At 66.5% G+C, this 55,158-nt stretch carries 57 protein-coding genes and 1 tRNA gene (2 of these 58 cut by a window edge); 20 read left to right on the top strand and 38 right to left on the bottom strand.

What is annotated here, in order from left to right; all coding sequences use genetic code 11:
* Window positions 1-432: the 5' portion of a metal ABC transporter ATP-binding protein gene (locus NDI85_RS16205; RefSeq protein ID WP_166967993.1), read on the bottom strand. 312 nt of this gene lie to the left of the window's left edge; the window shows 432 of its 744 coding nt (coding positions 1-432); its start codon is at window positions 430-432; its stop codon lies beyond the left edge, outside the window.
* Window positions 429-1,520, bottom strand: coding sequence for a metal ABC transporter substrate-binding protein (locus NDI85_RS16200; protein WP_188999585.1), 1,092 nt, complete (start codon window positions 1,518-1,520; stop codon window positions 429-431). Before NDI85_RS16200 ends, NDI85_RS16205 begins: the two co-directional genes overlap by 4 nt.
* A 121-nt stretch (window positions 1,521-1,641) precedes the next feature.
* Here NDI85_RS16200 and NDI85_RS16195 point away from each other — a divergent pair, with 121 nt between their 5' ends.
* Complete coding sequence (locus NDI85_RS16195) at window positions 1,642-2,745, top strand: aminotransferase class V-fold PLP-dependent enzyme (protein WP_310916349.1); 1,104 nt, start codon at window positions 1,642-1,644, stop codon at window positions 2,743-2,745.
* A 4-nt stretch (window positions 2,746-2,749) separates the two neighbouring features.
* Here NDI85_RS16195 and NDI85_RS16190 read toward each other — a convergent pair whose 3' ends face one another.
* Both NDI85_RS16190 and NDI85_RS16185 read right to left on the bottom strand, forming a co-directional pair.
* On the bottom strand, window positions 2,750-3,502 hold the full coding sequence (locus NDI85_RS16190; RefSeq protein ID WP_310916348.1) for a hypothetical protein: 753 nt from the start codon (window positions 3,500-3,502) through the stop codon (window positions 2,750-2,752).
* On the bottom strand, window positions 3,499-4,245 hold the full coding sequence (locus NDI85_RS16185; protein ID WP_166967985.1) for a hypothetical protein: 747 nt from the start codon (window positions 4,243-4,245) through the stop codon (window positions 3,499-3,501). Before NDI85_RS16185 ends, NDI85_RS16190 begins: the two co-directional genes overlap by 4 nt.
* A gap of 120 nt (window positions 4,246-4,365) precedes the next feature.
* Here NDI85_RS16185 and NDI85_RS16180 point away from each other — a divergent pair, with 120 nt between their 5' ends.
* Window positions 4,366-5,670, top strand: a complete 1,305-nt coding sequence (locus tag NDI85_RS16180) for an NUDIX domain-containing protein (protein ID WP_310916347.1) — start codon at window positions 4,366-4,368, stop codon at window positions 5,668-5,670.
* On the opposite strand, the gene NDI85_RS16175 is transcribed toward NDI85_RS16180, so the two are convergent.
* The 9 genes from NDI85_RS16175 to NDI85_RS16135 all read right to left on the bottom strand — a co-directional run bounded on the left by NDI85_RS16175 (window position 5,661) and on the right by NDI85_RS16135 (window position 16,688).
* Window positions 5,661-6,302: a cyclase family protein gene (locus tag NDI85_RS16175; RefSeq protein WP_310916346.1), complete on the bottom strand. Its 642-nt coding sequence runs from the start codon at window positions 6,300-6,302 to the stop codon at window positions 5,661-5,663. The two genes, NDI85_RS16180 and NDI85_RS16175, sit on opposite strands and share 10 nt — an antisense overlap.
* Before the next feature lie 90 nt (window positions 6,303-6,392).
* Window positions 6,393-7,139 (bottom strand): MBL fold metallo-hydrolase, encoded by a 747-nt coding sequence (locus tag NDI85_RS16170; RefSeq protein ID WP_188999609.1) that lies wholly within the window; start codon window positions 7,137-7,139, stop codon window positions 6,393-6,395.
* A 53-nt stretch (window positions 7,140-7,192) separates the two neighbouring features.
* Complete coding sequence (locus NDI85_RS16165; protein ID WP_310916345.1) at window positions 7,193-8,236, bottom strand: phosphate uptake regulator PhoU; 1,044 nt, start codon at window positions 8,234-8,236, stop codon at window positions 7,193-7,195.
* A 105-nt stretch (window positions 8,237-8,341) separates the two neighbouring features.
* Complete coding sequence (gene pstB / locus NDI85_RS16160) at window positions 8,342-9,268, bottom strand: phosphate ABC transporter ATP-binding protein PstB (RefSeq protein WP_188999619.1); 927 nt, start codon at window positions 9,266-9,268, stop codon at window positions 8,342-8,344.
* A complete protein-coding gene (gene pstA, locus NDI85_RS16155) occupies window positions 9,261-11,912 on the bottom strand; it encodes a phosphate ABC transporter permease PstA (RefSeq protein WP_310916344.1) in 2,652 nt (883 codons plus the stop codon). Before pstA ends, pstB begins: the two co-directional genes overlap by 8 nt.
* Window positions 11,909-13,030: a phosphate ABC transporter permease subunit PstC gene (pstC, locus tag NDI85_RS16150; RefSeq protein ID WP_188999625.1), complete on the bottom strand. Its 1,122-nt coding sequence runs from the start codon at window positions 13,028-13,030 to the stop codon at window positions 11,909-11,911. The genes pstA and pstC overlap by 4 nt, the downstream gene beginning before the upstream one ends.
* A 69-nt stretch (window positions 13,031-13,099) precedes the next feature.
* Window positions 13,100-14,236, bottom strand: a complete 1,137-nt coding sequence (locus NDI85_RS16145) for a substrate-binding domain-containing protein (protein ID WP_310916343.1) — start codon at window positions 14,234-14,236, stop codon at window positions 13,100-13,102.
* A gap of 437 nt (window positions 14,237-14,673) precedes the next feature.
* Window positions 14,674-16,263, bottom strand: coding sequence for a methyl-accepting chemotaxis protein (locus NDI85_RS16140; RefSeq protein WP_310916342.1), 1,590 nt, complete (start codon window positions 16,261-16,263; stop codon window positions 14,674-14,676).
* 134 nt (window positions 16,264-16,397) lie between these two features.
* Window positions 16,398-16,688, bottom strand: coding sequence for a hypothetical protein (locus NDI85_RS16135; RefSeq protein WP_220639411.1), 291 nt, complete (start codon window positions 16,686-16,688; stop codon window positions 16,398-16,400).
* A gap of 296 nt (window positions 16,689-16,984) precedes the next feature.
* Here NDI85_RS16135 and NDI85_RS16130 point away from each other — a divergent pair, with 296 nt between their 5' ends.
* The 5 genes from NDI85_RS16130 to NDI85_RS16110 all read left to right on the top strand — a co-directional run bounded on the left by NDI85_RS16130 (window position 16,985) and on the right by NDI85_RS16110 (window position 20,442).
* The gene (locus NDI85_RS16130; RefSeq protein WP_310916341.1) at window positions 16,985-17,548 is read left to right on the top strand and encodes a GNAT family N-acetyltransferase; all 564 of its coding nucleotides are present in this window, start codon (window positions 16,985-16,987) and stop codon (window positions 17,546-17,548) included.
* Window positions 17,549-17,646: 98 nt separating this feature from the next.
* Entirely contained in the window at window positions 17,647-18,345 is a 699-nt protein-coding gene (locus NDI85_RS16125) for a phosphatidylcholine/phosphatidylserine synthase (protein WP_188999636.1), read from the top strand.
* Window positions 18,342-19,031 (top strand): PHP domain-containing protein, encoded by a 690-nt coding sequence (locus tag NDI85_RS16120; RefSeq protein WP_310916340.1) that lies wholly within the window; start codon window positions 18,342-18,344, stop codon window positions 19,029-19,031. Before NDI85_RS16125 ends, NDI85_RS16120 begins: the two co-directional genes overlap by 4 nt.
* Window positions 19,032-19,033: 2 nt before the next feature.
* Window positions 19,034-19,747 carry a TVP38/TMEM64 family protein gene (locus NDI85_RS16115; protein WP_310916339.1) on the top strand — a complete coding sequence of 238 codons (714 nt, stop codon included), beginning with the start codon at window positions 19,034-19,036 and terminating at the stop codon, window positions 19,745-19,747.
* A gap of 50 nt (window positions 19,748-19,797) precedes the next feature.
* Window positions 19,798-20,442: a metal-dependent hydrolase gene (locus NDI85_RS16110; protein ID WP_310916338.1), complete on the top strand. Its 645-nt coding sequence runs from the start codon at window positions 19,798-19,800 to the stop codon at window positions 20,440-20,442.
* 284 nt (window positions 20,443-20,726) lie between these two features.
* Here NDI85_RS16110 and NDI85_RS16105 read toward each other — a convergent pair whose 3' ends face one another.
* From NDI85_RS16105 to NDI85_RS16070, 8 genes are all read right to left on the bottom strand, one after another.
* The gene (locus NDI85_RS16105) at window positions 20,727-21,092 is read right to left on the bottom strand and encodes a rhodanese-like domain-containing protein (protein WP_310916337.1); all 366 of its coding nucleotides are present in this window, start codon (window positions 21,090-21,092) and stop codon (window positions 20,727-20,729) included.
* 66 nt (window positions 21,093-21,158) lie between these two features.
* The gene (locus tag NDI85_RS16100) at window positions 21,159-21,701 is read right to left on the bottom strand and encodes an NUDIX hydrolase (protein WP_310916336.1); all 543 of its coding nucleotides are present in this window, start codon (window positions 21,699-21,701) and stop codon (window positions 21,159-21,161) included.
* On the bottom strand, window positions 21,698-22,123 hold the full coding sequence (locus NDI85_RS16095; RefSeq protein ID WP_188999646.1) for a hypothetical protein: 426 nt from the start codon (window positions 22,121-22,123) through the stop codon (window positions 21,698-21,700). The genes NDI85_RS16100 and NDI85_RS16095 overlap by 4 nt, the downstream gene beginning before the upstream one ends.
* Complete coding sequence (locus NDI85_RS16090; RefSeq protein ID WP_188999651.1) at window positions 22,123-22,536, bottom strand: DUF5809 family protein; 414 nt, start codon at window positions 22,534-22,536, stop codon at window positions 22,123-22,125. Before NDI85_RS16090 ends, NDI85_RS16095 begins: the two co-directional genes overlap by 1 nt.
* 24 nt (window positions 22,537-22,560) lie before the next feature.
* Window positions 22,561-22,974 (bottom strand): DUF5810 domain-containing protein, encoded by a 414-nt coding sequence (locus NDI85_RS16085; RefSeq protein WP_188999654.1) that lies wholly within the window; start codon window positions 22,972-22,974, stop codon window positions 22,561-22,563.
* A gap of 43 nt (window positions 22,975-23,017) precedes the next feature.
* A complete protein-coding gene (gene rimI, locus NDI85_RS16080; protein ID WP_188999673.1) occupies window positions 23,018-23,512 on the bottom strand; it encodes a ribosomal protein S18-alanine N-acetyltransferase in 495 nt (164 codons plus the stop codon).
* 383 nt (window positions 23,513-23,895) lie between these two features.
* Window positions 23,896-24,978, bottom strand: coding sequence for an aminopeptidase (locus tag NDI85_RS16075; RefSeq protein WP_188999677.1), 1,083 nt, complete (start codon window positions 24,976-24,978; stop codon window positions 23,896-23,898).
* A 345-nt stretch (window positions 24,979-25,323) separates the two neighbouring features.
* Window positions 25,324-25,623: an SHOCT domain-containing protein gene (locus NDI85_RS16070; protein WP_310916335.1), complete on the bottom strand. Its 300-nt coding sequence runs from the start codon at window positions 25,621-25,623 to the stop codon at window positions 25,324-25,326.
* A 133-nt stretch (window positions 25,624-25,756) separates the two neighbouring features.
* On the opposite strand from NDI85_RS16070, the gene gnd reads away from it, so the two are divergent.
* The 4 genes from gnd (at window position 25,757) to NDI85_RS16050 (ending at window position 28,609) form a co-directional block, all read left to right on the top strand.
* Window positions 25,757-26,653 (top strand): phosphogluconate dehydrogenase (NAD(+)-dependent, decarboxylating), encoded by an 897-nt coding sequence (gene gnd, locus NDI85_RS16065; protein ID WP_188999683.1) that lies wholly within the window; start codon window positions 25,757-25,759, stop codon window positions 26,651-26,653.
* Between the two features lie 301 nt (window positions 26,654-26,954).
* The gene (locus tag NDI85_RS16060; protein ID WP_244995585.1) at window positions 26,955-27,539 is read left to right on the top strand and encodes a 2Fe-2S iron-sulfur cluster-binding protein; all 585 of its coding nucleotides are present in this window, start codon (window positions 26,955-26,957) and stop codon (window positions 27,537-27,539) included.
* 49 nt (window positions 27,540-27,588) lie between these two features.
* Window positions 27,589-27,661: transfer RNA gene (locus NDI85_RS16055), tRNA-Arg, on the top strand.
* 234 nt (window positions 27,662-27,895) lie between these two features.
* Window positions 27,896-28,609, top strand: a complete 714-nt coding sequence (locus NDI85_RS16050) for a type II CAAX endopeptidase family protein (RefSeq protein WP_310916334.1) — start codon at window positions 27,896-27,898, stop codon at window positions 28,607-28,609.
* Window positions 28,610-28,630: 21 nt separating this feature from the next.
* On the opposite strand, the gene NDI85_RS16045 is transcribed toward NDI85_RS16050, so the two are convergent.
* The 6 genes from NDI85_RS16045 to NDI85_RS16020 are packed head-to-tail and all read right to left on the bottom strand — an operon-like array spanning window position 28,631 to window position 35,822.
* A complete protein-coding gene (locus NDI85_RS16045) occupies window positions 28,631-29,281 on the bottom strand; it encodes a DUF624 domain-containing protein (RefSeq protein WP_188999689.1) in 651 nt (216 codons plus the stop codon).
* A gap of 4 nt (window positions 29,282-29,285) precedes the next feature.
* On the bottom strand, window positions 29,286-30,155 hold the full coding sequence (locus NDI85_RS16040) for a carbohydrate ABC transporter permease (protein WP_166967932.1): 870 nt from the start codon (window positions 30,153-30,155) through the stop codon (window positions 29,286-29,288).
* On the bottom strand, window positions 30,148-31,071 hold the full coding sequence (locus NDI85_RS16035) for a carbohydrate ABC transporter permease (RefSeq protein ID WP_229783163.1): 924 nt from the start codon (window positions 31,069-31,071) through the stop codon (window positions 30,148-30,150). Before NDI85_RS16035 ends, NDI85_RS16040 begins: the two co-directional genes overlap by 8 nt.
* Window positions 31,072-31,077: 6 nt before the next feature.
* Window positions 31,078-32,466 carry an extracellular solute-binding protein gene (locus NDI85_RS16030; protein WP_310916333.1) on the bottom strand — a complete coding sequence of 463 codons (1,389 nt, stop codon included), beginning with the start codon at window positions 32,464-32,466 and terminating at the stop codon, window positions 31,078-31,080.
* A 42-nt stretch (window positions 32,467-32,508) separates the two neighbouring features.
* On the bottom strand, window positions 32,509-33,648 hold the full coding sequence (locus NDI85_RS16025) for an ABC transporter ATP-binding protein (protein ID WP_188999711.1): 1,140 nt from the start codon (window positions 33,646-33,648) through the stop codon (window positions 32,509-32,511).
* Window positions 33,649-33,698: 50 nt separating this feature from the next.
* Window positions 33,699-35,822: a glycoside hydrolase family 32 protein gene (locus NDI85_RS16020; RefSeq protein WP_310916332.1), complete on the bottom strand. Its 2,124-nt coding sequence runs from the start codon at window positions 35,820-35,822 to the stop codon at window positions 33,699-33,701.
* Window positions 35,823-35,946: 124 nt separating this feature from the next.
* Between NDI85_RS16020 and NDI85_RS16015 the strand changes: the two genes are divergently transcribed.
* The 5 genes from NDI85_RS16015 (at window position 35,947) to NDI85_RS15995 (ending at window position 41,942) form a co-directional block, all read left to right on the top strand.
* Complete coding sequence (locus tag NDI85_RS16015; RefSeq protein ID WP_188999716.1) at window positions 35,947-38,163, top strand: TrmB family transcriptional regulator; 2,217 nt, start codon at window positions 35,947-35,949, stop codon at window positions 38,161-38,163.
* 29 nt (window positions 38,164-38,192) lie between these two features.
* Window positions 38,193-39,224 (top strand): Gfo/Idh/MocA family protein, encoded by a 1,032-nt coding sequence (locus NDI85_RS16010; RefSeq protein ID WP_188999720.1) that lies wholly within the window; start codon window positions 38,193-38,195, stop codon window positions 39,222-39,224.
* Between the two features lie 72 nt (window positions 39,225-39,296).
* Complete coding sequence (locus NDI85_RS16005; protein ID WP_310916331.1) at window positions 39,297-40,619, top strand: M28 family peptidase; 1,323 nt, start codon at window positions 39,297-39,299, stop codon at window positions 40,617-40,619.
* A 151-nt stretch (window positions 40,620-40,770) separates the two neighbouring features.
* Complete coding sequence (locus NDI85_RS16000) at window positions 40,771-41,190, top strand: hypothetical protein (protein WP_188999726.1); 420 nt, start codon at window positions 40,771-40,773, stop codon at window positions 41,188-41,190.
* Window positions 41,187-41,942 carry a DICT sensory domain-containing protein gene (locus NDI85_RS15995; protein WP_310916330.1) on the top strand — a complete coding sequence of 252 codons (756 nt, stop codon included), beginning with the start codon at window positions 41,187-41,189 and terminating at the stop codon, window positions 41,940-41,942. The genes NDI85_RS16000 and NDI85_RS15995 overlap by 4 nt, the downstream gene beginning before the upstream one ends.
* 426 nt (window positions 41,943-42,368) lie before the next feature.
* On the opposite strand, the gene NDI85_RS15990 is transcribed toward NDI85_RS15995, so the two are convergent.
* On the bottom strand, window positions 42,369-43,061 hold the full coding sequence (locus NDI85_RS15990) for a hypothetical protein (RefSeq protein ID WP_310916329.1): 693 nt from the start codon (window positions 43,059-43,061) through the stop codon (window positions 42,369-42,371).
* 109 nt (window positions 43,062-43,170) lie between these two features.
* Here NDI85_RS15990 and NDI85_RS15985 point away from each other — a divergent pair, with 109 nt between their 5' ends.
* Genes NDI85_RS15985 through queC form a run of 3 tightly spaced genes read left to right on the top strand, consistent with a single transcriptional unit; the run spans window position 43,171 to window position 45,130 of the window.
* Complete coding sequence (locus tag NDI85_RS15985; protein WP_188999734.1) at window positions 43,171-43,620, top strand: 6-pyruvoyl tetrahydropterin synthase family protein; 450 nt, start codon at window positions 43,171-43,173, stop codon at window positions 43,618-43,620.
* Complete coding sequence (locus NDI85_RS15980) at window positions 43,620-44,408, top strand: 7-carboxy-7-deazaguanine synthase QueE (RefSeq protein ID WP_310916328.1); 789 nt, start codon at window positions 43,620-43,622, stop codon at window positions 44,406-44,408. Before NDI85_RS15985 ends, NDI85_RS15980 begins: the two co-directional genes overlap by 1 nt.
* 23 nt (window positions 44,409-44,431) lie before the next feature.
* On the top strand, window positions 44,432-45,130 hold the full coding sequence (gene queC, locus NDI85_RS15975) for a 7-cyano-7-deazaguanine synthase QueC (protein WP_188999754.1): 699 nt from the start codon (window positions 44,432-44,434) through the stop codon (window positions 45,128-45,130).
* A gap of 18 nt (window positions 45,131-45,148) precedes the next feature.
* Here queC and NDI85_RS15970 read toward each other — a convergent pair whose 3' ends face one another.
* The 4 genes from NDI85_RS15970 to NDI85_RS15955 form a co-directional block, all read right to left on the bottom strand.
* On the bottom strand, window positions 45,149-45,532 hold the full coding sequence (locus tag NDI85_RS15970) for a methylglyoxal synthase (RefSeq protein ID WP_188999770.1): 384 nt from the start codon (window positions 45,530-45,532) through the stop codon (window positions 45,149-45,151).
* A 41-nt stretch (window positions 45,533-45,573) separates the two neighbouring features.
* Window positions 45,574-45,852: a HalOD1 output domain-containing protein gene (locus NDI85_RS15965; protein WP_188999774.1), complete on the bottom strand. Its 279-nt coding sequence runs from the start codon at window positions 45,850-45,852 to the stop codon at window positions 45,574-45,576.
* 99 nt (window positions 45,853-45,951) lie between these two features.
* On the bottom strand, window positions 45,952-46,614 hold the full coding sequence (locus NDI85_RS15960; protein ID WP_188999777.1) for a helix-turn-helix domain-containing protein: 663 nt from the start codon (window positions 46,612-46,614) through the stop codon (window positions 45,952-45,954).
* A gap of 313 nt (window positions 46,615-46,927) precedes the next feature.
* Complete coding sequence (locus NDI85_RS15955; RefSeq protein ID WP_166967895.1) at window positions 46,928-47,392, bottom strand: deoxyuridine 5'-triphosphate nucleotidohydrolase; 465 nt, start codon at window positions 47,390-47,392, stop codon at window positions 46,928-46,930.
* Between the two features lie 137 nt (window positions 47,393-47,529).
* Between NDI85_RS15955 and NDI85_RS15950 the strand changes: the two genes are divergently transcribed.
* Window positions 47,530-49,503 (top strand): aconitate hydratase, encoded by a 1,974-nt coding sequence (locus NDI85_RS15950; RefSeq protein ID WP_188999780.1) that lies wholly within the window; start codon window positions 47,530-47,532, stop codon window positions 49,501-49,503.
* 320 nt (window positions 49,504-49,823) lie between these two features.
* Here the strand turns inward: NDI85_RS15950 and flaJ are convergent, their stop codons facing one another.
* The 6 genes in view from flaJ to NDI85_RS15920 are tightly spaced (at most 15 nt apart) and all read right to left on the bottom strand, a layout consistent with a single transcriptional unit that may run on beyond the window.
* A complete protein-coding gene (gene flaJ, locus NDI85_RS15945) occupies window positions 49,824-51,572 on the bottom strand; it encodes an archaellar assembly protein FlaJ (protein ID WP_188999783.1) in 1,749 nt (582 codons plus the stop codon).
* 2 nt (window positions 51,573-51,574) lie between these two features.
* Window positions 51,575-53,248, bottom strand: coding sequence for a type II/IV secretion system ATPase subunit (locus NDI85_RS15940; protein ID WP_188999786.1), 1,674 nt, complete (start codon window positions 53,246-53,248; stop codon window positions 51,575-51,577).
* Window positions 53,249-53,263: 15 nt separating this feature from the next.
* Window positions 53,264-54,025, bottom strand: coding sequence for an ATPase domain-containing protein (locus NDI85_RS15935; protein ID WP_166967887.1), 762 nt, complete (start codon window positions 54,023-54,025; stop codon window positions 53,264-53,266).
* On the bottom strand, window positions 54,022-54,480 hold the full coding sequence (locus NDI85_RS15930) for a flagellar protein G (protein WP_166967885.1): 459 nt from the start codon (window positions 54,478-54,480) through the stop codon (window positions 54,022-54,024). Before NDI85_RS15930 ends, NDI85_RS15935 begins: the two co-directional genes overlap by 4 nt.
* A complete protein-coding gene (locus NDI85_RS15925) occupies window positions 54,481-54,924 on the bottom strand; it encodes a flagellin (protein WP_310916327.1) in 444 nt (147 codons plus the stop codon).
* A protein-coding gene (locus tag NDI85_RS15920) for a FlaD/FlaE family flagellar protein (RefSeq protein WP_310916326.1) crosses the window boundary here: on the bottom strand, window positions 54,908-55,158 show its 3' portion. Its footprint extends 1,375 nt past the window's final position; 251 of the gene's 1,626 nt are visible here — the last part of the coding sequence; its start codon lies beyond the right edge, outside the window — the gene reads right to left on this strand; it ends in the stop codon at window positions 54,908-54,910. Before NDI85_RS15920 ends, NDI85_RS15925 begins: the two co-directional genes overlap by 17 nt.

Below are 55,158 nucleotides of genomic sequence, written 5' to 3'. Positions count from 1 at the left end.
GCCCGACAGTTGCGTGACGCGTCGGTCCGCGAAGTCGTACATGCCGACGGTGTCGAGCGCCTGATCGACGATTCGGTGGTCTGCTGCCGAGAGACGGCCGAATCCGACGTGCGGGTATCGGCCCATCCGCACGACTTCCCGAACAGTGATTGGCATCTCCTTCGAGGCGCTTGCGTGCTGGGCGACGTAACCGATGCGAGCGCCGTCGTCGAACGCGTGGGCCGGTTCACCGAACAGGCGAGCGGTCCCCGAATCGGGGCGCAGGAGGCCGAGCATGAGTTGCATGAGCGTCGACTTCCCGGAGCCGTTGGGACCGACGACGGCGACGTACTCGCCGGGGCCGACACGCAGCGAGATGTCCTCGACGACGCGCGCGCTGGTGTAGCCAAACCCCACGTCCGCGAGTTCGACGACGGGGTCGGCGTCGCTCATTCGAAGTTCCTCCACTCGTCGGCCCAGCCGTCGTCGCCAGCCTCCGCGGGCGGCGTGTTCCCGAGGACCACCTCGAAGGTGGGCATGTTGATGTTGTACGCTATCTCCTCGTACCCCCAGTCGTTCTCGACCCACGCCTCGCGGACGCCCGCGTACGGCGTCACCGGGAAGTACGCCTCGACCTGCGTCTCTGCGAGTAACTGTTTCGCGGGCTTTCGGGACTCGAAGACACCGTTGGCGATGTACCTGATGTCGTTGTCGGCGATGACCTGCTTGGCCTCCGTGATGTCGGACGGTTTCACGTCGCCGCTGGCGGCGAGGTTCGTCACGAGCGGGCGCATTCGGACGCCGTAGGCGACGCCGATGTACTGGAAGGCGTTGTGGGCCGCGAGTTGGACGACGTCGCGGTCGGCCGCCTCGAAGATGGCGCGGTAGTCCGCGTCGATGCGCTGGAGGACCTCGGATTTGTACTGCTCGGCGTTGCTCCGCAGCGTCTCGGCGTGGTCGGGAGCCAGTTCGACGAGCCCCGCGGTGATGTTGTCGACCGACTGGGCGGCCCGCTCGGGGTCCAGCCAGAAGTGGGGGTCCTTGCCCCGCTGTGCGCCGACGCCCTCCTCCTCACGGTCGAGCGTCGCCGCGAGGTCGACCAGTTCGATACCCTCGCGGACGTTGATGAGATGCGTATCGGCGTCGTCGTCTTCGAGCGTCTGGATGGCCCGGTCGGCCCACGGCTGGAAGTCTTCGCCGACGTGGATGAACGCGTCCGCGTCGACGATGTCCTTCGTGACGCTCGCGTTCGGTTCCCAGCCGTGGCCGTGGAGCCCCGTCGGAATGAGGTTCTCGACCGTAATCGGGGTGTCCGTCGCGACCGTCCGTGCGAAGTCGTAGAAACTGAAGAAGGAAGCGACTGCGACGGGTCCGTCCCCCGTGTCGGCCTGTCCCGCACCGCTCTCGGCACCGCCAGACCGACCCGTGCTGTCGCCGATACAGCCGGCGAGCCCCGTCGCGAGGAGGCTACCGCCGGCCGCGAGGGCCTTCCGTCTGGACACTCGTCGACTATGGCTGCGCTGACCGTCGTGGTTCGACATGAAAGAGGAGAGAGTCGGCAAACTAAATAACAGTTTTGTTCTAATCTAATTTTTAGAGTCGTCTAATACTCCGGGGTGTTCCCGGCACAGCGCTCAAGACGCCGGCGTGCTTCCACCGCGTATGGACCCTGCAGCACTTCGTGCATCGATACCCGCGCTGGACCGGTGTACCTACTTCAACACCGGTGCGAGCGGCCCGAGTCCTCGGACCGTCGTCGGGGCGGCGACGGATTTTCTGGAACGCCACGCCTTCGAAGCGCCCGCCGGCGACGGGCCGTACGCCGTCGCGTGGGACGCCATCGCCGCCGCCCGGGAGGTCGCCGCCGGCCATCTGGGCGCGCGTCCCGCGGACGTGGCGTTCACCCGGAGCACCGCCGACGGCGTCAACCTCGTCGCGGGGGCCATCGACTGGCAACCCGGCGACGTGGTGGTCCGCACCGACCTCGAACACCCCGCCGGGACCCTGCCGTGGGACCGACTGGCAGACAGCCACGACGTCGAGGTGCGAGTGCTGGAGACCGAGCGGGGACGCCTCGATACGGACGACCTGACGGAGGCCATAGACGACGCCCGACTCGTCGTGCTAAGCTCGCTGACGTGGACTCACGGCACCCGCTTGCCGATCGGCGAGGTGGTCGACGTCGCCCACGACGCCGGGGCACAGGTGCTCGTCGACGCCGTCCAGTCGGTCGGCCAGCACCCGGTCGACGTGACAGAGTGGGGCGCGGACTTCGTGGTGGCGGCGGGCCACAAGTGGCTGCTGGGAATCTGGGGCGCGGGGATGTTGTACGTCGACCCGGCGGCCCACGACCGACTCCGCCAGACCCGCATCGGCTATCGGAGCGTCGAAGACTCGGCTGCCGAGACGTACACCTACCACGAGGGCGCGCGCCGGTTCGAGGTCGGGACCACCTCGCCGGCCCCCTACGTCGCCCTCGCAGCGGCCATCGAGACGATGGAGTCAGTGGGCATCGATACCGTCCAGCGCCGGGTCGAACGGCTGACCGACCGCCTGAAGGACGGCCTCGGCGACCGACTGCTGAGTCCCGAGGAGTACGAGTCCGGTCTCGTCACGTTCGCCGCCGAGGACCCCGAAGCGACCGCCGAGCGACTCGCTCGGGAGGGAATCGTCGTCCGGCACCTCCCCTATCCCGAGGCGGTCCGAGCGTCGGTTCACGCGTTCAACACCGAGGACGACGTGGACGAACTGCTCGACGCGCTGTAGTCGGTCAGCGCCGACCGTGTTCGACGGTCAGTCTGCCGAGGTTGCGGACCCGGACCACCGGCGTCACGGCGGTGTGCAGTTCCGCGGTGCCGGTCTCGACGGCCGGGGGAACGTCCGCGAGGGCCGCCGGGTCGCCCGTGTCGGCTGCGAGTCCCGACGCCCCGTCCGCCTCGCGGACGGTCCGACGCTCGACGGTCGCCGTGCGTTCCGGGCGTTCGAGCATCAGCGTCTCCCCCGGCGGGACGCGGTAGCGGTCGGACCCCAGCGTGACGCGGGCCGCCTCGCCGACCCGGGTGACCGACGGGACGCGGACGTCGAGCGGCGCGGCCAGTCGGACCGCGTAGGCGGCCCGGTAGTCGGGTGCCAATCGCCTCGGGAGTCGCCGAACCGTCTCGTCCCGGGCGGTGAGCGTCGTCGCGAGGCGGTCGCCCGACGCAGCCACGCCGACGGCGTCCCGCACGACGAAGGCCGCGTCGGTGAGCAGCGACCGGTCGGCCGCCGTCAGCGGTCCGTACGGGTCGGAGACGAGCAGTCCGTCGTCGGTCGCGACTCGATAGGGCGGCGCGCCGTCGACGTGCAGTGTTCGGAGACGGACGTCTTCGGGCGCGTCGACGGCGAACTCGGCGGCGACTTCGACCACCCGCGTCGTGGTCCCCGCAGACGCCGTCCCGGCGACGCCGAGGAGCGAACTCCCGCCGAGGACGCCGCCGGTCCGGACGATGTCGCGCCGCGTCACGCTGACCGGGTCGTCGCTCATCCCTCGCCTCCGAAGACGGCTTCGGCCGTGCGTTTGACAGCCATCTTCGTGCAGTCGGTGTAGTTCGGGTTGTACCCGCGAAAGTGCAGGCGGCCGTTGCCACAGGGCCCGTGGGCGGCGTGGCTGTCGTGGTAGGTCACCGCCATCGGCGACACCTCGCCGGAGGGGTAGACCACGCCCGTGTCGTGTTCGTGCATGTGACTGCCGTTCTCGACGAGCACGCTCGTCTCCGCGAGGTGGCGGTAGCTGACGAGCGCATGCCCGAGTTCCTGCTTGGTGAACGCCTCGACGCGGGCGGCGTCCTCGGAGGCCGTCCCCACGACCATCCGGCAGTTCGTACTGAAGGCGAGTTCGTCGAGTTCGTCGGCGCTGAACCCGCCGCCACCGTCGAAGCCACCGGCGACGCCGTAGTGCAGGCCGCGAGCGCCACACAGCTCCGGGTGTCGCTCCGTGTACGCCTCGAAGGCGTCGACGAACGCGGCCTTCGTGGCGTCGTCGTACTCGGCCCCGCCGTCGTCGGCGACGAACGGCTTCGATTCCGCCAGCGTGAACGCCGCGTAGCCGCCCAGCGCGCCGTACTCGACGAACTGGTCGAGGCCGTCGACGACCGCCTCGGCCACCGGCCCGTCGTCCACCCACTCGTCGTAGACGGCGTCGTCGGCGGGGTAGAGGAACACGGCGGCGCGGGGGCGGCGACCGAACTCGCCGGCCAGCAGGTCGAAGTTCGGGGTCGTGTCTGCCACGTCGGCACAGACGGACCGCCAAATGATATAGATTCGCCGTCACTTCTGTCGACAGCGAGTCGAAGCCGTCGACCTGTGACGGCCTCCGGTTTGATTGGGACCGGGAGCCAACGGGAACGCATGGACGAACGGGCAGTCGTCACCGCGTTCCTCCGCAACGACGGCGAGGTGTTGCTCCTCCGCCGGAGCGACGCCGTCGGGTCGTATCAGGGTCGCTGGGGCGGCGTCGCCGGACACGTCGCGGACGCGAGCGGTGAGCAGCGCGACCCCGAGACGGCCGCGCGGGCCGAGATAGCCGAGGAGACCGGCCTCGCCGACGCCGTGAGGCTCGTCACCAGCGGCGACCCGTTTCCGGTCGAGGACGCCGACCGCGACACCCGGTGGGTCGTCCACCCGTTCCTGTTCGACTGTGACTCGCGGGCGGTCGAGACGAACGAGGAGACGACCGAGACGGCGTGGGTCCACCCGCCCGAGATACTGCGCCGCGAGACGGTCCCGCGCCTCTGGACCGCTTACGACCGGGTGCGGCCCCGCGTGGCGACGGTTCGGGACGACCGGACCCGCGGGTCGGCGTGGCTCTCGGTGCGCGCCCTCGAAGCCCTGCGGGACGAGGCCGCACTGGCCACAGAGGGCCGAACGGACGAACTCGAATCGGCCGACCGCGACGGGGACGACTGGACGGCACTGGCATCGCTCGCACGAGGACTCCGGGACGCCCGCCCCTCGATGGCCGTCCTCGCGAACCGCGTGAACCGCGTCATGCTGGCCGCGAGCGACGAACGGACGCCCGAGGCCGTCGAGACGGCCACACGCCGAGCGATCGGACAGGCCGTCGACGCCGACCGGGAGGCCGCCGAACTGGCCGCCCGGGCGCTCCCGGACCGGGTGGCGACGCTCTCGCGGTCGGGCACCGTCGAGACGGCGATTCGTATGGCGGACCCCGAGGCCGTACTCGTCGCGGAGTCCCGGCCGGGCGGCGAGGGCGTCGGCGTCGCCGAGTCACTGGCCGATGCGACGGCGGTGACGCTGACGACCGACGCGGCGCTGGCCTTCGAACTCGACGACTGGGACGCCGACGCCGTCCTCGTCGGTGCCGACCGAGTACTCCCCGACGGCCGCGTCGTCAACAAGGCCGGGACCCGCGGGGCGGCGCTGGCGGCGACGGAGGCGGGAGCGGAGTGTCTGATCGTCGCGTCGAGCGACAAAGTCGCGGCGACGGCCGACTACGACCTCGAACTCCGCGACGCCGCCGAGGTGTACGACGGCGACGCGGACCTAGCGGTGGTGAACCCGACCTTCGACGTGACGCCGGCGGACGCGGTGACGGCCGTCGTGACCGAACAGGGCCGACTGAACACCGCCGAAGTCGAGGCTGTGGCCGCCGCCCACCGAGAGTGGGCCACGTGGGACGACGCTCAGTCGTAGCGGGCGACCGCTCGGACGGGCGCGCCGTCGCCGCCGGCGAGTTGCAGCGGCATCGCGAGCAGTTCGAACCGGTCGGGGAGGCCCGCGAGGTTCGTGAGGTTCTCCACGACGAGGCAGTCGTTCCCCAGCAGTTCGTGGTGGGCCTGAAACCCCTCGGGTTCGTCGGCGGCCGCCGCGTCGGTGGGCGTCGGGTCGACGTTCAGGGCGTCGATTGCCACGTCGTAGCCGTGTTCGACGCAGTGACGGGCGGCGTCGGGGGTGAGGAACGGATGTTCGAAGTACCGGGGGTCCCCCCAGTGGGCGTCCCACCCCGTCCGGAGGACCACGACGTCGGCCTCGACCGCCGGGAGGTCCGCCGGGCGGATTCGGCCACGGGGGTCGCGGTCGCGCAGGTCCACGAGGACGGCGTCCCACGCAAACCGCGAGACGGCGAAGTCGTCGACGGTCCGGCCGTCGGCTTCCGTGTGACTCGGCGCGTCGACGTGCGTGCCGGTGTGACTGCCGCAGTCCACGCTGGAGACGCGGTAACCGTCGGCCTCGACGGTGGCGTGGGGCGAGACGGACACCGGCGGGTCACCGGGGAACACGGGCATCCCCGATCGAATCGGCTGTGAGAGGTCGGCGTAGGGCATAGCACCGATGCGTGGGCCGGGAAGAAACGTCTGGCGCTGGTTCGGCCGGACCGTTTCGCTTCGAGGGTCTGCGTTTCACGCAGAACCTCGCTACTGTTCGTCTAGGACGACGGGGACGCCGGCCTCGGCCACGTCGGCGGCGAACTCACGGGCGTCCGCTTCGAGGTTCGAGAAGGTGTTGTAGTGGACCGGCATGACGAGACGCGGTTCGATAGTCGCGGCGAGGGCGGCCGCCTCGTGGCGGTCCATCGTCGCTCGCGGGCCGATAGGGGGACAGAACAGCGAGGTGTCGAGCGTGCGGTGGCCCGGCAGGACGTCGCTGTCACCGGGGTAGTAGACGCGCGTGCCGTCGACGCTGACCATGAACCCACAGCCGAACCCTTCGGGGTGGTACGGCGACCCGTCGGGGAGGGTGTGCGGGCCGTCGGGTTCGTTGTGGGCCGGCGTCGTCCATATCGGGACGTCGTCGACGGTCACCTGTGCTTTCGCGTCGACCTGCCGGACCTCGTAGGGTAAGTCGACGATGGGCGGCAGGTCCCGTTCGACGTCTCGGCCGTCGATACCTTCGAAGGCGACGATGGTCGTGTCCTCGCCGGCGACGCGCTCGATGCCGTCCGGGTCGTAGTGGTGGACGTGCGTGACACAGACGATGTCGGCGTCCCCGGGGCGGTAGTCGGTGCTCGGTGGGTGACCGACGCCGTCCTCGTACGGCTCCCACTCCCCGGTCAGAACGCCGTAGCGTCCCGGGTCCGTGTAGACGACGGTGTCGTCGCCGGCGATACGGATAGTGGCGTACCCGAGCCAGTCGACGGTCACCCCCTCGTGGTGTACGGTCATCGGGTGATGTACGCACCGCAACGGGGATAAACCGGCGGTTTCGGTCGACGGACTCACTCCGCCAGTTGCCCTTCGACCGTCGCGTCGCCGACGTGCTCGCCCAGTTCACCGTCGCGGATGGCGGTCCGGAGGGCGAGTTCGGCCACGTTCCCGCCGTGTTCGGCGGTCCGGCCGATGCTGTCGAGGACGTGGGTCAGTCGGTACGCGGCGGCCGTCGACTCGAAGAGGCGACGGTCGAGCGCCTCAACGTCCGACCTGAGGGCGTCACGGGCGTGCAGGGCCTCGCGAGCGGCGTCGACGCCCGCGTCGCCGACGATGGCGTGGACCGCGTCCTCGACGATGTCGCGGGCCGTCGCCGCGAGGTCGGTAATCTCCTCGGCCGTCGCGTCGTCTATGCGGCCGTCCAGTTCCTCGGCCGTCCGCGCGATACGCTCGGCGTGGTCGCCGACCCGTTCGAGTTCCCGGGCGGTGACCCAGCAGACGAACAGTTCAGAGCGGGTCAGGCCGAGCGCGTCCATCTCGTCGAAGCGGGCCAGTCCGCGCTCGAAGTAGCGGTCGACCATGGCGTACAGGCGGTCGGCCTGGTCGTCCCTGTCAGCGGGACTGTCCACCGCCGTCGGGCCGGTCAGGGCGGCCGTCGCGTCGCGGTGCATCGACAGCACCACGAACTGGAGTTGGCGGACCGACTGCGTGATGGACACCTCGTCGGCGTCCAGTAGCGTCCGGACCGTCATCGTCGTCGCCGTCGACTCGGTGACGGTGACGCCAGTCAGCGTCCGGGTGACGCGCTCGACGGCGCGCCGTTGCTCGTCACTGAACTCGTCGGGCGCGTCGAACTCGAGTACTTCGACGCCCGCGGCGTAGGCCGCACGGAGGGCGCGTTCGATACACGTGGAGTCGGCGTGCGGGACCGTCAGGGTGAGGCGGCCCGTCGTCTCCCGGTCGCGTTCCTGTGGCTGGATGACGAGGACCCCGTCGATGTGCGTGTGGAGGTCGACGATAGACCCCGTCTCGATGCCGGCCACCTCGGCCCACTCCTTGGGGAGCGAGACGGTGTAGGTGCCGCCGCCGACCTGCTGTATCTTGCGTGTTTCCATCGGTCGCGTGTGTCGTGATAGTCACACCCACGCGACGGGACGACGCCCTGCGTGGGGAACGATACGGTCGTGGTCGGTGCGCCGGACGACGGCGCGCCGGCGCAGTTACCCGAACTTCCCGGTGATGTAGTCCTCGACGCGCTGGCTCTCGGGGTTCTCGAATATCTTGTCCGTGTCGTCGTACTCGACGAGTTCCCCGCCGGTGAGGAAGACGGCCGTCTGGTCGGAGATACGGGCCGCCTGCTGCATGTTGTGCGTGACGATGACGACGGTGTACTCTTCCGAGAGTTCCTCGACGAGGTCCTCTATCTTCGAGGTGGCGATCGGGTCCAGCGCCGAGGCCGGTTCGTCCATCAGGATGACCTCGGGGTCGACGGCGAGACAGCGAGCGATGCAGAGTCGCTGTTGCTGGCCGCCAGACAGACCGAGGGCGTTGTCGTCGAGTCGGTCGTTGACCTCGTCCCACAGCGCCGCCTGTTTCAGCGAGCGCTCGACGAGTTCGTCCTCCTCGGCGGTGTCGTCGCGGCCGAACAGGCGCGCCAGTAGTCCCTTCTCGATGTCGCCGTGCTTGCGCGGGCCGTAGGAGATGTTCTCCCGGATGGATTTGGGGAAGGGGTTGGGAGACTGAAACACCATGCCGATGCGCTTGCGCAGTTCGACGAGGTTGGCGTTCGGGTCGTAGATCTCCGTTCCGTCGAGTTCGACCGAGCCGTCGATTCGGGCGGCCTTGATGCGGTCGTTCATCCGATTGAGACACCGCAGGTACGTCGACTTCCCACAGCCAGATGGGCCGATGAGCGCCGTCACGGAGTTCTCCGGGATGGCCATCGAGACGTCCTTCAGTGCGTGGTCGTCGCCGTACCAGACGTTCAGATCTTCGACCGAGAGCTTCGGGTCGCCCGCGAAGTCGTAGTCGGTCCACGCTTCGCGGACCCGCTCTTCGGTCTCGCCGGCCGTCGTGGTCGACGTCGGCTGCGTGTCTGTACCCTCTGTCGTCTGCTTCGTCTCGCTGTCGTTAAGCGCGTTACTCATGGGTTAGTTTCCTCCGGAAGTAGGTCCGCGCCGTGATACCCACGGCGTAGAAGGTCAGTACGACCAGCAACAGGACGAACGCCGACGCCCACCCCATCGACGGGGAGCCGCTGACACCGGCGGCGATGACCGCCCACACCTGCGTCGGCAACGAGGCCGACGCCGAGAGGAGCGCGTCGTTGGCGACGAACGGCGGTTGCGCGGTGAAGCGGAAGCCGTCCAGCACCTGTGCCGACTCCGTGGCGTTCAGCGTGGATCCTAACACGAGGATGAGCGGAGCCGTCTCGCCAGCGATACGGCCGACGCCGAGGATGACGCCGGTGATGACGCCGGGCATCGCGGCCGGCAGGACGACGCTCTTGATCGTCTCCCACTGGGAGACGCCCAGCGCCGCACTCGCGTCCCGATACTCGTCGGGGACCGACTTGACCGCCTCGCGGCTGGTGATGAGCACCAGCGGCAGGAGCATGAACCCGAGGACGAGCATCCCCGCGAGCAGGGACTCGTCGCCGCCCAGTCGGGGGATGAGGAAGGCGGCCCCGAACAGACCGAACACGATGCTCGGCGTACTCCAGAGCGCGTTGGTCGCGATCTCGACCAGCGCGGTGAAGCGGCCCTGCTCGGCGTACTCGGTGAGGAAGACGGCCGCGCCGACGCCCAGCGGCACCGCAAAGAGCGTCGCGCCGGTGACCAGCCACACCGTGCCGACGACGGCGGGCAAGATGCCGCCGGGTTCGGTCCCCAGCGGGATGTACGTCTGCATCGTCATCGGCCACGAGAGCGTCCCGGCGTTGGCGACGCTGACGCCGAGTACGGTGAAGGACACCTTCGTCACGGCGACGTGAAGCCCCAGCAGGGCCAGGAAGCCGGCGACGCCGGTCAGGCCGAGGGCTATCTCCTCGCCCAGCAAGCGCCGCTGGAGCGTCTCCCCGGACTGGCGTTTCGCGTACGCGACCAGCGCCGTGGCGGCACTCGCGGCCACGGCGCCGGCCAGCGCGACGCCCGGGACGACGTTGACCGGACCGACGCTGGGCGTGACCGTCGCCGTCGCCTGCAGGAAGAGGGCCGACGTCAGCAGGGCGAGGCTGCCGAACACCCCGAGCGTGAACAGCGTCGCGCGATCCTGTGCGCGGTCGGCCAGCGTCCCCTCGCCGGCGAGGACGCCGGCCAGCGGAAGGGCCACGAGTACGACGGCGGCGACGGCGGCCAGCACGACCACGGCGACGCCGAGCGTCCCACCCAGCGGGAGGCCGAGCGGTCGCGGGCCGACGAGGAGGAACAGACCGGTCAGCGCGACCGTTCCCGCGACGGCCAGCGGGAGGGTCTGTCGAATCGTCTCGGCCCACCCGACGCGACTGCCGACGTTCCGCAGCGAGCCGTACGTCCGGAAGAAGTAGACGGACAGCAACAGCGCCGGGGCGACGAGCAGGAGCGACCCGACCGTCGGTTCCGGCGTCACCGCGATTGCGGTGTCGAGCGACTGTTGGGCCCGGTTGACCTGTACCGAGTAGGTGAACGGGTAGGCCAGTCGGTCGCCGGTGACGAGTACGGACAGGAGGACGGCGGCGACCGAGCCCACGGCGGCGAGCGGCAGGAGTCGGAACAGTTGGCGCGCGCCGGTGTGCCAGTCGTCCGTCCCCGCGGGCGTCCGTGCGGCGTTCACCACGACCACGAGCAGCGGCGCGAGCAGGACGAGCGCCGAGAGCGCCCCGATGGTGAACCCGTGGAGCGCGTAGCCGACGCCTTTCACCGTCACGAACACGACGATGGTCGCCATGACGGCGACCATCAGGAACGCGTTCAGGTTGATGACGAGGAAGGCACCGAACTCGCGGCCGCGGGCGCCAAAGCCGGCCCGGCACTTCGCGGCCGACCACGACGAGAGAATCGCCCCGACGAGGACGAAAATCGGGATGACTGCGCCACCGGTGAACCCGCCGGAGAGCGACTGGGGGTTCCACTGCCAGCCGACGCCGACGACGGCCGTCGCGATAGTGAGGCCGAGCGTCCCGACGACGAGCGCCGCGGGAATCGTCGACCCGACGTCCTCGCGCGGGAGGACCGTCAGGGCCGAGAGGACCAGTCCGGCACCCAGCGCGACGGCGACCCACGCCGGCGAGTCGAAGCCGACGAGCGAACCGCCGATAGCGGCCCCGAGAGTCAGCCCGAGAGCGCCGAAGACGACGCCAGCGAGCAAGCCGGCGCTCGTGTTCGGGCTGGTGTCGACCGTCTCGACGCGCGAGGCCACGCCAGCGACGGCGACGGCGACGGCCTCGACGACGAGCGTGAGGCCCAGCAGCGTCGCCAGCGTCACCGGGACCGCGTAGGCCAGCACCGTCAGACCGAGCGTGCTGACGACCAGTCCGAGCGCGATGCCGCGGACCCGCTGGGACTCGACCGGCGTGACGTTGGCCCACGAGGAGACGCCGACGATGCCGACGCCGCCGACGACGACGGCAAGAATCAGCCCGAGCGACTCGCCCAGCGCCGCGCCGCTGGCGCTCAGCGGGACGGCGTCGACGAGCGTGACCATCCCGAGCGCGAACGTCAGGACGCTGAGGCCGATGGCGGCGTCGAGGCCCCGGTCGTAGACGTTCGACTCCGCGTTGACCAGCGTCGTCTCGGTAGCGTATCCCTCGCTCATGCTTCACCCCGGAGTTTCTCGCGCATCTGGCGCTCGATGTACTGGGAGACGACGCTCATGCCCGCGACGATGACGAACAGCATCACGCCCGCGACGAACAGCACGTCGACCGTACTCTCCGAGGCGCTCCCGTAGTTGACCGCGATGAGACTCGTCAGCGTCGCGCTCGCGTCGAAGACGTCGAACAGCGGGTTCGCGAGGCCGACGCCGGCGGCCATGATGGCCGCGACGGCCATCGTCTCACCGATGGCCCGGCCCAGTCCGAGGATGACCCCGGCGGAGATACCCGAGAACGCGGCGGGGATGGAGATGCTCTTCATGGTCTGCCAGCGGGTCGCGCCCATCGCGATGGAGCCGTCACCCATCGCGTCGGGGACGCTGGAGAGGGCGTCCTCGCCGACGGAGACGACCGTCGGGAGCGCCATCACGCCGACGACCACGCCCGCGATGAGGAAGCTCGCGCCGTCGTCGAGGAACGACTGCTGGACGAAGCCGTTCAGCACCTGGAAGCCGATGAAGCCGTAGACGATAGAGGGAATCCCGGCCAGCACCTCGACGCCGGGTTTGATTATCTCGCGCAGTCCGTCGCTGGCCACCTCGGCGATGAACAGCGCGCCGAACAGACCCAGCGGTCCGGCGATGGCGCCCGCGATGAGCGTGACCATCACCGTCCCCCAGATGGCGGGAATCAGCGAATAGGCCCCGCCGGCGGGGTTCCAGTAGCTCGTGCTGGTCGGCAGGACGGCGTCGAGCCAGAAGAACCAGCGAACCTCCCCGCCCTGAATCGGGACGAGCAAGAGCCCCAGCCCGTGTTCGACGAACGCCGGGAAGGCGCTGGCAAAGAGGAAGATAGTGATGAAGGTGACAGTCAACACCGTCAGCACGGTGGCGATTAGCGTCAGCAATCGTGCTATCTCGGCTTGGTACGTGACCCACCCCAGTGCGGTCACGAAGATGAACGCGCCGACCATCGGGACGGCGATGGCCGGACGAAAGAGGAACACCAGAATCGTCGCCGCGAGCGTCGCCGCCGACGCGCCGACTGCCAGCAGTGACCCCTCTGTCGCGTCCCCGCCGAGGATCGTCTCTCGTGTGTTCGTACGTACGTCGTCTATCATATCGTTGTATCAAAAATCGGTGCGGTCGGCGTCCTGTCTCCCCGGCAGCCGTGTCCGCGCCGTGGCTGCTTACGCCTGGCTGGGGAGCTTGTTCCGCTGTTCCTTCTGGCGGCGCTTGCCGAGCGCGAAGTAGTTGTTCGGCTTGACGAACAGGTCCTGCCCGAAGTCGGAGAGGACCATGTTGATGACCGCGGCCTCCTTCTTGGAGGTGCCCTCCCACGTGTAGCAGTGTAGGTCACGCGAGAGCGGGTAGGCCTTGGAGTCGAGTCCGTTCTGGTCGTCCTGATAGCTGTAGGTCGTGCCTTCCCATTCGAGTGCGATGGGGGCGAGGCCGTCCGTGTTGATGAACGCCAGCGCGAGGTAGCTGATGGCGTTGTCGGCCTGTGCGATGGCCTGTGCGAGGCGCTGGTTCTGGCCGTAGCGGTTGGCGACCTGCGTGTCCTCTTCGGGGTTGTCGAAGACGTTCGAGACGAAGGAGGTGCGGGTCCCCGAGCCCTTGACGCGGCCCAGTACCTGAATCTCCTTGTCCGGGCCACCGAGTTCGCTCCAGTTGGTGATTTCGCCCTTGTAGAGGTCCTTCAGCTGGTCGCCGGTGATCTTCTCGATGCCGGCGTCGGCGATCTCCTGGGAGACCACGAGCGGCTGGCCGTCGACGCCCACGACGTGGTCGACGAAGCTGTCGTAGGAGTCCCGGTCCGGGAGTTCGTCCTCGACGTTCCCAGAGGAGTTCCCGATGTCGTGCTGGCCGTTCATGACCTTCTCGACGCCGGTCCCGGAGTGGGAGAGACCGACCGTGAACTGGAACGGCGGGCCGTCGTCGCCGCCGGCCTCGAAGCCGTAGAGGCCGCCCCAGTAGTCGGCGAGGTTCTTGTCCGTATCTATGTCGTACTCGCCGTGGGGCCAGTACTCGGAGTCGCTGGCCGGGCGGTTGGCGTTCCAGTAGGACGCCGCGGTGTTCATGATAGGGTACACCGTCGAGGAGCCACCGGACTCCAGTGCGGAGACGTCACCCGACTCGTTCCCGCTGTCGGTGCTCTCGGTGTTCTCCATGCTCTCCGTGGACTCCCCGTCGGAGCTACTACCGTCGGAGCTACCGCCGTCGCCGCTCGAACAACCGGCGATGGCTGCCGCACCCGTTACCCCTGTGGCCGCGATGAACTTACGCCGCGAAACGCGGTCAGACAGCATCTCTGAGTCCTGCGTCATCACCTGAAACAGGCCGAAGGAGTATTAAACCCGTTTATAATAGGGGTATTTTCGGCTACGATGGATCTAGTCGTCTATAAAAGAACAATACCGGTACGGCTAGCTATTGAGCCGAACGTATCGCTCATAGCTCGCTCGATATCACCCGCGGACAGATTCTCAGTCAGAATCAGCGGGGACGTCGACGGTAGTGACGGCATACGGTCCTCACTGAGATCCGGTCTACGACTCACGCCGGGAGCCACCGCTCGTTATACTGGTAGCTGTAAGTTCGTAAAGATATTCGCCACTCCGGGGTGGCGAATTACTTCAGTTTGTTACAGCCACCAGTATTACTCGGTGGCCCCGACGAACGGTAGGTGGCGGGAACGGGCGGACTCGCCGCCGTCGGCGGGCGCGTTCGCCGACCCGATGGGTGCTCATACGGTGTCAGACGGCTATTCGTGGCGGCCACCGTCGCCCATAACCGTGTTCGTACTCGATTCGGCGGCGACGGCCGCGTCGCCGACTTCGAACCGGTCGAGCAGCGTCTGGAGGCGCTCGGCCTGGTCGGTGAGCGACTCGACGTTCGAACCGACCTGCGTCATCGACGACGCCTGTTCCTCGGCCGCCGCGGAGACGTCTTCGGCCTCGGCGGCCGTCGTCTCGCTGATGCCTGCCACCTCCTCGACCATCACCACCGCTTCTTCGGCGCTTGCGGCTTGGTCGTCGGTCGCGTCGCTTATCTCCTGAACGCCGCTGTCGGTCTTCTCGGTGGTCGCCGCCACCTTCGTGAACGCGTCGACGACGTCTCGAACGGCGTCGACTTCGTCGCGCATCTTCTGTTCGGCCGTCCGCCCCTCCTCGACCGTTCGCTCGGTCTGTTTCTGTACGTCCGCGATGAGCTGTTCGATCTCGTTTGCGGACGTCTGGGTTTCCTGAGCCAGTTCTTTGACTTCGTTTGCGACGACCGCGAATCCGTCGCCGTCCCCGTCACCACCGTTCTGTCCGGCGCGGGCGGCCTCGATGTTGGCGTTGAGCGCCAGCATGTTCGTCTGATCGGCGATGTCGCTGATGAGATCAGCGATCTCACCGATCTGGACCATCTGTTCGTCGAGGGCTTCGATGTTGTCGACGGTCGTGTTGATCGAGTCCTGTACGTCCCGAGCGTCTTCGATCGCCTGCTGGGCGGTCGTCTCCCCGTCGTCCGCGATAGTGGCCATCTCGTGCGATGTCTCGGCGACGGTTTGTGCGGAGGCGGCGACTTCCTCGACTGTCGCCGACAGGTCGTTCATCTCGCCCACCACCTCGTCGAGCATCTCACGCTGTTCGGCCGTTCCGCTCGATATCTCCTGAATCGAGTCGCTCACGTCTTCGCTCGCCTGCTTGACCTCGCGGACCCCGGCGTTTGCTTGCCCGCTCGCGTCGGCGACCTCCTGAGCGAACCCCTGAATCTCCTGTATCGTCGACTCGACGTGCGCCAGCATCTCGTTGAACGCGCTGGCGATCTGAATCATCGCCTCGTTCTCGCTATCGGCGTCTAAGCGGACGCTGAGGTCGCCGTCGGCGGCCCGTGACATGCGTTCGCTGTACGCGTTGGCTTTGGCTTCGAGGTGGTCGACGAGCGCCGCCGATTGCTCGCGCTCCCGTTCGGCTTCCTCGCGTGCTCGTTCGGCCGTGCGTTGTGCTTCTCGGGACTCCTCGATCGTTTCGCCGAGCGACGCCGCCGTGTCGACGAGGGCCGTGTACGTCTCACCGACCTCGTCGATTCGGTCGGTTTCGAACGAGATGTCGAACTCACCGTCGTCGACCCGTCGAATGTTCGCGTTGATGGCTCGTAGCGTGCGGTACATCTCACAGTAGCCCAGAAACCCGGTGATGGCGACGATCAGCGAGATGAATCCGGCCGCCAGCAACACGTCGTCGAACAGTAGCACGGCGAGGGCCGGTCCGATAGCGATCGACATGGCGGCCAGCCAGAAGATCCGAGCACCGAAACTCCGCCGGAGGACGTCCGGAAGCCGCTGTTCGATCCAGATCGGAACCACACCCACGTACACGAGGATACGGCCGAAAATACCTATGTTCGCTGTTTTCGCACCCATACCCCCAACCTCTATGACACGCAGATATCAAGTTCGCGGGCCAGTATTCAGAACTGATAACATACGGCATCCAGCGGTCACGACGCCGATGTCGTGTTCGATGCGGAGAGTGTGAGCCGCTCGCCGTTCAGGTCGTACAGCAGGTCGTAGAACGCTCCGCGTGAGTCGGGGTCGACGCCGACGGCCGGTTCGTCGAGCGCTACCGGTATCGCGTCGTGATCTTCGTCACGGATGGGGCGAACGACCCGACGTGGAACCGACCCATCCGTCCCGCCTCTTGGCTTGCCACTGCCATCACACCCCGAGCTCCGAGAGAGTAGATTGAGTCCCCCGGTCTGTAGCAGGCTCGGTGACTCAGAACCGTACACACGCTGGACGAGTCCTGGTCGACCTGCTCCACCGGTCGATGAACGAGTTTTTCACCGGTGGCAGGCTATCCCCCGATGGTGGCAATGACGAAATGTTACCCCCGCAGAGCCCTTTGTGAAGATAGCTTCCCCTGAGCCACCAACTCTCCGAGACGCCTAGCGAATCTATGAGTGGATTTCTCGCTGAGCCTCTCGTGACGAGGCGTTTCCGACCGAGCCACCGTCTGATACCGTGAGCGGTGTCGCCGGTGGGCGACCCGAGCGTTTATATCCCGTCCCACTGAGCGCCGACGTAGATGGTGGAACTCTGGCGGCTCACGCGGAACCGCTACGGCCGTGCCGTCTACGACCGGTTGGCTGCGGCGGGCGTGACGGCGACGCTGCTGTCGGAGTACGTCGCCGACCCTGCGGCCGTCGACCCGTCCGGAAGCGAGTCAGTGTCCGTCGAGGTGTGTGACCCCGCCCGCGTCTCGGAACTCGGCGCGCCAGTGGGTGAACTGGCCGACGGCGAAGTCGTCCTCGGCGCGTTCGAGGGCGGAACGCCGCTCGGATACCTGTTCTGTTCGCTCGATGCGACCCACGACATCGCACCGCTCGAACGCCGACGGTCGTTCGAGGGGGCCTACCTCCGTCGCGTCTTCGTGGCACCCGACCACAGGCAGCGCGGTGTCGCCTCGGCACTCGTCGTCGGGGCCTGTGACTGGGCACACGGACGCGGGGCGACACGGGCGAGCGCGCTGGTCGCTCGTGACAACGTTCCCTCGCGGGCGCTGTTCGCCGCCCACGGGTTCGACGTGGTCCGAGACCACCGTTACGTCCGGGTCGGCCCGCTCTCGCACTACAGCGTCCGAGCGACCTGAACCGGAACAGACCGGACCATAGATATATAGATTCCTCCCAAGTAAATAATTCTCGGAGTGGATTTATACGTCGAGCGGGCCGTTTCTCTCACACGCCCATGTCAGGGGAACTGCGTAAAGCGCTCCGAGGAGTCAGAGAGCGGGTCGACGCGGCGGACCGCGTGGTCGGCGAGCGGGGCGACAGAACGGACGTACTGGCACGGCTGACCGGCGCGGACTACATCAGCCTCGGCGCACTGTTCGTCGGCTGGGGGAGCGCGTTGCTCTTCCTGCGAAGCGAGCCGAACTGGGCGCTGCTGGCGATGTTCGGGGCGTTTCTACTCGACAAACTCGACGGCTGGTGGGCGCGGCGGACCGGCGTCTCCTCGCCGTTTGGCCGCCGGGTCGACTCGTTCATCGACATCTTCGCGTACGTCGTGCCGGGAGCGCTGCTGTATCACGTCGCCATCGCGCCCAACGACCTCGCGAGCCTCGTCGTCGGCTTTCTGATACTGGCCTTTGGCGGCCTCAGGCTCATCCGCCACAGCAGCGAGGGCTTCGGGTCGGACGAGGGCGCGAGCTACTACCACGGGACGACGGTGGTCCACACGAACCTCGTGGTCGTCGCGAACTACTTCCTCGCGACGCTCGTGGCCCCGTGGAACGGCTGGCTGGCTGGACTGGTCGTCGCCGCCGTCTGCCCGCTGATGGTCTCGGACTACAAGGCATACAAGACCGACGTGAGCCACGCGCTGGCCGGCCTCGGCGCACTCGTCGCCGCGGGACTCGCGCTGGCGCTGGAGTGGGGCTACCTGTGAGCGAGGCCACCGGCCGGACCGTTCGGATCGATACGCACCTCCACACTACGGCCTCCTACGACGGGGAGACACTCCCCGAAGAGCTCCTCGGACGGGCCGAGGCCGTCGGCCTCGACGGCGTCGTCGTCACAGACCACGACACGGTCGACGGTGCCCATGTGGTCGCCGACCTCGCCGCCGAGTCGTCGGTGACCGCCGTCGTCGGCTGTGAGGTCTCGACGGCCGACGGGCACCTGCTGGCTATCGGCGTCGAGGACGCCCCGCCAGCGGGCGACCCGCTCGCCGAGACGGCCGAACGGGTGCGCAAGGCCGGCGGCGTCGCCGTCGTCCCGCACCCGTTCCAACGGTCCCGACACGGCGCCAACGCGACCACCATCGACGACGTCGACGGCGTCGAAGTGTACAACGCCCACACCCTCGTGAACTTCCGCAACGAACAGGCCGAACGCTACGCCCGACGGCACGGGTATCCCGCGTTCGGCGGGAGCGACGCCCACCGGCCCAGTGGTATCGGGCTGGCGGCGACCGAAGTCCAACTCGAGCCCGGAGCCGCCTGCACGCCCGAGGCAGTCGTCGCGGCGATGCGGGCCGGCCGGACCGCCGCCGTGGGCCGCCGCACCTCCACGTGGCAGTACGTCAGGAAACTCGTGGCGAACGCCCGCTCCAAGACGCCCTCGCTCCGCTGACGATGGTGGACAGTGACGACGCTGACGACGGCCGGGTGTTCGCGTCCGCTGTGGCCCGTCGTGACGCCATCGTCCGGACCCTCGTGCTGGTCGGAGCCCTCGTCGCAGTCACCGTCGCGCTCCGTCTCGCCGTCCCCGGCCTGACCGACCCCGAGTGGGTCAGGGCTCGTATCGCCGCCTTCGGCGTGCTCGCACCGCTCGCCTTCCTCGTGCTCCAGACCGCACAGGTCGTTCTCGCGCCGATTCCCGGGCAGGTGCTCGCCAGCGTCGGCGGCTACCTCTTTGGAACCCTCCGGGGCACCGGCTACAGCATGACCGGCGTCGTTCTCGGGAGCACGCTCGTGTTCGTCACGGCTCGCCGCTTTGGTAGACCCTACGTCGAGCGAGTCGTCGACCCCGCCGCGCTGGACCGCTGGGACGAGTTCGTCGCTCGGACCGGCGTCTCCGGACTGTTCGTCCTCTTCTTGCTCCCGACGTTCCCCGACGACGTCCTCTGTTTCGTCGCCGGGCTGACCGACATCCGTCTCCGAACCTTCCTCACGCTGGTCGTCGTCGGGCGGACGCCTTCCTTCCTCGCGGTGGCCTACGCCGGCACCCAGGTCGCCGACGGCGCCCTCGGCACCGCTGCACTCGTCCTGACGCTCCTGACCGCGGGGTCGGTCGTCGCCTACGCGGTCCGCCACCGCATCGTCGCTGGCCTCGAACGCGTCACCTGACGTCCGCCCAGCTTATGCCAACGGAGCCACATATAGCACTCAATAGGCGTATGATGGCCCTGACCCACGGGGCCGTGAGCGTCGCGCTCGTGGCCCTCGCTACGCCCGCGCTACCCGATACGGTAGCCCTGCCCCTCCTCGTAGTCGCCTTCCTCGGCGGTATCCTACCCGACCTCGACATCGTCGCCGACCACCGGAAGACCCTCCACTACCCGGTCGGCTACAGCGTGCTCGCGTTCCTCCTGACCGTGGGCTACGTCGTTGCACCGTCCGGGACGCTCCTCCTCGCGGCGGTCCTCGTCGGGTCGGCGGCCGTCCACACCTGTTCGGACGTGCTCGCCGGGAGTGTCGAGGCCGAACCGTGGAACCCGACCACCGAACGGGCGGTGTACAACCACGCGCTCGGCGCGTGGCACCGCCCGCGACGGTACGTGCGCTACTCCGGTGCACCCGAAGACTGGCTCCTCGCACTCGTCGCCGCCGCCACTGCGATACGCTCGCCAGCGTCCGGGTCGACGGTCGAGGCCGCGCTGTTTTGGCTGGTCGCCGTCGCGGGTGGCTACACGCTCGTTCGCAGGCGGTTCTCGGCCCTCTCTGCGCGCTTCCCGGCCCGCCTCGCAGCGGTGCTACCGGCCGTCACCGTCGAGGAGACGGAAAGCGGTGCGACGACGGTGGCGATCCGGTTCCGGTCCTGACCCGCTCGCTTCGGCTGGAAAACGGCGGGACGGGAACCCGACACCGACCTGTCACACTCCGGACGAAACCGCCCCCAATAGCCTATGGGACACTCCCGAGAGCTCCGGATGCGTTCCGCCGCGGACTGTCACCGCATCGGAAACCGACTGGAGGCCGGCGTCGCCGAGCGAAAGCGCGACGGCGAGTGGGCCGACGCCCTAATATCCCGTTCCAGTCGCTCGAAGACGTTGTTCCGCTGTGTGGGCCTGTCACGAGCGCCGTCTGGATGCCGAGACGGCCTTTCTCAGAACGGGGCGTCCGGGCCTTCGTCGGCCGCCGCTTCGGCCGTCTCCGCCGACGCGGCGTCTTCGAGCGGTCCGTCCCACCCGTCGAGGCCGGGTTCGAAGCTCTCGACCGTCCCGTCGAACCCCTCGTAGGAGGCCAGCAGGCGGGCGGCCTGCACGCTCGATTTCCCGTGGGGACACACCGTCACGACGCGGTCCACACCCTCGAACCGTTCGACCTCGTCGACGAGCGACTGGAACGGGACGTTCTCGCTGCCGGGGATGTGGCCTCGCTGGAAGGCCGCCGGCGGGCGGATGTCTACGACGCGGGCGTCCTCGTCGTCGAGTAGCGACCGGAGTTCATCGCTCCCGATTTCGCCGTCCATGTGCGACTGCTAGCGGTCGAAGCCTAAACGTTCACCGGACGCGGGTGGGCGCTCGCACACAGCGGTCTACAGCAAGTCCTCGGCCTGTGCGAGCAGGATACCTTCGATAGTGGCGTCGTTGGCCGGTTCGCGGCGAGCAACGGCCAGAGCGTCCTCGATGGGAACGGTCGTCACCGAGAGGAACTCGTTGTCGTCTAAGTCTCGGTCGACCGGTTTTAGTCCCTCCGCGAAGACGATACCCCGGCGGTGTCGTAACACGCCCGTCGAACACCAGAAGTCCTCCAGCAACGAGACGCCGGACGGCTCGAACCCCGTCTCCTCGCGGAGTTCGCGGGCACCCGCTGTCGTGTAGGACTCGCCGTCCTCGACGATGCCGGCGGGGAGTTCCAGACACTGCTCGCGGATGGTCGGGCGGAACTGATCGACCATCACGAGTTCCTCGCCCGTGCGCGCGACGACGACGACGGCGTCTGGCAGTTCGGCCCAGTAGTAGTCCTTCTCGGAGCCGTCGGGTTGGCGCACGCGGTCGTAGCCGCCGGTGTACCACCCGGTCTCGTACTCGGCTTCCGATTCGACGACGGGCCAGTCGTAGGTCGGCTCTCGGCTCATGGTTGCTGTGTCACCGCGAGGCGGTAAAGCGTACCGTCGTGTCGGACCAGTACCGTCTCGTCGGCGGCGGCCTCGGGCACTCGCTGGCGGAGGGCGTCGAGTTCGTCGAACGGCGAGTGCGTGAACGCGCCTTTCAGTCCGACGGGGCCGCGCCAGTAGGGGTCGGACTGGCCGGTCCCGTCGCTCCCGTTGGCCGTCGCGTTTTCGAGCGCCGCCGTCGTGAAGGGATACCGCTGGGCCGAGAGGGTGCTGGCGTTCACGGCGCTGGCGTTCCCGTCGAGGGCCGTGGCGTTCCCTTCGGCCGTCGCGGTGAGGTAATACGGGTCGCCGCTCTTGAGGTAACTCGGGAGCGCCCCCAGCGCCAGCAAGAGGACGACGACGACGGCCACGCCCAGAACGAAGTTGCGAGTGACCGTCCGCATCAGACGACCTCGCTGTAGATGCGACCGAAGGCCTGTCGTCGGAGGGTGCCGACGGCGGCCCGGCGCTCGGACTGGAAGGTCGCCGCCACCGCTTCGTCGGCGAACGGCGGCGCGTGCCAGACGACGTTGTCGACGTTCTCGGACCCGACGACGGTCACGTCGTGGTCGGCGTCGGCCCGCCACGACTCGAACTCCTCGGTCGTCCCGACGGTCACGGCGAGCGACTCGGCGAAGAGGACGTCACGCGCCGTCTCGACCACCTCGCCCGTGACTCGCTCGCTGTACTCCTCGGCGTCCAGCCCCATCGCCTTCGCGACCTCCTTGACCACGACCTGTGCGGTCGGGCCGAACGCCTCGTAGCGGTCACGCGCCTCGGCGACTGTCGTCGGCGAGAACTGCCCCTCTGTCTCCATGGACGGGTGTAGGGGACGGCAGGCTTATTCGGTTTCGTCTTCGGACTGGTCGGCGTCCTCGTCGAGCATCTCCCGCGTGAGGTCGCGGGCCTCGGCGAGAACCGACCGGTCGTCCTCGCTCATGGAGCGGGAGCCCCGCTGACTGTCGGCCCCCGGCGGCAGGTCGCTCGTCGGGGTGTGTCCGTGGTCGTGTTCGTGGTCGTGGCCCCCGTCGTCGACGCCGCTCTCCTCGAACACCTGCGGGAACTCCGTCTCCTCGGCGTGGTCGACGACGGCCTCGGCCAGTTCCGATTCCCCCATCTGGCCCCAGTCGTCGACGTGGTCGTCCAACCACGCCTCGTGGTCGTCGCCACCGGTCAGCGCCGTGAAGGCGAGATGGTTCGCGAGGTGGCCGGCGTCGGACTGTGGGTCACCACACACTGGACAGGCGTATCCCATTGTACGTCCACAGAGACGTCCCAGCGGTATATGCCGTCGGGTCTCAGCGCAACCGGACCATCACGAGCGCGTTCTCGCCGTTGCTGTAGTAGTTCGGAATGGTCTTGCGGTGCTCGAACCCGAACTGTCGGTAGAGGCGTCGCGCCCCGTGGTTGTCGGCCCGGACCTCCAGTTTGACCGACCCGGCGCCCGCCACGGCGAGGACGCCCAGCGCCCGTTCCAGCAGCGCGCTGGCGACGCCCTGCCGTCGGTACTCCTCGCGCACCGCGATGTCCTTGATGTGGCCCAGCGGCGTCCCGTGATTCGGGACGGTGTCGGCGACGACGTAGCCCGCCACCGACGGAACGTCCTCGGGACCGTCCGTCTCCGCCACCAGAAACCCCTCTTCCCCCAGATAGCTCTCCAGCGCCGAGAACGGCCACGGCTGCGGGAACACCGACTGCTCGATGCGGTGAATCTCCAGCAAGTCGGCCCGCTCTGCCTGCCGGACCGTCGGACTGTCGGCCCCGTCTGGACCGTCCGGTGCGACGGTTGTCACGTCTCTGGGTATGGTGTGAGTACACAAAGGTGTTGCCGCCGACTCGCCGAGTGATCACTGACCCTGACTATCACGATTGAAATGTATTTATACCGTCGTACCACGGGACGGCTTGGCCGGAAGGTTCTTAATTATCACCGTCGAAGCTACGGCTGCACCCACTTTGGGTGCCACCACCCCCCACCCCCACCCCCTCTTTCCGATCGCTTCCGCTCGGAGTGACTACGCGCATCCGATAGCCGCGTGTCTGGTCGTCACGTCTCTAGACACCGGACCGAAGACCGGCGAGTCAGAGCGACCGTCGACGCGCCCCTCGCTACTGCTCTACGGCTCTCTCCGGTCGCCGCTCCGCCGAGGGCCGCTCACTTCGGTCGCGCCCCTCGCTATTCCCACCGGAACTTGCCGTCTTCTTGCACCACGTCGCCGTCGACTTCCAGCCGTGACCCCGCCCCCATCGTCGTGATGAGGTCCTCGTGGACTGCACTGTCGTTGCCAGCGACACCGTCTGGCAAGCACGCGTCGTAGGCTCGGCCGAGCGCTAGATGGACGGTTCCGCCCATCTTCTCGTCGAAGAGGATGTTGTCGGTGACCCGGTCGACGCCGCGATTCATCCCGATACCGAGTTCTCCCAGTCGGCGGGCGCCGTCGTCGGTCGCCAGCACCTCCTCGATGACCGCCTCGCCCTGCTCGGCGGCGAAGTCCACGACGACGCCGTCCTCGAAGGTCAACTCGACGTCCCGCACCCGCCGGCCCTGAATCGTCATCGGTACGTCGAACGTGACGACGCCCTCGGTACCCTCGGGGGCAGTGAACACCTCGCCCGAAGGGAGGTTGTGCGAGTCGTAGGCGACACTGGCGGCGGAGTTGACCGCCGTGCGGCCCTCGATCGACATCGTGAGGTCGGTGCCGTCGGTGACGATGCGGACGGTGTCGCCGGCGTCCAGTAGCTCCTTCAACTGCGCCTGCTCCTCGGCGAGTGCCTCCCAATCCCGGAGCGTGGCGTCGTAGACGAAGTCCTCGTAGGCCTCGTAGGCCATGCCCGCCTGCTGGGCCATCGCTCGCGTCGGGTGCTGGGTCGACACCCAGTCGGTGTGAAGACGCGCCTCGCGGATGGCTCGTCGGGCTTTCGAGTGAGCCTGCCGCCGTTCGCTGGGCACGTCGGCGGTGCCGGCGGTGTTGGTGGAGCCTTTCAGTATCAACACGCTGTCGGCGCGCTCGTACATCGCGAGTTCGTACTCGGGGTCGGCGTCGAACGCGCCGTCGTGGGCCCGGAGATAGGCGCGCCGCAGTTCGGCGGAACTGTACGTCGAAAGCAGGTTCGCCCCCCGTGTACCGAGGTGCGCTGCGACGGCGACGGCGAGGTCGTGTGCCCCCTCGTCGACCTGTACGACGACGTCGTCACCCGCCTCGATGCGGGCGCTCCAGTCGACCAGCGTCCGTGCGTGCTCGCGTACGCGTTCGTCCATGCGCCGTCGAGGGACGGCGACCGGGAAAACGTACCGCCTCTCCGAGCGAGGTGTCGGCGTCGGGAGTGCCGTCCGGCCGACAGCCACGCAACCGCGTCAGGGCGCGTAGCAGACCCGGCCACGCGGCGGTACGGATATCTGTACGATAGGCCCAGTGCTGGACGAACCCGAAGACTGCCACGAGAACCGCGTTGGACTCCCGAACAAGCCGCTATCGGAGTCACAGCGCAGTCCGCGGACCACCCGAAGTGTAAGCGGGATGGGGAGCGAGCGGGAGAGCGCCCACCAGCGGTTGACCCGTATGCCGACGCCGAACGGCCCCTCGCGTTCGGCGTGGCCCCGTCCTCACCGCTCCGTCTCCAGCAATCCCTCGACGCGCGCCTCGAACTCCCGTTCGTCTATCTCGCCGGTAGCGTACCGTTCGCGGAGTGTCGCCAATGCGTCGTCGCCGGCGTCGTCAGTGAGCGTCTCCGGTTCGCGTCGCCGTTGTGCCAGCCCCAGCGCTAGCGGGAGGACACCGCCGTATCCCACCGGGAAGGCGACCCACGCCCACGGGACGCCGAGGGCGAGACCGCCGAAACCGACAGCGAGGATACCGAGTGAGAGGGCGCCTGCGAGCGGTGTCGTATCGTGTGTCGTGTGCATCTGTGCGTGATAGCTATGGGCCCCGGCGTGATAAATCTGAGTGAGTACTCACTAAACGTCGGAAACCGACGCGCCCACCCCGCCGACGCACTGAATCGGAACCCCTACTTGTGCGCTCGGCGAGTCCCCGCGTATGGAACTAGGCGTCATCGGACTCGGACGCATGGGACGTATCGTCGTCGACCGCGTACTCGACGCCGGTCACGACGTCGTCGTCTTCGACATCGACGAGGACGCGGTGGCCGACGCCGCCGACGCGGGTGCGCGGCCGGCCGACTCGATTCCGGCCCTCGCCGATTCGCTGGGCGAGGCGAAACGCATCTGGCTGATGGTCCCGGCGGGCGACCCCGTCGACGCCGCGCTCGACGAACTCGACGGAATAGTCGACGGCGAGGACGTGGTCGTCGACGGCGGGAACTCCTACTTCGAGGACTCGATTCGCCGCGCGGAGTCGACCGACGCCGCGTACCTCGACTGCGGGACCTCCGGCGGTCCCGCCGGCGCGGAACACGGGTTCTCGTTGATGGTCGGCGGTCCCCAGTGGGCCTACGACGAACTGACGCCGGTGTTCGACGCCGTCGCCACCGGGCCGGCGGGCCACGACCGCATGGGCCCGGCCGGGTCGGGCCACTACGTGAAGATGGTCCACAACGGCGTCGAGTACGCCCTGATGCAGACCTACGGCGAGGGGTTCGAACTGCTCGCCAACGGCCGCTACGACCTCGACTTAGAGGCCGTCGCACGAACGTGGAACAACGGCGCGGTCATCCGCTCGTGGCTCTTAGAGCTGTGTGAGGAGGCGTTCCGCGAGGAGGGTAACGACCTCGGCGACGTGGCCGACCGCGTCGAGGGCGGCTCGACGGGAACGTGGACGGTGCAGGAAGCCCTCGAACAGGAGGTGCCGGTCCCGCTCATCTATCAGGCGCTGGCCGAGCGATTCGGGTCGCGGGCCGACGACGGCCGGTTCTCGCGACGCCTCGCGAGTCGCCTCCGCTACGGGTTCGGCCGGCACGACGTGCCGCGGAGATAGCGAGGGGCGCGAACGCAGTGAGCGGCCCTCGAATAGCGAACGGGGAGCGCGAGGCACGAAGCGCCTCGAACGCGAACAGGCCAACCGTGAGCGAAGCGACCCGTGAGCAGCGAGGGGCGCGAACGCAGTGAGCGGCCCTCGAATAGCGAACGGGGAGCGCGAGGCACGAAGCGCCTCGAACGCGAACAGGCCAACCGTGAGCGAAGCGACCCGTGAGCAGCGAGGGGGCGTTTCTCCCGGCGGGGACGGCGAAACGGGCGAATCCAAAGCTTAGTTAAACCAGTACTCCATAGCCGCGCACATGGTTGAACTCGCAGGGCTCCTCGGCGGGGCCACGCTGACCCTCATCGTGGTGGCGTTCCACTACGCGAAGGGGACCGGCTGGGAGGCGCCGGAAGACATCTCCCAGGAAGTCCTCGAACAGCGCGCCGCGTCGGTCCCGGAGACCGACTTCGCCGAACCGTACAACCGCTCCATCGGCGGTGGCGGTGCGGCCGCCATCCCCGCCGGCGGTGCGGAGGGCGAACTCGCCGAGGGAGACGAAGCCGAGGAGGAAGACGAAGGCTTCGACCCCGACTCTATCGCCGACGACGAGGTCGAGTACTACGAGATCGAGTTCGCGAAGGAAGGCGAGACCATCGAGGTCGCCAACAACGAGACCATCCTCGACGCCGGCGAAGAGGAGGGCTGGGACCTGCCCTACGCCTGCCGGCAGGGCCAGTGTATCTCCTGTGCCGGCCACATTCAGGACGGCCCGGCCGAGGACTACATCCGACACAGCCAGAACGAGTCGCTGTTCGAGGACGACATGGAGGACGGCTACTGTCTGACCTGTGTCGCCTACCCCGTCGACGACTTCACCATCGAGACGAGCGAATCGCCCTGACTCGCGGGTTCACAACGCTTACAAGCGGTTTCGGAGTATCTCGGTACGTGGGCGGCTAGTTCAGCGGACAGAACGCCTGGTTCCGGACCAGATGGTCGGGGGTTCAAATCCCTCGCCGCCCGTGCAGCGAACCCGAGTTCTACGAGCGGTGAGCGAACCGGCAGCGAGGGATTCTGAACCACGCGAGACGAGCGAAGTGAGTCTCGCAGTCGGGTTCAAATCCCTCGCCGCCCGCTCTTCCTGCAAGAACGTGAGTAGTGAGCACGTCTGGCGTCGGTGCAGACCCTCGCGGGCGGGGGCCACGCCCGCGGCTCACGCGGCGCATACTTTTGCCAGCCCGCCACACAGAGTGACGTATGGTCGGCAAACGGGCGAACGTGAGTGAGTCGCTCCGCGCCCTCGGCGTCGCCGTCGGGTTGCTTATCGCGGGCCTGGCGGTCAGCGTCGTCTTCGGTGTCGTGTTCACTGTCCCGCTCGTGCTGTTCGGCCCGGCCGTCGGGAGTCCGGGTGGGTTCCTCGTACTCGCCGCGGCAGGGCAACTCGCCTTCCTAGTCGTCGGCTATCTCTACGTCCGACGCCACGAGGGCGTGCGGGTTCGCTGGCCGACGCGGCGGGACGTCCGGTACATGGTCGGCGGACTCGTCGTCACCCTCGTCGCTGCGCTCGGTCTCAGCGTGCTGTTCGCGTCGCTGGGGCTGGCCCCCGAAGGGAGCGTGTTCGAGGACCCCATCACGGCCGACCCGCGGGTCGCGCTCGGACTGGCGGCGCTCTCGGTCGTCCTCGTCGCGCCCGCGGAGGAACTGCTCTTTCGCGGCGCGATTCAGGGGCGACTCCGGCGGTCGTTCGGCCCCGCCGTCGCAATCGCGCTGTCGAGTCTCGTCTTCGGGAGCATCCACCTGTTGAACTTCACCGGGTCGGTCGTCGGTGCGCTGACCGGTGTCGCCGTCGTCACCGTCGGCGGCGTGGTCTTCGGCACCATCTACGAGCGGACGGGCAATCTGCTGGTTCCCATCGTCGCCCACGGCAGTTACAACGCGCTCCTGTTGGTCGCGACCTTCCTCACGGTCTGAACGGGGGAGAAATGCGGGCGGTTAGCAGGCAGTGGCACCCGCCGCGACCGACGTCTCGTTGGTCCGGTCGTCGACGGTCTCGACGACGGCCACCTGCAGCGAGAACGCGACGCCGGCGAACAGCAGGACGAACGCGACGGTGAGGACGGCGGTCACCGCGAGAACGACGAGAGTCAGCAGTCCGGTTGCCAGCGCGGGCGTGGGGTGGCGAGCCAACCAGCCGACACCGTAGCGGAACGCTGCCACCGGGTCGGACCCGCGCGCCAGTTCGACGTACGCGGGAATCAGCGCGAGCGCGACGTACAGCGCGACGTAGGCCGCGACGAGCGCGACGACTTCGCCGGCCAGCGACCCCTCTCGGAGCGCTGTCACGCCGTAGGTGACGGCGACGGCGCCGAAGGCGACGGGAACGCCGCTGAACAGCGCGCTCGCCACGCCGTTCCGGCGCACGACGGCCCACACGTTGGCTCGGTCGATGCGGTTGCGGTCGCTCCGGAGGCCGCGAATCGCGGCGTACGCCGCCAGCGTGGCCGGGCCGATAGTCACCAACGGCAGCGAGGCGACGACCCACGCGAGGCTGACCAGCGCGAGCCGGAGGCCGTTGTGATAGACGAACCCCGGCACCTCGGCGATAGCGCGTCGAAACGCCGCCTGATCGGTTTCTCCGGTCATGACGTCATCCCGTCCCCGCCTGCATCTGGACGCTAGAGATGAGTTTGTCCTGGAACAGCAGGAAGACGATGAACAGCGGGAGCGACGCCAGCGCGAGCGACGTCATGATGACGTTCGGTGCCAGCGCGTTCACGTCCCGCAGGGTCACCACGCCGACGGGCAGCGTGTACAGCGCGTCGTCGTTCAGGACGATGAGCGGCCAGAGGAACTGGTTCCAGCTCCAGATGAACACGAACAGGCCCAGCGCGGTCAGGATGGGCGTCGACAGCGGCAGGATGATGCGCGCGTAGATGCGCAGCGACGAGAAGCCGTCCAGCCGCGCCGCCTCCTCCAGTTCCTCGGGGATGTCCCGGAAGAACTGGACGAGCAGGAACACGCCCAGCGGGCCGGCCGCGAACGGGAGGATGATGGCCCAGTAGGAGTTCATCAGGCCGAGGTCGTTGATGAGCGTGTACAGCGGGATGATGTTCACGTAGCCCGGAATCATGAAGCTCGCCATGATGATACCCAGAATCAGTCCTCGTCCGGGCCACTCCAGCCGAGTGATCGAGAAGGCGATCATCGAGTCGACGAGCAACACGATAGCGGTCGTGATGCTGGCGATGGTGAGCGTGTTGAACGCCCACTGGTAGATGATTGGCTCTTCGATCAGGTAGCGCTGCCACACCGCGAAGGTAATCTCCGGCGGTATCCAGTTGAACCCGCCCTGCGAGAGGACGGCGATAGGCGTCACCGACAACTGGAACATCCGCCAGTAGGGGACGAAAAACACCACCGCCAGCCCGTACATCACGGCGTACAGGCCGATTCGGTAGAGCGTGTCCCGGTCGGTGAGACGCTCGGTCACCGATTGGGTGGCGTCGGCGTTACTCATCGTTCCCTCCGACGAGGACGTAGTTCAGGACCGACACGCCGACCAGTATCAACAGCAGCGTGTAGCCCACGGCGGCCCCGAACCCGAGTTCGCGCGTCTGGAACCCGAGTTCGTAGAGGTAGTACACGAGCGTCTCCGTGTTGCCGACCGGACCGCCCTTCGTCATCAGGTACGGTTGGCCGAACACCTGGAACTGGAAGATGGTCGAGGCGATGACGACGAACAGGAGCGCGTTCTTCATGTGCGGAAGCGTGATGTCCCGGAACATGCGCCACGGACCGGCCCCGTCGAGGCGGGCGGCTTCGTACAGTCGCTCGGGGACGTTCTGTCGGGCCGCGAGCAGGACGGCGAAGTAGAAGCCGGCCTGCCACCACACCGTCGTCACGACGATGACCGGCATGGCCCAGAACTTCGAGTTCAGCGGCGATCCGCTGAACAGCCACCCGAAGTACTGCGTGCCGACGCCGCCCTGTGCGAACATCTGTGCCCAGACGATACCGACGACAGAGACGGTCAGCACGTACGGGCTGAAGTAGACGAACTGCAGGAGGCGACTGCCTTTCAGTTCCTTGTTCAACCCGAGTGCGAGGACGAGACTGACACCGACGATGAGCGGGACAGTCATGCCCACGAACTCGAGCGTGTTCCACAGCGCGTTCCAGAACGCGGGGTCTTCCAGCAGTCTGGCGTAGTTCTCCAAGCCGACGTACGTCGACTTCGACGGTTCGAGGAAGTTCCACTCGTGGAGGCTCATGTACAGCCCCTTCAGCAGGGGGTACAGCAGGAACACCGAGAACAACACGAGGTACGGGGCCGCGAACAGCAACCCCACGAGCAACTCCCGGGTGGACCGGTCGAACAGCTGTTCCCAGCGGCTCGCGGTCCGGTTGTCTGTGGTCGCTTCGACGTTGCTCATGATTGCTTATTGGTCCAGAGCCTGCTGGAGCGCGTTGGCGCTGTTAGTCACACCGGTCTGAACGTCGGTGTTCTGGAGGTACATGTCCATGAACGGCCCCCAGAACCGGTTGCTGTTGATGTGGACGGACGTCTTGGGCTGGTAGCGGACCTGCCCGTCGGAGACCATTTCGTACATGGTCGAGATGGTGCCGTAGTCCTGCCAGAGCGCGGTGTTCTTGACCTCGCTGGAGGTGGCAACGGATTTGGCCGCGGGCAGGTGGCCGCCGGCCGACGCCCACAGCGTGTTGTTCTGTGTGACGTACTCGGCGAACTCGACGGCGGCCTGCTTCTCGGCGTCCGTGTGGTTCGAGTTCGTCGGGAAGTACAGCGAGTTGGACTCACACCACGCCACCTCGTCGCCGTCGCCCGGGAACATGAACGGCTTCTGGAAGCTGAAGTCGAGGCCTTCCGGGAGTTCGCCGCTCTCGTTCTCGAAGTTGTTGACCGACCACGTCCCGGCGATGAACATCCCGAGGTCGCCGGCGAGGAAGTCCTGTACGCGTGCGGAGTCGCTCTGGAACTGCGGGGTGTCCCAGCCGAACTCGCCCGTGACCTTGCTCATCAGTTCGGCCGTCTGCATCCCGACCTCGTTGTCGTAGGCCACCTCGTAGCTCCCCGGGTCGCCGGTGACGATGTCGCCGCCGGCCTGCGTGAGTGCGATGATGTACGCGCGGAACGCGGCCTGCCCGGAGTTCCAGTTGAGGAACGAGAACGCCCGGGAGTCGGTGTCGCTGACGATGGTGTCACAGGCCTCGGAGAACGCCTGCCAGTCCGAGAAGTCCGGGTCGACGCCGGCCGACTCCAGCACGCTGTCGTTCGTGTACAGCGCCTTCCCGTGGATGTCGATGGGGAGCGCGTAGGTGGACCCGTCGACCTGCAGGTTCTCCCACGCGATGTCGAAGTACTTGTTCGCGGCCCCGTCGGAGAGGTAGTCGTCGATGGAGTGGGTGATAGGTTTCAGGTGGCGGCCGTAGGAGCCGTAGTAACTCGCAACGTGCGGTGCGTTGCCGGAGTTGACCGCGGTGAACAGTTTGTTGAGGAACTCCGAGAACGGGATGCCCTGTGCGTTGACGTGAATACCGTTGTCCTGGGCGTTGAAATCCTCGATGAGAGCCGTCATCTCCTCGCGCTCCTGTGCACCGAAGTACATCCAGTAGTCGATCTCGACGTCGCCGCTGGACCCGCCGTCGCCGCTCCCGTCGCTGCTACTGCCGCCACCGCTACCGCCACCGCCGGTCAGGCCGGCACACCCGGCGATACCGGTGGCGAGTGCGGCCCCACCAGCGCTCAGTGCGCGGCGGCGAGTGAGTTTCGTGCTGTTCGGTTCGTCGGATTCGGTGGTGTTTCGTGACATGAGTTGTCGTATTATTTACTATCGTTGGTAATTCCTATCGCGCTATGCGGTGACCGAGGATCCGTCGACGTCGGCCGTCACGCCCTCGTCGACGACGAGGTTCTCGCCCGTCTCGGCGTCGAAGACGTGCAGGTGTTCCGGCGGGAGCGAGAACTCGACCGTCTCGCCCCACTCGAACCGCGTGTTGCCGTCGACGCGGACCGTCCACTCGGTGTCGCCCTCCGAGAGGTAGAGGTAGTTGTCGCTCCCCTCGTGTTCGAGGACGTCCAGCGTCGCCGCCACGGTGTCGGCGCCGTCGGTGTCGACGGTGACGTGTTCCGGTCGGATGCCGAGGACGAGGTCGTCGCTCCGCGCGTTCTGGCGGACGACGTTCGCTAAGTCGCTCGGAATCGCGTACTCGAAGTCGTCGCCGTAGAGGACGCCGTCATCCAGCGAGACGTCGAAGAAGTTCATCGAGGGCGACCCGATGAAGTCCGCGACGAACTTGTTGACCGGGTCGGCGTACACCTCGGCCGGCGTCCCGACCTGCTGAATCGTCCCGTCGTTGAGGATGACGATGCGGTCGGACATCGTCATCGCCTCCGTCTGGTCGTGTGTGACGTAGACGGAGGTGGTCTCCAGTTCCTCCTGAATGCGCTGGAGTTCCGTGCGCATGTGGAGGCGAAGCTTGGCGTCTAAGTTGCTGAGCGGTTCGTCGAACAGGAACACGTCCGGTTGCCGGACGATGGCGCGACCGGTGGCGACCCGCTGTTGTTGCCCGCCGGAGAGGTTGTTAGGCTTCTTGTCCAGCAAGTCGCCGATGCCCATCATCTCCGCCGTGTCCTCGACGCGCCGACGGATCTCGTCGTCACCGAGGTCCGTGGTCAGTTTCAACCCGTAGGACATGTTCTGGCGGACGCTCATGTGCGGGTAGAGCGCGTAGTTCTGGAACACCATAGCGACGCCACGGTTCTGCGGCGCGATGTTGTTGACGACGGTGTCGTCGATACGTATCTCCCCACCAGTGATGTCCTCCAGTCCGGCGATCATCCGGAGGAGCGTCGACTTGCCGGACCCGGAGGGACCGACTATCGTGAGGAACTCCCCGTCTTGGACGTTCAGGCTCACGTCGTCGACGGCCCGAATCGTCCCAGCGTCGGAGTCGTACTCCTTTCGTACATTGTCTATTGTGATACGACCCATCGACAACAACACTCGTGTGCTACTATTTCAAGTTTTCCCAACTAGAGTGATTAATCCTTTGTAGTGGCGAGTTCCCAGACGTCGAGGGACCTGACGGTAACTTCGCAGTCGTCGGCATACAGCCCGACCCCCGTGCTATCCGGGCGTGTCGGGTAGATTCGGGAGGTGAGCGCCTGCGCGTCGTTCGTGAACAGTTCGAGGACCGACCGGTCGAGGAACAGGTGCAACGAGAACGTCCCGTCCTCGTCGAGCGTGAGGGGCATCGAGTCCGAACTGTCGGCCGCCGCGTCGCTGTTGGACGACTGAGAGCGGTCGACGACTACCTCGCGATGGCGAATCTTACAGCGGACGACGGTGCGTTCCTCGCCGTCGGGCGTCTCACGCAGAACGAGGCCGAACTCGCCGACGTTCCGCGCGTCGACGGTCATCTTCACCTCCAGCGTGTCCCCCTCGATATCGGCGAGCGGATTCGTCCCGTCCGGGGAGACGGTGAGGTCACTGAACGAGTGATGGGTCTCGCGGAGGGCTTCGAGTTCCGTCGGGAGCGAGAACTCCGGCGTGCCGTCCGCCGCCAGTGAGACGACGCGCGGGAGCGACATGGCGCCGGACCACCCGGCGTCCCACTGGGCTTCTCTGTCTCGGCCCTCCTTCAGCCACCCGAACATGAGCGTCCGGCCGTCGTCCGCCGCGAACGACTGCGGCGCGTAGAAGACGCCGTGGTCGAGGACGCCGTGGTCCTCGGGTTCGAACCGCTTTGCCGCCTCGTCGTACTCGCCGCTGAAGTACGCGACCTTCGAGTAGTCCGAGACGTGGAGCAGCGACCCCTCGTCGAACCGCAGGAGTTCCGGACACTCCCATATCGGGCCGGTCTTGCGCCAATCGCCGGTCAGAATCGGGTGGCAGTACTCCCATTCGAGGAGGTCCTCGGACTCGAACAGGAGGGCTGCACCCCCTTCGCCCTCGATGCCTGACCCGACAATCTGGTACCACGTCTCACCCGTCCGCCAGACGCAGTGGTCGCGGAACTCCGCGCGCCAGTCGATGCTCTGTAACACGTCCACGTCGGCGGGCATCTCCGTGATGAGCGGGTTCTCGGCCGCCTTGGTCCACGTCCGCAGCGAGTCGTCCTCGGCGCGAGCGAGACACGGCAGTTGGTCCCCGTCGTCGCCGCCGGTGTACATCACGCTCGGCGTGCCCTCGTCGTCGACGAAACACCCGGACCAGACGCCGACGGCGTCCGGACCGTCCGGGTCGGGTGCGAGCGCTATCGGTTCGTCCTCCCAGTGGACGAGATCGTCGGAGACGGCGTGGCCCCAGTGGATGCTGTCGTGGAACGGCCCCGCCGGGTTGTACTGATAGAAGAGGTGATAGCGGCCGTTCCACTGGACGAGGCCGTTGGGGTCGTTGAGCCAGTTCGCGGGCGGCGTGAAGTGATAGGCGGGGCGGTGGTTCGCGTCAGGGACCGCCTCGCGCATCGCCTCGAACTCCTCGCGTCCCTTCGGCCGGCCGACAGTCCGTGGGTCCGACCCCTCGCCCGCGGCGTAGGCGAGGCAGTTGTCGAGGAGCGTCTCCTGTACGTCAGTCTGGAGGGCAGCGAGGCCGTGGCCGACGCCGACGACCCGACCGTCACCGACCTCCCAGCAGAGGAGCGACTTGAGATTTGGCCGGTCGGTGCCGTCGTCGCGTCGGGCCGCGAGAACGTCGGCGTCGTTCGGATGGAGCGAGTCGTAATGGACCGAGACGGCGTCTGTGGCGGGTGCGCCGTTGGGGCGGAGACCGTCGATGCCGCCGAATATCGGGTGATCCTCGAAGAGGCGGCGGACGAGGAACCCCGTCTCGTCGGCGTCGACGCGTCCGACCGAATCCGGTTCGTGCGCCTCGATACCGAGTTCGGCCGCCGCCTCGACGGCGCCGTGGGTGAGGAGGAGACCACCGCCGTCCGCGACGAACGCTGTCAGTTCCCCACCGACCGCGGCGAGTCGCTGTCTAGCGGCGTCGTCAAGCGCCGACTCGCAGTGCATCCAGAGGACGTCGTACTCGTCGAGCGCCTCGACGGAGAGGTCCGCGAGCGGGTGCGTCTCGTACGGCAAATCGGGCTCAATCGGCGTCTCGGTGACGAGAAGCGTCGTCTGGGGACGAGGGCCCGTCCCGAGAGTGGCGTTCGAGTTATCCATTTTCACAACTATCGTGAGGATTTTCTTTAGGTTTATGTGTGTCGGTCACGTCATTGTCCACCATGGTTCCGGGCACCGGTCGTGTTCAGCAAACGGCTTATTGCGGAAACTCTAGCACACGACAATGACTGCAGAGGACGACGCGAAACTCGCCCTCCTCAGGGAGACACTCGAAGACAACGTCGACCTGACGACCTACGAGACGGAGGTGTATCTCGCACTCGTCCGGGGTGGGACCCAGACGATGACCGACATCGCGGAGACCAGCGATGTCCCGAAACAGCGCGTCTACGACATCGTCGACGGCCTCCGTGAGCGCGGGTTCGTGGAGGTCATCGACGACTACCCGCGGAAGGCCTACGCCGTGGACCCCTCCGAGGCGCTCTCCTCCATCCGCGACCAGATTTCCCGGGCCGAGGAGTATCTGGAGGAACTCCACGACACCGTCGAGACCGTCGAGAGTGGCGTCGCCCTGTTCAAGAGCGAGAGCACCATCAAGCGGTACGTCAGCGACCTCTTGCAGACGGCCGAACACGACATCCTGTTGCTCCTCCCCGTCGACCGACTCTCCGCGGTCGTCGACGACCTCGAACAGTGCGCTGACCAGCAAGTGCGTCTCGTGCTCTCGAACGCGTCACCGGACGAACTGGAGGAGGAGTCCTTGCACGAGTCTATCCCCGGCACGGTCGACGAGGCGCGCGTGGTCTCGACGCGGGAGGACTTCGCTCTGACTACCGACCGTAGCCGGGGGCTCTACTGGGTGCAGGAGGGCCGCGACTACGTCGAAGACGAGGGACAGGGCTACTACGTCACGAACCCGAGTCTGGCGATGGTCCTCGACCGGTTCGTCTCCGAGTCGATATGGCCGCTCGCGCAACCGCTGGAGCGGTCGTCTAAGCGCCCGACGCTGCCGCGACAGTACATGCGCATCCGTGACTGCCTCGCCGACGTCTCCGTCCTGACCGACAGCCAACCGGTCGACGCCTTCGAGATTACCTTCGAGGGATACGACACCGAGACGGGCGAGGAGGTGACCGAGACGGGGACCCTGACCAGTTACTACTACACGGAGTACGACGTCCGCTCGTCCCTGACACTCAGCGTCGACACGGCGACGGAATCGCTCACGTCCCCGAAGATTACCGTCGGCGGCGTCGGAACGCGCAACGTCGATTACACCGCCTACAGCATCGAATTGCGGCAAAACGGGACGAGCCACGCAGCCAAAATCGACGACGAGACGCGACGCCACTTGGAGGCGTGCAAGGCGGAACTGCCTCCCGAGTTCGGCAACGGGTCCGTCGCCCTCTGTTTCGATGCGTTCATCGACCGCATGCGCGAGTTCATCCAGCGTCGGCCCGGCGGCGAGTACGAGCAGATTCGCCAGTTCGACGCCTTCCGGGAGGCGCTCGTCCGCTACGAGGCCAGCGAGACGCCGCCCCGCGTCGAGTGGCGCCAGACCCGCACCGAACCCGGCGGCCTCATCGCCCACGTCGGTGGCGTCTTCGACGAACTCGGGTACGACGTGACGCTCATCGGGCGGATGGGCGACCCGATACGGGCCGAGTTCGCCCGAAAGTTCCGCGACCAGACGCTCGTCAGCCTCGGCCGGACTACCAGCACCGACTACGTCTGGTTCGAGGACCGGAAGTTCCTGCTGACGGAACCGAACCCCGAACCGCTGAACTGGGCGCGCATCGAGGACCGAATCGGGGCCTCGGCGTTCGCCGAGTACATCGACGGACGGTCCGTCGTCAACATGGGGTCGTGGTACTCGACGCCGGAACTGGTGGACATCGTCGACCACCTCAGAGACGACATCTGGCCGCGGCTCAGTTCTCCACCCGAACACGTCCACTTCGTCCCCGGCGAAGTCGACCAGCTATCGGCCGAAGAACTCGAACGCGGCTGTGAGGCGCTCGGTGCGCTCGACGACGTCGTCCCCGTGACGATAACGGCGAACCGAAACCAGACCCGCCGGTTCCGTGACATCCTGTTACAGCGCTCCGACGAGGAGACGGTACCGACCGTCCAGCGCGTCCGCGAGCGGTTCGACGTGACCCGGTACGTGATGCACTCACAGCGGGGCGCGACGCTCGCCTCCCGTGACGACGTGCTTTCGGTGAAAGCTCCGCAGGTCGTGAACCCACATCAACTCCGGAACGTCGACGAGCACTTCCTCAGCGGGATGACGCTCGCACTGGCCGAGGGACTTTCCGACGGTGCCGCCCTCGTACTGGCGAACACCGTCGCCAGTTACTTCATGCGACACAAGAAGTCCCCTGAATCTCGGGAGATTCGGACGTTTATCTCCGAGTACGAGGCGTTCTTCGCGGAGTAGCGGCCCACGGAACTGGTTTTATCACCACGATGGTCGTCACACCGGACGTGACAGTTGCTATCGGAGCCATCGGCCTCGGGCGACTCGGCCGTCAGGAGTGTCGACAGTACACCGCCTTCGACGACGTGACGCTCGTCGGCGGCGTCGACGTCTCGGCCGACGCCCGCGAGACGTTCGAAGACGCGTTCGACCGACCGGCCTACGAGTCGGTCGAGGAACTGCTCGACGGCCACGGCGACGAACTAGACGCGGTCAGTATCTGTACGCCCCACACCCTCCATCACGACCACACGATGGCGGCGCTGGAGGCGGACTGCCACGCCTTCGTCGAGAAGCCGCTGACGACGGAACTGTCGACGGCGCGTGAACTGGTCGAGACGGCGGCCGACCGAGACCGGGTGTTGCAGGTCGGGTTCCAGCGCCACTTCGACCCGCTGTTCGCCGAACTCCGGCGTATCGTCCAGTCGGGCGAGGTCGGCACGCCCCACACCGTCAACGCCTATCTGGGCCAGCGGTGGATAACCGACCACGAGGGGACGTGGCGCACCACGCCGTCGCTCTCCGGCGGCGGACAACTGTTCGACTCCGGGACGCACCTCGTCGACGCGATGCTGTGGGTGCTTGACGCGGACCCGACGGCGGTGACCGGCATCGTCGACGAACGGGGTCACGACGTGGACGTCAACAGCGCCCTCGCGGCGACGCTGGACGCGGACGGCCAGCGGATCACGGCGAGCGTCTGTGTCAGCGGTGCCGGCACCGATATCGCACCCGACGACGGTATCACGGTCTGGGGGACCGAGGGCCACGTCTCGCTCTCGGACGGCGACCTGACCGTCACGACGCCACAGTCGACTCGCGAGGTGAGCGTCGACGGCGACCGGGACTTCGAGACGCTGACCCGCCGGAAACTCCGCAACTTCGTCGACGCCGTCGAGGGCACGGCCGACTCCGTCGTCACCGGGGAGTACGGACTGGCGGTGACAGCGTTCCTCGAAAGCGCCTACGAGGCGGCCCAGCGGGGCGAAACCGTCCACGTCGACGACCTCACGGACGGGTGACGTAGTCGCTCGTCGGCGCGCGGAAAGCGAGACAGGCGTAGATTCAAACCGGTCGGGCCCAGAGGAGACGACATGACCGACAGCGAGTGGATCGGCGAGACGTTCACGAGCGACGTTGGCTGGTCGCATCTGGAGACGCTGGTCGACGTCGGGAACCGGATGGCCGGCAGCGCGGGCGAACGCGAGGCCGCGGAGGCGACGCGTGACGCCCTCGCCGAGTACGCCGAGGACGCCCGCCTCGAACGGTTCGACATTCAGGGCTGGGTCCGCGGCGACAGCAGCATCGCTGCCGACGGGACCACCGTCACCGGGGCCGACCACGAGGTCATCGCACTGCCGCGCTCGCCGGCCAGCGAGGCCACCGGCGACCTCGTGGACGTGGGCTACGGCCTGCCGACGGACTTCGAGGACGCCGACTGCGAGGGAAAGGTGGTACTGGTCCGGTCGGACGTACCCGAGTGGTACGAGCGATACATCCACCGGCGCGAAAAGTACTACCACGCCGTCGAGGCCGGGGCAGTCGCCTTCGTCTACCGGAACCACGTCGAGGGGATGCTCCCGCCGACGGGGAGCGTCGGCACCGAGGACGCCCCGATAGGCGAGATCCCCGCCGTCGGTGTGGCCAGCGAGACGGGGGCGCGACTGGCCCGGCGCTACGCGGGCGACCCGGTGACGGTCGCCGTCGACTGCGGGACGCCCGCCGCGACGAGCCAGAACGTCCACGCCGAACTCGGCCCGGATACCGACAAGCGAGTGCTGGTGACGAGCCACGTCGACGCCCACGACATCGCCGAGGGGGCGAGCGACAACGGCGCCGGCACCGCGACCGTAGTCGAGATAGCGCGCGCACTCGCCGCCCGCGAAGACGAGCTAGCGAGTCGCGTCGAGTTCGTCGCCTTCGGGGCGGAGGAGGTCGGACTCGTCGGCTCCGGTCGACTGGCAGCGGAGCGCGACCTCGATTCGATACGGGCGATACTGAACCTCGACGGCATCGTCCGCGGCCGGACCCTCCAGTGTTTCACCCACGGGTTCGACGCGCTCGGCGAGGCCGCCGAGTCGGTGGCCGACCGGTTCGACCATCCCGTGACGACCAGCCCCGAACAGAGCCCTCACAGCGATCACTGGCCGTTCGTCACGTGGGGCGTGCCCGGCGTCCACGTCACGAGCGAGACGGGCGAGACGGGTCGTGGCTGGGGCCACACGCACGCCGATACGCTGGACAAACTCGAACCACGAACCCTCCGCGAACAGGCCATCCTGTTGACCGACCTCGCCGTCACACTCACCGAGGAGTCGTACGACCGGGCGGCCCCCGAAACGATAGCCGCCGCACTCGAAGCAGAGAACCTCGCGGCAGGGATGAAGATTACCGGCGACTGGCCCTACGACGACTGAGCGGGAGGCGACGGGTTCTCGTCCGACGGGACCCACACACCGTCTCGACGCCGGTACTGGTCACCGGTTGCTAGCGAATTTGCGGTCGGAAGGTAACACCTGGGCAACAGCTATTAGTCCATCGACCGTAGTTTTCCGTGTGTGATGCCGTATGACTCCCGTTGAAGACCCGCGAACGGACCTTTCGCTCGACGCTGGCGAACTCGAGGGCGCGGCGGGACCGCCACCCGACGACCTGTTCAAAGCGCTGGCGAGCGAGAAGCGACGGCGACTCCTCGCGATACTCACCGAGCAGGCGACGATTTCGCTGGACGACTTGACGGACGTACTCGTCGGTTGGGAGGCCACTGACAGCGGTCCTGCGGGCCCCGACGAGTGGGCTCGAATGAAGATAGAACTCGTTCACGCACACCTCCCGCTGCTGGCCGATACCGGTCTCGTGGTCCACGACGAGGCCGCCGGGGAGGTCCGCCTCGAGTCGGTTTCGGACCCGATCCGTGACTTGCTCAGGTTCGCCACCGAGTACGAACGCGTCGTCGAGACGGGTCGTTCCCAGCCAACGGACTCGTGACACTCGGTTCGATTCTCTCCGAGGTCGCCGCCGAAGAGAAGACGGTCGTCGTCTACTCGCCCGACGACACCGGCGAGGACTTAGCCGAGCGACTGGCGACGCGAAATCTACACGTCGACCACCGAAAGATACCCTCGATTAGCGCCGACGCGTTCGTCGTCGTCCGAGACGGCAGTCGGTTTCGGGGTGCCCTCTCGCTGTCGGACTTGCTCGTGTTTCTCTCTCCGCCCATCCACCGGCCCGAAGACCTCGACTCGGTCGACGCCGCGTATCGCGCCCTGTTCGAACTGCTCGACCAGACGGTGTTCGTCACACTCGACCGGCGGCAGTTGCTCGCAACCTCTCGCGAGATAGAGGACCGGGCGTGGCGGACCGGCCGCGGACGACTCCACGTCGGCTTTCAGTCGGTGGCGGCCTTCGAAGCGCAGGCGGGCCTCTATCGGGACCTCGCAGCAACCACCGACGTCGACGTCCACGTCTACGTCCCCGCGGGCGCACCCAGTGGCTACCTCGACGACGCGCCGCTGACGGCGCATACGGACGTCGACGAGGACCTCGCCCGGTACTGGTTCATCCTGTTCGACGGCCGCGGTGAAGCGGGCCTCCCAGACGGCCAGACACTGGCCGACGACGGCACTGAGAGCACCCAGAGCTGTGCGCTCATCGCCGAAGCGACCGGTCCAGACTGCTACCGTGGCGTCTGGACGTACGACCCCGACCGGGTCGCGCGAGCGTTCGAGGCCGTGACCTGACCGGGTAGCCGAACCCGAAAGACGATGGTTCGATATCTTATATAATTAGCAGGACAGTATTCTAGGTATGGTTTCCCCCGATAGATAGCGTATAACTCACGTCCACGGCGGTGAAAGAACTTACTCGGTTCGAAAGTAACATATTTCGTAGATTATTTATCTGAGTGGCGACTGTCTACCGATGGCGGGCCATCAGGCCGACCTCGGTGACCGGTCACCCCCCACCCACCGCCCGGTCACCAGACCCCATTCCCACATGGCGTCTACACCATTTCCACGGCCGACCCATGCCTGCCGTCGTCAGTCAGCCCCACGTGGCCGCCCTCGTGTCAGGGGCGGTCCCGTACACCAATCCAATCGCTGGTGCCGCGCCGACCCACCACGGCGTGGCACCGACCTGCCAACCGTTCCTGTAAAGCGTCGCAGTTAGTCGCCGAACGCGCGTTCAGCGTCCGCTTTGGCCTGCGGGATGACGCGCTGTTCGGCCCGACGCATCGCCCGGGCCGCTTCGTCGGTGAACTCCACGCTCAGCGACGGGAGCGCCCGCGCGAGTCCGCCCAGCACCTCACCAGGGTCTATCTCCAACTCGAACGCGAAGGCGTCTCGTTCGTCTCGAAGCGGCGTACTGAACTCGAAGTGGTCCTCGACGACGTCGACGGCCCGGTCGTAGTCGTACGTCGCGACGACGGCCGTCCAGAAGGCGTCGCTGTCGGCGGCCACCAGCGGTGCGATGTCGTCCCCGAAGGCCCGCTGGCGGTCTAGCAGTCGCTGCCGGATGGCGTCGCGTCGCTCGCCGTGGACCGACGGCCGGAGCGCGTTCCAGTACAGGTCCCGGTCCAGAATCTCGTCTTCGTACGCCTCGAACGACGCCCCGCGATCGGCCGCGTAGTCGAGGACGGGATCGAACTGGTGGAGGAGCGTCCGCTGGTACTCCCGCAGTTTCGGCCGGACGACGTGGCGTTCGAGAGGGTCGCTGTTCTTCAGTAGTTTGCTCGCGGCGCGACTCCCGCCGCTGCGTGCCCCACGCAGGACGGCGGCCACGTCGAACGCCGCGTACGTCTCGTCGACGAGGTCCGAGAGGTACGTCTCGAACCCGTCTTCGACCGCTCGTCGTGTCACACACCCTCCTGAGGACTGCACCGACCTATCGTTTGCGGCGAGTACGCGGTCGACACGGGTGCCGGTCGCCGTCCGAACCATTTATTTCCACTACCGATAATCTCGTGGTATGACTGAACGAATATCGTCGGTCGAGGAGCCGGTCGCGGCGGCCGGGGAGCGAGAGCTCGTCGTCGGCGGCGACCGCCCCATCCGTCTCTCGGCGGGCCATCGGCTCATGCACCACGACGGGAAGTGCTCGCGCCCTCACGGCCACAACTACGAGGTGACGGTTCGGGTGACCGGGGAACTCACCGACGAGGGGTGGGTCGTCGATAAGGGCGACGTGACGGGCGTCGTCGAGGAGTGGGACCACCGCTTCCTGCTGGAACGCGGGGATCCGCTCGTCGAGGCGTTCGAGACGAGCGGCGACGGCGACGCCCTCGTCGTGCTGAACCACCCGCCGACGGCCGAGGTGATGGCCGTCGTCCTCGAATCGCGACTGAGCGACCGCCTCCCGGACACCGTCTCCGACGTCTCGGTGTCGGTCCGGGAGACGAGCGAACTCTGCACTCGCTGATGCCCGTCGCTAGCGACACCGACGGCCTCGACGAGGCGGTCGAACGGACGGACGACGCAGGGCCCGGGGGCGACCTGCCCATCAACGAACTGTTCTGCTCGCTCCAAGGCGAGGGTCGACTGGCCGGCGTCCCATCCGTCTTCGTCCGCACGAGCGGCTGTAACCTCCGTTGCTGGTTCTGTGACTCCTATCACACCTCGTGGGAACCGACCGGTGACTGGTACAGCGTCGACGACGTCACGGCCGCCGTCGAGACGTACGACGCCGACCACGTCGTCCTGACCGGCGGCGAACCGCTCGTCCACGAGGCCAGCGTCGACCTGCTGGACGAACTGGGCGACCGTGGGTACCACACCACCGTCGAGACCAACGGGACCATCTACCGGGACGCGGCCATCGACCTCGCGAGCGTCAGCCCCAAACTCGCCTCCAGTACGCCCACCGCCGGCCGGGATCCGAAAGGCGACGGCGAGTGGGCGGACCGCCACGAGGACCGGCGACTCGACGTGCCGACGCTCGCCGAACTGGTCGACGCCTACGAGACGCAACTGAAGTTCGTCGTCACCGGTCCCGAGGATATGGACGAGATAGAGCGTCTCGTCTCTCGCGTACGCGAGGCGGCCGACGCCGCCGTCCCCGACGACCGGGTCCTGTTGATGCCGGAAGGCCAGACGCGCGAGCGACTCGAAGTGACTCGGGAGGTCGTCGCCGACCTCGCCATTGAGTACGGCTACCGCTACACGCCGCGCCTGCACGTCGACCTCTGGAACGACGCACCGGGTACGTGACCACCGAACGACGACACCGACCGATGATACACGACGACCGCGCTGTCGTCCTCGCCTCCGGCGGGATGGACAGCGCCACGGCGGCCTACGAAGCACAGTCCCGCGGGTACGACGACCTGTACCTGCTGCACACCAGTTACGGCCAGAACACCGAGCAACGCGAGTTCGAGTGCGCGCGAGCGCTGGCCGACCACGTCGACGCGGCGGACTTCTGTCACGTCGAGACGAGCCACCTCCAGCAGATCGGCGGGTCCTCGCTCACCGACGAGGAGATGGCCGTCGCCGACGCCGACACGGAGAGCGACGAGATTCCGAGTTCCTACGTCCCGTTCCGGAACGCCAACCTGCTGTCGATGGCCGTCTCCTACGCGGAGGCCAACGGTTGCTCGGCGGTGTTCATCGGCGCCCACAGCGAGGACTTCTCGGGGTACCCCGATTGCCGGCCTGCCTTTTTCGAGGCGTTCCAACGAGTCGTCGACGTCGGAACGAAACCCGAGACGGAGATAACGCTCGTCACACCGTTCGTCGAGTGGTCGAAGACGGACATCGCCGAGCGCGGGCTCGAGCTTGGGGTCCCGTACGCCGATACGTGGTCGTGTTACCGCAGCGACGAGCCCGCGTGTGGCACCTGCGACGCCTGTGCGTTCCGCCTCGAAGCGTTCCAGCGACTCGGCGAACGGGATCCGATACCGTACGAAGAGCGGCCGGAGTACGCCGACTGAACGACGTCGGCAGGTCGGTCACTCCATCTCGATGTCGGCGGCGACGCCGTCTAAGACGTACTCGGCAGCGGTCCGTGTGGTCGCGAGCGGCACGTCGTGAACGTCACAGATACGCAAGAGCGCAGAGATGTCCGGTTCGTGTGGCTGTGCCGTCAGCGGGTCGCGGAGGAAGACGATGGCGTCCATCTCGTCTTCGGCTACCAGCGCGCCGATCTGGGTGTCGCCGCCGAGGGGGCCGCTCTGCTTGCGGTCGATGGTGAGGTCCGTCTCCTCCATGATCCGCTTTCCGGTCGTGCCCGTACTGACGAGGTCGAACTCCGAGAGGACACCCTCGTAGGCTTCGACGAGGTCTATCATCTCCGGCTTCTCGTCGTCGTGAGCAATGAGTGCAACGCGTACCATATCGCGGTCAACGTGGGCCGCCGGCAAAGTGGTATCGACGCCTACGCCACGGTGACGTCCCCGGTGGCCGTCACGGTCACTTCGTGGTTCTCCACGTCGAAGGTGATCGACTCGCGGTCACCGTCGCCGACGACCGCACGGAGGTCGGCGGCGTCGACGTACGACTCGATAGCGGCGACGTCGTCGCGGTCGAGATCTGTCGCCGCCGCGACAGCGTCGACGATTACTTCGGCTGCAGGTTCGGGGCTGATCCACTCGTCACTGCCCTCACCGGCGGCACCGCCCCGTATCATGTACACTGTTCCGTCGTCCGATTTCATGCGAGCATCTACTCCGTCAATCGATATAACGGGCTGTGCGTGGTTTCAGAACGTGAAATAACCGGTCCTCTCCGGAGCGGTCGTCGAGACGCACGGGAGTCATTTGTTCGGTAACCCGAGCTGGAGTCGGTCCGGTGCGGCGAGCGTCTGCTCGACGAGCGTCCCAGTGCCGCGTCGCAGTCGTTCGGAGGCCGCCTGGCTGGAGATGTCGAGGACGCCAGCCAGATCCGAGAGCGACGCGTCCCGCGGGACGGTGAAGTACCCCTCTTCGAGTGCGAGCAGGAGGACCTCTCGCTGCGGGTCGGTCACGCCGAACGTCTCCGTCGCTTCGTCGGCGTCGTCCTCCATCATCGAGCGGACGTCCACGTCCAGATTCTCCGCGACGACGTGTTCGCGGAACGTGAGGACGGCGCTCCGGTCGGGGAAGCGCCCGCGGATCGACCAGCCACCCTCGTCACAGGCCCCACGGGCGAACACGCCGTCGGTACGCAATAGCCCGTTGCCGATAGTGGTCAGCGGTCCGTCCGTCGTGTGGACGACGTACCAGTGGCCGCCGGCCTCCGGCCCGACGTGGACCGCTCTGTCGACGCGGTCGTCGCTTACCAGTGTCGCGTCGACGCTACGTTTCTCGTCTGTCCCGACCCAGACCACGGTTCGGCACCCGTCTTCGGTACACTGGAGATGTTGCATCGTGACCCCGTCGGCGGCCGACCCACCGACCTCACGAAGGAACCCTGTCTCTACGTGAAATTCGACAATCATGTCGTCACGTCCGGGCGGTGATGACATAAAACTCAGGCAGACGACCGTCCGACGGGAAAACGGTGTCCGGGGAGCGGGGAACGTGCTGTCAGAGGCATGGCCCGGCGACCCGAGACACCAGATGATATTACCGAGTGATATTACTTAAACATACACGCTACGCGTGACGGTTTACCGTGGCACGGACAGTCCCGTCGGCCGGGGACGTGCGTGCCGGTCCGGCGTCGACGGCTCATACTGGTGGCTGTAACAAACTGAAGTAGTTCGCCACTCCGGGGTGGCGAATATCGTTACGAACTTACAGCCACCAGTATCAGTCGAGGTTCTCGCGCTGGTACGACCCCTCGTAGGTCCCCTCGTGGGCCGCCTCCGCGAGAACGAGTTGGGCGATGCGGGCGCCTTCCGCCAGTTCGATGGGATGGTGGACCTCTAGCAGGCCCTCGCCGCGCCCCTCGTAGCCGGCGTCCCAGACGGCCGTATCCAGCATACAGGAGTTGCGTAGCAGCGATGATCGAGGGTACAGAAAGCCGACGTGTCCCTCCGGGATGACCACCCGGTCGGCGTACTCGACGACGTAGCCGCCTCGCTCCAGCGAGTAGACGCCGTCCTCGGCGTCGAGTTCCCTGCGTTCGCCGACCGTCTTGCCGCCCTGTTCGATGCGTCCGGGTTCGATCTGTTCGTACACCGCGCCCAGCGTCAGATCGACGCCGTTCGGTTGCACCTGTGCCTCCCGCACGTCGCCGAGTCTGTCGGCGACGAACGCGCCACTCTTGAACATGGCGGTGGGTCGAACGCCCACGGCGAAAACGCTGCTGTTTGTCCGCCCAAAAAACCGACGGACATCGGTAGCGGTCGATGAAAAATAGGGCGGAATACGCGGGATTTATACGCGCTGGCAATCGACATGGGGACGTTATGGGACAGACGCTCACGGAAAAGATTCTCGACGACCATCTCGTCGAAGGGGAACTCACACCCGGAGAAGAGATCGGTATCGAGATCGATCAGGTGCTCACACAGGACACGACCGGCACGCTCGTCTGGCTACAGTTCGAGGCGCTGGGTCTCGAAGAGGTCCAGACGGAACTGGCCGCCCAGTACTGTGACCACCAGACCTACCAGTTCGACTTCAAGAACACGGACGACCACCGCTTCCTCCGCTCGGCCGCGGGGACGTTCGGTGCGCACTTCTCGCGCCCCGGCAACGGTATCTGTCACAACGTCCACAAGGAGAACTTCGCCGCGCCCGGCAAGACGATGCTCGGCTCGGACTCTCACACCCCGACGCCCGGTGGCCTCGGCGAACTCGCCATCGGTTCGGGTGGGCTGGACGTCGCCGTCGCGATGGGTGGCGGCGCCTACTACATCGACATGCCCGAGGTCGTCAACGTGCGTCTCGAAGGCGAACTGCCCGACTGGGCGACCGCCAAGGACGTCATCTTAGAGCTGCTCCGCCGCCTCTCGGTCAAGGGCGGCGTCGGCAAGGTGCTCGAATACACCGGCCCCGGCGTCGAGACGCTGACCGTCCCCGAGCGGACGACCATCACCAACATGGGTACCGAACTCGGTGCCACCTCCTCGATCTTCCCGACGGACGAGCAGACCGAGGACTACCTCGAACGCCTCGGCCGCGAGGACGAGTTCGTCGAGATCGGTCCCGACGAAGACGCCGAGTACGACGACGAGATCGTCGTCGACCTCTCGGACCTCGAACCGCTCATCGCCGAGCCGTCGATGCCGGACAACGTCGTCCCCGTCAGCGAAGTCGAGGGCGTCGACGTCGAGCAGGTCATCATCGGCTCCTGTACGAACGGCGCCTACGAGGACATCCTGCCCTCGGCGAAGATGCTCGAAGGGCGCAACATCGACAAGAAGACCGAGATGATCGTCGCCCCCGGGTCGAAGCAGGCCTCCGAGATGCTGGCCCGACAGGGCTGGACCGCGGAGATGATGGCCGCCGGCGTCAACTTCTCCGAGGCGACGTGTGGTGCCTGTATCGGCATCGGCCACGTCCCGGCTTCGGATTCGGTCTCGTTGCGGACCTTCAACCGCAACTTCGAGGGTCGCTCCGGCATCGAGGACGACAACGTCTACCTCTGCTCGCCGGAAGTCGCCACCGCGGCGGCGCTCAAGGGCGAAATCGTGGACCCGCGCAACCTCGCCGACGACCTCGGCGACCTCGAGGCGCCCGGCCTGGAGATGCCTGAGGAGTACATCGGCAACTCCGAATCGGACCTCATCGCCCCCGACGAGGCCGTCGACGACGACCTCATCAAGGGCCCGAACATCGGCGACGTCCCGCTGAAGGACCCGCTCGAGGCCGAAGTCGGCGGTGAAGCCCTCCTCAAGATGGCGGACAACATCACGACGGACCACATCATCCCGGCCACGCAGGACATCCTGATGTACCGGTCGAACGTCCCGAAGCTCTCGGAGTTCACGCTCTCCCGTGTCGACGACACGTTCGCAGAGCGCGCGCTGGAGTCCGACGGCGGCGTGCTGGTCGCCGGCGAGAACTACGGGCAGGGCTCCTCGCGTGAGCACGCGGCCCTCTGTCCGATGTATCTGGGCATCGAGTCCGTGCTGGCCCAGAGCTTCGCCCGCATCCACAAGGCGAACCTCTTCAACTTCGGTATCGTCCCCCTCGAAATCGACGAGGAGACCTACGAGAAGATCGAACAGGGCGACGACGTCGAGATCGTCGACGACGTCGCAGAGGCCGTCCGCTCCGGGCAGGAAGCGTTCACCATCCGCGTGAACGACGACTGGGAGGCGACCGCGGCGCTCGACGCCTCCGACCGCGAGCGCGAAATCCTCGCCGCCGGTGGCAAACTGCCACACACGAAGGCACAGCACGAAGAAGGCGGCGCCGCGCCAGCCGACGACTGAGGAGTCTCGAACATCTCGTCTTTCTTTCGCGACCGTCTGTGAGCGTCGCGACTGCTTCGGGGCCGGGAGTGCGCTCCGTCGCACGACCCGGGGGAGGGCAGGCTGACGAGAGAAGCATACCGCTCGCCAGTGGCGAGCGGGTGCCCCGGAAGCGCGCGAAGCCGCGACTTCCGGCCGTTTTTCCCCACGTTTTTGCGAGTCGAGCGGGACCTACAGTCCCGCGGACCATGCGAACGGGCGCTCCGCGCCCGTGAGCAGAGAGCGGTGCCCACAGCGGCGCGTAGCGCCGCGAGGACACCCGACGAAGTAAAAAGTGGTCGCTAGATGGCGAGGAACTGCGTCACCAGCCACTTCGTGAAGGTGCCGGTGATGGCGCCGATCCACGAGAGGACGACGAAGTGCATGTAGGTGTTGGCCTTGTGGCCGCCGTCGACGGTCCGGATCATCAGCGACGACAGCATCGCCGAGAACATGATGATGATGACCAACAGGAACTCGATGAGCGGGATGTTGTAGACGCCGGTGTTGATGAGCGAGTTCACGTCCAGTCGGCTCCCGGCGTTGAGGTTCAGCGACATCTGTGCGAGGATGTTGACGACTTGCAGACCGATGAAGAACGCGAACGTCGAGGCCGCCGTAATCCCGTACAGCAGACCGACGAGCGTCGTCGTCGCCTGTTTGCGCTTCTGTCGCAGTTGGAGCACCTGATTCATGTTCGAGGCGATGAGTTCGCCCAGTTGCTTCGGTGACCCACCCATCTCTCGCCCGATGAGATACATCTCGGAGAACGTCTGAATGAGGTAGGAACGACAGTCGGCGGTGAAAAATCGCCACGCCGCCGTCGGTTCGATACGCATGTTGAGCCGTTTGTACAGGTCGTCGATGTTCGCGGTCAGCGGCCCGAAGTCCTTCTTGCGGAGGGTACGAAGCACCATCCCCGTCGTCGACTGCTTGGCGCCTTCGGTGGCCCCCAGCGCGCGGATGAAACTGGGGAACTCGTCGTCGCGGGCCTTCACCTTCTGTTCTTCCTGCCGGAAGACGATGCCGGGGATAATCATCGGCGTGATGGGAACGACGGCGTAGAACGGCAGGGGGACGGTATCGAGGAAGAAGAGCAAGTCACCCAGCGTGATCGGCGAGATGCCGAACATGCCGCCCACGGTGACGAACGCGAGCACCACGGAAAGTCCGACGCCGGCGTACATCGACTTGTCGAGTCGCTCCTCTATCGGCGAGGGGTACTCTTCGGGGTGGAACCAGACCGGGTCGTAGGGGGCCATCGAGCGAATCGCGAGGAAGAAGCCCGACTGGACGAAGATGAACATCACGATGACGGCGCTGACGGTCATCGTCGGGTTCGTCCCGGTGAGCACCGGGAGGACGACGGCGAACACCAGCGCGAACGTCATCGAGAGGATCATCGAGAGGTAGAGGTCCTTCATGACCTCCAGACTGTCCAGCGAACTCCGGTAGACGGTGGTGTAGTGCTGGATAATCTGCTCCTGTTCGGAGAGGAGGTAGTCCTCCAGCGACTGGCCGGCCCCGAGCGTGTAGGCCAAGCGGTCGAGGAAGTCCGAGAAGGCGTCGCTGGGCACTTCCTTGGCGCGGCGACGACAGGCGTCATCGAGGCTCTGGTTCCACGTGTCGACCAACTGGACGATACGATGCATCTCCATCGCGAGTTCGCCGTACTCCTCTTCCTGTGCGAGGGTGCGAAACACCTCCATGCGGTCGATTTTCGTCGTCGCCAGCACGGTCATGTGGGTGATCAAGAGGTGAAAGCGGTTGTTGAGTTCGCGCTTTCGCTGGCTCAGCAGAATCTTCGGGTAGAAGATGGCCGACGTCATCGCGAGAAAGCCCAACAGCGGAATCGGCGCACGGATAGTCATCGGGAGGTCGAGCAACAGCGCCGCAACCGTCGAGACGACGAAAAAGGCCACGGACGGCAACAGGATGAAAAAGAGGTACCGCTCCAGCGGAATCGTCATCTGGCGGTACGACTCGACGAGACTCTGGACGGTCTCGGTGATGGTGAGGTCGATCCCGCTCTCTGCTTCGCTCTGGGCCATCGTTAGTTGGGCCGCGAGATGTTGAACGGAATCCCCTCGACGCCGTCACGCTGGAAGTCGGAGATGAAGTCGTTGACTTCGTGGTATCCCAGAATCCCCTCCTGGATCGCGCGTTCGATCATGTCGGCGCGAAAGCGCAGGTCGTCGTAGATGTCACGGGTGTCCTCGTACCCGAGCAGCGTCGCGATCTGTTCTTCGAGGACGAACGAGTTGTTCATCCCCTGGAAGACGATTTCGTCCTCGACGGGGTCCCAGTTAAACACCTGCCGGGTGACGACACCGTCCATCTCCTTGGAGTAGCCTTCGATCTCCTGTACGCTCGTGACACGGCGCAAGACCTTATCGCCCTGCTTGACGCGGTTCTGGAACAGCGCCACGTCGGCGACGTCCATGAACGTCTCCGGAACGTTGATTGGTTCGCCGGTGAAGCGCTGAATCATCGAGACGATGTCGCTGGCGTGGAAGGTCAGCATCACCGGGTGGCCGGTCTGGGCCGCCTGGAACGCCATCCGACCCTCTTCGCCACGAACCTCCCCCACGATGATGTAGTCGGGGCGCGACCGGAGTGCGGCCGCGACGAGGTCGAACATGTCGATGCTGGTCCCCTCGTCTTCGCCCTCGCGAGTGAGGAGTTGCTGCCACGTGTTGTGTGGCGGCAGCACCTCGGCGGTGTCCTCTGCGGTGTAGATCTTCGCGTCGTCGGGGATGAACGAGGTGATGGCGTTCAGCGTCGTCGTCTTCCCGGAGGCGGTCTCCCCGACGACGAACACCGTCTGTTCGTTCTCTAGACAGAGCCAGAGGTACGCCGCCAGTTCCGGCGAGAGCGTCATCCACTTCGTAATCTGGAAGATGGAGAGGGGAATCTCATCGCCTTGGCGGATGGTGAGCGACGGGCCTTTGAGGCTCACGTCGTCGGAGTAGATGAGGTTCAGACGCGACCCGTCCGGGAGCGTCGAGTCGACGATAGGGTCCGAGTCAGAGACCGGGTCGCCCATCCGTTCGCCCATGTTCCGAAGCCACTGGTCGAACGCCTCCTCGCTCTGCCACTCCACCGTCGTCTCCAGCATCCCGTAGACGCCGTGATCGACGTGGCACTCGCTCCGGCCGATGACGTGGATGTCCTCGTTGGCCGGGTCCCGCATGACCGGTTCGAGCGGTCCGAGACCGACGATGTCGCGGTTGAGTCGGTAGAGGATGTTCTCGTAGGTGGACTGAGTCACCTCGACGCTGCCGACGTCGGTGAGATTCGACAGACGGGTGAGGACGCCGCTGTCGGCGTCCTCGTCGCGGACGCGTGTCGTCTCCTGAAGGAGTTCCTCGATTCGGTCGTCGTACTCCGCCTCGTCTTCCGGGGCGGGTTTGTTGACGCTCTTCTGGAGGAGTCGGTTGCGGACCTTCCCGAAGACGACCTGTTCCTCCTGGTCCAGTTCCGGTTCGATGGCGTAGTACTTCATGTCCTGCCCGATGTCGCCGTAGATGTGACAGAAGATGGGGCCCCCGACGGGGTAGAGGACGTTCGGGCGCTTGGACTCGTACTCGCTGTCGGCCTCGTCGATGAGCATCGGGAACTCCCCGGTAATCTGTTTGAACTTCTTGAGATGGTCCCGGAGATGCGGCCGACGGGCCGCTATCTGTCGAAGTTCGTCCGAGGGTTTCGCACGTCCGTGATCTGTCATATCTTAGAACACCTCTTAGGCGACGCTCCGCGATTCGATGACGATGCCGGTCCCCGACCGCACCGAGAACCCGATAGTGTCACCGACCTGTTCGCCCATGCCGGCAAAGCGGAGGACGTTGATCTGCCGGCGCGTATCGTTGCCGACTTCGATCATCTCCAGTTCGATGAACACGTCGGCGATGGCCCGGAACGGGCCGATGGCCTCCTCGTCCAGCGTCGAGGGGTCGACGGTGAGCATGATGCACTTGCCCTCGGAGATGATGTCCCTGAAAAAGGAGATGATTTCGAGGGCCGCCTGTCGCTCATCGTTCTGACGGACCAGCGCCTCGAACTTCGGATCGTTCCGGAGGATAGCGTCGAACGTGTCGATGACGACGACGTCGGCGTCCCACATCACCTCCGCCTCCATCAGGCGGCGGAGCAGTTCCTTTCGTTCCTGTTCCTCGTCGCCGCCGGAGAACGTATTCGAGTCCCCGATGTCCGCGTGCAAAAAGAGGACGTCCTCGTCGAGGATGTGATCGACCATGTCGTAGGACAGCGAGTGCATCTGGTCTAAGAAACTCCCGACGGTGAGTTCCGTCGAGAGGTAGGTCACGTCGTGGCCTTCCTCACAGAGGCCGTAGGTGAACCGCTGGCTCATCGCGGACTTGCCGGCCCCGTAGTCACCCTCGACGAGGATGATACTGCCCGGCGGGATGCCGCCACCCAGTTCCTTGTTCAGTCGGTCGTGGTCGTCCAGTCCCAGCGAGAACAGGTCGGTACTTGCGAGACTCATGCTCGGAACCTGAACACCTCCTCGTCGCCGTTGACGATTATCTTGACGCGGTGGTCACCCGCCGACAGTCCGGACGTCGCTATCTCGACGCGGACCACCGTCCCGGGTCGCCAGACGCCGTCGGTACCGTCGAGCAGCGTCACCCCGAAGTTCGAGACGAACTGCCCGTCGAGGAACAGGTCCATCTGTCCGGGGTCGGCACCGAGTGGTTCGGACCCGGTGTTCTTGACGTGGAGCGTGACGTTCTCGTTGCCGTCACTGTTGTAGACGGCGCTACTGCCGCTGTCGGAGATGACTTCGACGTCGGTCCGGACGTCGCGACTGACGTCCAGTCCCTGTTCGGAGACGGCGTTGCTCAACTGGCCGATGCTGTCGGTGAACACGCCGGCGACGCTCGCCGCGATCATCATCGACGCGATGAAGATGATGAGGTGAGAGACGGAGACGCTCGCCATCTAGCTCACCACCTTCGTCGTCTCGACGGCCGAGACGCCGGGGCCGGTGACTATCTTCACCCGGCCGGGGTCCGTCGTCAGACCCGTGGCGTTGACGACGAGTTGCTCCTCGGGGAGCCAGATGTCCGTCGTCTCGTCGCCGTCGACGGCGGTCCGGTAGCCGGTGAGGTACACGTTGTCCGCCAGCAGGTCCACGTCGGCGACGGTCAGGTCCGTCGACCCCGTGTTGACGACGGTGACGTTCAGCGAGTCCGCCGTCGTGTTGTAGGTCACGTCGGTCACGTCGATGGCCGTGTTCTGCTGTTCGAGCGTCCGGTCGGCCTGTGCGTCGCGGGCGTCGTTGACGTTCTCGAAGCCGTTGGCCGTCGCCGAGTAGAACATCCCGAAGCCGATGAACATGGCGACGAAGATGAGGGCCGCCGAGCCACTAACGCTGAAGCCCATCGGCACCACCTCCGACGAGTTTCGAGAGCGCGACGGCGTCGGCCCCGCTGTCGTCGTCCAACTGCGAGATGTAGCGGAGGCTCTCGGTGTGGTGGTCGATGGTGAGACCACTGCCGGTATCGTCTACGTCGTCGAACCCACGGAGGTACTCCGAGAGGGTGTCGGCGACGGACGCGTCTATCCAGCCGATGGTCTCGTAGTAGTCTATCGCACGGGACGCCTCGCGGTAGCCCG

It is taken from the genome of Haloarcula sp. S1AR25-4 (genome assembly GCF_031624555.1).
Lineage (GTDB): Archaea > Halobacteriota > Halobacteria > Halobacteriales > Haloarculaceae > Haloarcula > Haloarcula pellucida.
Note: the sequence above shows the minus strand (reverse complement) of the source record. Positions and strands in the feature narration are given on the sequence as shown.

What these genes read in the sequence shown, in the direction of transcription:
- NDI85_RS15935 (WP_166967887.1), bottom strand. Translation starts at nt 54,025, where the DNA reads ATGAGTCTCGCAAGTACCGACCTGTTCTCGCTGGGACTGGACGACCAC.
- flaJ (WP_188999783.1), bottom strand. Translation starts at nt 51,572, where the DNA reads ATGGCCCAGAGCGAAGCAGAGAGCGGGATCGACCTCACCATCACCGAG.
- NDI85_RS16095 (WP_188999646.1), bottom strand. Translation starts at nt 22,123, where the DNA reads ATGCGGACGGTCACTCGCAACTTCGTTCTGGGCGTGGCCGTCGTCGTC.
- NDI85_RS16045 (WP_188999689.1), bottom strand. Translation starts at nt 29,281, where the DNA reads ATGACCGGAGAAACCGATCAGGCGGCGTTTCGACGCGCTATCGCCGAG.
- NDI85_RS16075 (WP_188999677.1), bottom strand. Translation starts at nt 24,978, where the DNA reads ATGGACGAACGCGTACGCGAGCACGCACGGACGCTGGTCGACTGGAGC.
- gnd (WP_188999683.1), top strand. Translation starts at nt 25,757, where the DNA reads ATGGAACTAGGCGTCATCGGACTCGGACGCATGGGACGTATCGTCGTC.
- NDI85_RS16060 (WP_244995585.1), top strand. Translation starts at nt 26,955, where the DNA reads ATGGTTGAACTCGCAGGGCTCCTCGGCGGGGCCACGCTGACCCTCATC.
- NDI85_RS16165 (WP_310916345.1), bottom strand. Translation starts at nt 8,236, where the DNA reads ATGGAAACACGCAAGATACAGCAGGTCGGCGGCGGCACCTACACCGTC.
- NDI85_RS16100 (WP_310916336.1), bottom strand. Translation starts at nt 21,701, where the DNA reads ATGAGCCGAGAGCCGACCTACGACTGGCCCGTCGTCGAATCGGAAGCC.
- NDI85_RS16070 (WP_310916335.1), bottom strand. Translation starts at nt 25,623, where the DNA reads ATGCACACGACACACGATACGACACCGCTCGCAGGCGCCCTCTCACTC.
- NDI85_RS16025 (WP_188999711.1), bottom strand. Translation starts at nt 33,648, where the DNA reads ATGGGTCGTATCACAATAGACAATGTACGAAAGGAGTACGACTCCGAC.
- NDI85_RS15960 (WP_188999777.1), bottom strand. Translation starts at nt 46,614, where the DNA reads ATGATTGTCGAATTTCACGTAGAGACAGGGTTCCTTCGTGAGGTCGGT.
- NDI85_RS16085 (WP_188999654.1), bottom strand. Translation starts at nt 22,974, where the DNA reads ATGGGATACGCCTGTCCAGTGTGTGGTGACCCACAGTCCGACGCCGGC.
- NDI85_RS16005 (WP_310916331.1), top strand. Translation starts at nt 39,297, where the DNA reads ATGACCGACAGCGAGTGGATCGGCGAGACGTTCACGAGCGACGTTGGC.
- NDI85_RS15955 (WP_166967895.1), bottom strand. Translation starts at nt 47,392, where the DNA reads ATGTTCAAGAGTGGCGCGTTCGTCGCCGACAGACTCGGCGACGTGCGG.
- NDI85_RS16015 (WP_188999716.1), top strand. Translation starts at nt 35,947, where the DNA reads ATGACTGCAGAGGACGACGCGAAACTCGCCCTCCTCAGGGAGACACTC.
- NDI85_RS16130 (WP_310916341.1), top strand. Translation starts at nt 16,985, where the DNA reads ATGGTGGAACTCTGGCGGCTCACGCGGAACCGCTACGGCCGTGCCGTC.
- queC (WP_188999754.1), top strand. Translation starts at nt 44,432, where the DNA reads ATGATACACGACGACCGCGCTGTCGTCCTCGCCTCCGGCGGGATGGAC.
- NDI85_RS16110 (WP_310916338.1), top strand. Translation starts at nt 19,798, where the DNA reads ATGATGGCCCTGACCCACGGGGCCGTGAGCGTCGCGCTCGTGGCCCTC.
- NDI85_RS16195 (WP_310916349.1), top strand. Translation starts at nt 1,642, where the DNA reads ATGGACCCTGCAGCACTTCGTGCATCGATACCCGCGCTGGACCGGTGT.
- NDI85_RS16035 (WP_229783163.1), bottom strand. Translation starts at nt 31,071, where the DNA reads ATGAGCAACGTCGAAGCGACCACAGACAACCGGACCGCGAGCCGCTGG.
- NDI85_RS16180 (WP_310916347.1), top strand. Translation starts at nt 4,366, where the DNA reads ATGGACGAACGGGCAGTCGTCACCGCGTTCCTCCGCAACGACGGCGAG.
- NDI85_RS16125 (WP_188999636.1), top strand. Translation starts at nt 17,647, where the DNA reads ATGTCAGGGGAACTGCGTAAAGCGCTCCGAGGAGTCAGAGAGCGGGTC.
- NDI85_RS16200 (WP_188999585.1), bottom strand. Translation starts at nt 1,520, where the DNA reads ATGTCGAACCACGACGGTCAGCGCAGCCATAGTCGACGAGTGTCCAGA.
- pstB (WP_188999619.1), bottom strand. Translation starts at nt 9,268, where the DNA reads ATGAGTAACGCGCTTAACGACAGCGAGACGAAGCAGACGACAGAGGGT.
- NDI85_RS15970 (WP_188999770.1), bottom strand. Translation starts at nt 45,532, where the DNA reads ATGGTACGCGTTGCACTCATTGCTCACGACGACGAGAAGCCGGAGATG.
- NDI85_RS16115 (WP_310916339.1), top strand. Translation starts at nt 19,034, where the DNA reads ATGGTGGACAGTGACGACGCTGACGACGGCCGGGTGTTCGCGTCCGCT.
- NDI85_RS16020 (WP_310916332.1), bottom strand. Translation starts at nt 35,822, where the DNA reads ATGGATAACTCGAACGCCACTCTCGGGACGGGCCCTCGTCCCCAGACG.
- NDI85_RS15950 (WP_188999780.1), top strand. Translation starts at nt 47,530, where the DNA reads ATGGGACAGACGCTCACGGAAAAGATTCTCGACGACCATCTCGTCGAA.
- NDI85_RS15985 (WP_188999734.1), top strand. Translation starts at nt 43,171, where the DNA reads ATGACTGAACGAATATCGTCGGTCGAGGAGCCGGTCGCGGCGGCCGGG.
- pstC (WP_188999625.1), bottom strand. Translation starts at nt 13,030, where the DNA reads ATGATAGACGACGTACGTACGAACACACGAGAGACGATCCTCGGCGGG.
- NDI85_RS16050 (WP_310916334.1), top strand. Translation starts at nt 27,896, where the DNA reads ATGGTCGGCAAACGGGCGAACGTGAGTGAGTCGCTCCGCGCCCTCGGC.
- NDI85_RS15925 (WP_310916327.1), bottom strand. Translation starts at nt 54,924, where the DNA reads ATGGGCTTCAGCGTTAGTGGCTCGGCGGCCCTCATCTTCGTCGCCATG.
- NDI85_RS16105 (WP_310916337.1), bottom strand. Translation starts at nt 21,092, where the DNA reads ATGGACGGCGAAATCGGGAGCGATGAACTCCGGTCGCTACTCGACGAC.
- pstA (WP_310916344.1), bottom strand. Translation starts at nt 11,912, where the DNA reads ATGAGCGAGGGATACGCTACCGAGACGACGCTGGTCAACGCGGAGTCG.
- NDI85_RS16170 (WP_188999609.1), bottom strand. Translation starts at nt 7,139, where the DNA reads ATGACCGTACACCACGAGGGGGTGACCGTCGACTGGCTCGGGTACGCC.
- NDI85_RS15965 (WP_188999774.1), bottom strand. Translation starts at nt 45,852, where the DNA reads ATGAAATCGGACGACGGAACAGTGTACATGATACGGGGCGGTGCCGCC.
- NDI85_RS16040 (WP_166967932.1), bottom strand. Translation starts at nt 30,155, where the DNA reads ATGAGTAACGCCGACGCCACCCAATCGGTGACCGAGCGTCTCACCGAC.
- NDI85_RS16000 (WP_188999726.1), top strand. Translation starts at nt 40,771, where the DNA reads ATGACTCCCGTTGAAGACCCGCGAACGGACCTTTCGCTCGACGCTGGC.
- NDI85_RS16145 (WP_310916343.1), bottom strand. Translation starts at nt 14,236, where the DNA reads ATGACGCAGGACTCAGAGATGCTGTCTGACCGCGTTTCGCGGCGTAAG.
- NDI85_RS16090 (WP_188999651.1), bottom strand. Translation starts at nt 22,536, where the DNA reads ATGGAGACAGAGGGGCAGTTCTCGCCGACGACAGTCGCCGAGGCGCGT.
- NDI85_RS16190 (WP_310916348.1), bottom strand. Translation starts at nt 3,502, where the DNA reads ATGAGCGACGACCCGGTCAGCGTGACGCGGCGCGACATCGTCCGGACC.
- NDI85_RS16010 (WP_188999720.1), top strand. Translation starts at nt 38,193, where the DNA reads ATGGTCGTCACACCGGACGTGACAGTTGCTATCGGAGCCATCGGCCTC.
- NDI85_RS15940 (WP_188999786.1), bottom strand. Translation starts at nt 53,248, where the DNA reads ATGACAGATCACGGACGTGCGAAACCCTCGGACGAACTTCGACAGATA.
- NDI85_RS15980 (WP_310916328.1), top strand. Translation starts at nt 43,620, where the DNA reads ATGCCCGTCGCTAGCGACACCGACGGCCTCGACGAGGCGGTCGAACGG.
- NDI85_RS16030 (WP_310916333.1), bottom strand. Translation starts at nt 32,466, where the DNA reads ATGTCACGAAACACCACCGAATCCGACGAACCGAACAGCACGAAACTC.
- NDI85_RS16175 (WP_310916346.1), bottom strand. Translation starts at nt 6,302, where the DNA reads ATGCCCTACGCCGACCTCTCACAGCCGATTCGATCGGGGATGCCCGTG.
- NDI85_RS15930 (WP_166967885.1), bottom strand. Translation starts at nt 54,480, where the DNA reads ATGGCGAGCGTCTCCGTCTCTCACCTCATCATCTTCATCGCGTCGATG.